Raw genomic sequence first — 57,671 nt, 5'->3', positions numbered from 1 at the left:
GAACCAAGAATGGCTGAACCAGAATCAGCTGTGTTGCCAATTACACCACATCCCAATTTGGCAAGCATCTACAGGCTAACTGTAAGTGCCAAGTACCCCCAACCGGATTTGAACCGGTGTTGGCGCCGTGAGAGGGCGTAGTCCTAGACCGCTAGACGATGGGGGCATATTCAGTTTTCACTGGCTGCGAGGCGAACCCGCCGCGCAACGAAAAGTTAATTTACGGGAAAGTCAAGCATCAAGCAAATCACGGCGTGTCGCGCACGGCTGCACGCGGTCGCACATGGTCGCGCACGGCTGCATGCGGTCGCGTACACCCCCAAAGACGTCACCGTGATCCCCAAACCCCAAGTCGCAGACCACCTCAAGGCAGCACATCAAAACACCAATCAGCAGAAGGCCTTGCGCACCCCTACTGATGAATTATCAGCAATCCTACTGATGCCCTGCATCTACACAGCCGCGCGCGGCACGGCATCTTCCCATCGGGAATTGCCCGGGACGAACCAGCCAACATGGACCCGTTCGCCCAAGCATTCCCAACACCTCACAATGGATTGAATCAGGCAACCGGCTCCAGAGCCACCCAGACGACGCCGTGGGGCCTGACGGTCGCGCGGAGTACGCCATCGGCGTCAACGAAGGCCTTGCCGGTCGCGAATCCCGTCGAATCCCACAGATCGACGATACGCCACTCCGAGGGAGCGTGGCCGAGGCCTGTGATGCCCTGCACCTGCATCGTCACCTCATGCGCGGCGCTGCCCGTCCAGAACAATGCGGCGTACACGCTACCGGGGCGGACGGACCCGCCAGTGGTATCCGCGGCCCAGACGATCTCATCCCCGTCCGTGCCGATGATGCGCTCGCGCTTGGCCTCCGTGTTGTTCACAGTGTGTGCGGTGACGTCCTCAAGAGCATCGTTCTCAAGCATGCGCAACGTCGATGGAGCGGAAGTCGGCAGATCGCCACCGAACATCAGATTCGAACGGGCCATCGACCACAGGGTCAGCATAGTCTTGCGCTCCTCGACGCCAAGCAGGCCCTGACGATCCTCGCCGCGCTCGGCGCAGATGCCGATGCGCCCCATCGGGAGCATATCAGCGTCTGCCCAACCGGCGTCGCTCTGATACGGGGCCCATCGGGCAAGTTTGGCGAACTGGTCCAGCAGCGACGGCCAGCTGTCCCACAGATCCTCCGAGATGCGCCATGAATCGCCGTACTGGCGCAGGAAGTCGACATAGCGCGTCGACATGTTGCCGCCAGGAGACAGCGACAGGAACATGTCACGGCCGCAATCGCGCACCGCCTTGCCGAACGCGGCGATCTCACGCTCGTAGAACGGATTCTGCATATCGTCGACCTTGAGATAGTCGATGCCCCAGGACGCATAGAGACGAAGCTGCGAGTCATACCACGCCTGCGCACCCGGATGGTCAAGGTTCAGACCGTAATTGTCCTCGTTCCACACGCAGGTGCTTGAGGTATCCGCCACCTGATCGGCCGTGTAAGAAGTGCCTTCGATGGGGAGCTTCTCCTCGACCGCCTGACGCGGAATCCCGCGCATCAGATGGAAGCCGAGCTTCAGCCCCATATCGTGCAGTCTTGCGGCAAGCGTGGTGAACCCCCGGCCGTCCGCGGCGGACGGGAACTTGCGGGCATCGGGCATCTGCCGACCATATCGGTCGAGCACAAATCGATCGCCAGCGCCGAAGGCTTCGCCGGTGCGGTCCTTCCACCCACCTTCACGGACCGTGGGATCGAACCATCCGGCATCCAGTACCAAAGTGTCCCATCCGTGTTCCAGCAGGTGGTCACGCATGTATCGCGCATTGTTCATCACGATGTCCTCGTTCACCGAGGTCCCATAGGAATCCCAGCTGTTCCAGCCCATCGCCGGCCTTGTCGCCGTCATGATCGTCGCCTTTCTCGTGATTTCGACAGGGCGCAACGCCCTTGGACGAGCATCGCACCATTCGCAGGAATGAAAGTCACGCCTTGACGGCGGACGTGGACTTGTGGGGCATGTGGGTGTAGGCGAACACGCCGACGATGATCAGCAGCAGGGCGATGCCGAACGGCAGGAACGAGACGGCCAGATCCTTCGAACCGGACACCGCCTCGATCGCGGTCATGACGATCGGCGCGAGGAAGTTGCCGACGTGGAAGCCGATCATGATGGCGGTGGACCAGAACGCCTGCTGCGACTTCTTCGCGTACTTCGGCAGCTGGTTGAACAGCCACGGACCCAGGATCGGCCCGGGCAGGTAGAAGCAGATGATCGACGCGACCAGCAGCGCGTAGCTGCCGTTGGCGAAGTACAGGAAGAAGCAGCCCAGCGCCTCGATGAAGATACCCAAGTACAGGGTGTTCATGTCGCCGAGGAACTTGTTGAGCGCGCCGAAGCCGAAGCCGGAGACGATGCCGGCGGCCACGCCGACGGACATGATCGTGGACGTGTTGAAGTCCGCGCCCAGAGCCTCCTGCGTGACGGCGGCCCAGCGCACGAAGCCGGACTGCATCGCCACCAAGTAGCCCGCGGCGAACAACACGAACAGCGTCAGGATCACGACATTGGACTTCTCGGCGAACATATCGCCATTCACGTCATCGGACTGATCACCCTCCTGATCGTTGAGCTTGACGTCCGGGACGACGACCCAGAACCATGCGAGCGCGGCGAAGGCGAGAATGTAGGCGGAGAAGGAGCCCTGCCAGCCGAACGAGGAGGCGAGCACACCGACCAGGGCGGTGAGGATCATCTGGCCGATGTTCTCGAACGCGCCGCGGATGCCCAGCAGCGTCGAACGGGTGTCGCCCGACCACAGCACCTGGATGATGGTGACAGCCAGCGAGTTGTACAGGCCGAGACCAAGACCCAGCACGCCACGGGAAACCAGGATGACGGTGTAGTTACTGACGAACATCGGCACTATGCCGGAGACGCCGACCAGCAGCACGGCGGCGCCGATCACGTTCTTGAGCCCGAAGAACCTCGCCAATGCCGGGCTGATCAGCAATGTCGCCAGCGCGGTGAGCGAGGGCGTGGTGGACAGCAGCTCGGCTGCCGCGTTGGACACATGCAGGCCATCGCGGATCTGGGGCAGGATGCCGTTGATGATGTTGAAGCTCGTCAGCAGCAGCGACACGGCCAACACGGCCAGCTGCACATTGAGCCCATATTTCTTGACTTCCGCAGTCATGATTGCTCCTTGACTTGTACGTTCACACCTTCAGCATCGACACTGCAACTCTGCATAACACCGCCGTTTATGCGTATCAATGTTGAAGCGCATAAATAAAGATAGAACGAGAGCAAGCATCACGCAACACGGCGTGTTGAAGCGCATCAATAATTATTCGACGGTCTCACATCGCATCAACCGTCAACGCATCGTCACATGGGGCAGCAACAGCTGATCGGAGATACGCTCTCCACGCAGCTGGGCGAAAATGCCATCCACGGCCTTGCGGGCCATCTCCCCAGGCACGGGATCCACATTCGACACCGGCCTGGGCAGCGAACGCGCGTAATCATCCGTATACACCGCGACGATATACAGATCGCGGCCGGGAACGATCCCAAGATCGGCACACAACTGCAGGAGGTAGTTCAACGCCCGCGGGGTGCGAACAGCAACTCCCCCATGCACACGAGAAAGATCAACCACCTCGTCCTTCAACGCCCAGATGCCACGCCACCCATCCTGCGGAGGCACGAACACCGTGCATGCCATGCCGAGCACCGCAGCCACCGCGTGGGCCTCGCCGGCGAAGAACTTGGAAAAGGGATACCGCGTGGCATCACGACCATAGTCGCCGATCACCACAATGCGCTCGGCACCCTGCTCGGCGAGGTTATTGACCGCCAACTGGGCGATGCGGCGGTAGTCGACATCGACGCAGGCAAGCCCGTGCGAATCCTCGGGACTTCCGAACAACACCGTGGGTATATCCATCTCCGCGATACGCTCAAGCCGATTGTCGTGCCACTCGATATCGAACACGATGATGCCGTCGACCATCCTCTGACGCACCATGCGGTCCAGACCATCAACCCCTTCATCGGCCGGAATGAGCATGACGTTATAGCCCTGGGCACGCGCCTCACGCATGATCACCACTAGGAACGGGCGCAGCTCGGCCATATCCGTGTCCTCATCCATGCGCACCACCACACCGATCACGCCGGTCTTGCCGCCGGCGAGCGAACGGGCGTTGACATTGGGCACATAATTCAATTCGCGCATGGCCTTGCGCACGCGTTGCTTCGTCGCCTCGGAAATCGGACGACTGCCGCTCATCACATACGAGACCGTAGCCTGGGAGACCCCGGCGCGTTTCGCGACATCCTTCGCGGTAACCATCGTCCACCTCAACAATCGACGACCAACGACATTGATTCCCTGCCGTGATCGCATGCCGTGATTCAATACCGATATTGAAGCGTATCGACACGCATGGGCAACATCACGCAAAAGGCGTCCGCAGCCAGTACGTCGGTACATGGCGGCGGACGCCTCTCATGATGCGCGATCAGACGCGATCACAGGTGCGCGCGAAGGCCCTGCAGACGCGCGATCGTCAGGTCGCGGCCGACGATCTCCATCGACTCGAAGAGCGGCGGGGAGACGCGGCGGCCGGACATGGCCACACGCACCGGGCCGAAGGCGAGACGCGGCTTGTAGCCGCCATCCTCCACGAGGGCCTTGTTGAGCGTCTCGTGCAGGGTGTCGGTCTTCCAATCGGCCTCGGAGACGCCCTCCAGCGCGGCGATCGCGAGGTCGAGCACCGCACCGGCGGACTCCTTGAGCTGCTTGCGCGCATCGTCGGTCGGCTCGAGGTACTCGTCGGTGGACAGCAGGGAGCCGACCATGCCGGCGACCTCGCCGAGCAGACGCACGCGGGTCTGGACGAGCGGCGCGGCCGCGGTGAGGATCGTCTTCTCGCGATCGGTCAGCGCGTCCCAGTTGTCCGCGGAGACGACGCCGTCGCGGTGGAGGTACGGCACGGAACGGTTGAGGAAGTCCTGCTGATCAAGCATGCGCACATGTTCGGCGTTGATCGAGATCGCCTTGTCGAGGTCGAAGCGGGCCGGGTTGGCCTTGACGTCGCGCACGTCGAACTTCTCGATCATCTCGTCCATCGAGAACACGTCACGGTCCGGAGCGATGGACCAGCCGAGCAGGGCGAGGTAGTTGAGCAGGCCCTCGCGGATGAAGCCGGCGTCGCGGTGGTTGAACAGGTTGGACTCCGGATCGCGCTTGGAGAGCTTCTTGTTGCCCTGGCCCATCACGTACGGCATGTGGCCGAACAGCGGGGTGGTCTTGGCGATGCCCAGCTCCTTGAGGTAGCGGTAGAGCACGATCTGACGCGGGGTGGAGCTCAGCAGGTCCTCGCCACGCAGGACGACGTTGATGTTCATCATCGCGTCGTCGACCGGGTTGGTCAGCGTGTACAGGGCATCGCCGTTCGGACGAACGATCACGTAGTCCGGCACGGAGCCGGCCTTGAACTCGATGGTGCCGCGAATGAGGTCGTCGAAGGCGATGTCCTCATCGGGCATGCGGATGCGCAGCGCGGGCTTGCGGCCCTCGGCGCGGAAGGCGGCCTTCTGCTCCTCGGTCAGGTCGCGGTCGTAGCCGTCGTAGCCGAACTCGGCCGGGCGGCCGGCGGCAATGTTGCGTTCCTTGATCTCCTCCGGCGTGGAGAAGGACTCGTAGGCGTAGCCGGCCTCGAGCAGCTTGGCGGCGACGTCCTTGTAGATGTCGGTACGCTCGGACTGACGGTACGGGCCGTCCGGACCGCCGACCTCGATGCCCTCGTCCCAGTCGATGCCCAGCCAGCGCAGGGATTCGAGGATCTGGTTGTAGCTCTCCTCGCTATCGCGTGCGGCGTCGGTGTCCTCGATGCGGAACACGAGCTTGCCGCCGGTGGCGCGCGCCTCGGCCCAGTTGAACAGGGCGGTGCGGATCATGCCGACGTGCGGGGTGCCGGTCGGGGACGGGCAGAAACGGACACGAACGTCCTTGGGGAGTTCGGGCTTATGGTTTTTCGCATTTTCAGCTTCAGTCATAGGTTCCATTCTGCCGCGCAAGCGGGACGTGGAACGGGAGCGCTCACGGGGATCGCAGCGTTCGCTCATCCACCGGATTATCCACCGGTTCCACATGGGAGGCGACGCCGATTGCCCGGCGCCAAGCAGGCTGGAACAATGGCGAGCGCGGAAGGTCGCGCCGGGCACAGCGTGGTGACCGGCACGGCCGAAGCACCCCCCCCCATCATCCGACAACATCAGCACCCAACCACATCATCACTCAATCACAGATAATCACAGATAAGGAAGCTTCCATGACCAACCCATTCACCCATGATTCCTCCTCCGGCTCCCCCGATCCGGACGACAACGCGGGCGGCACTGCGAACGGCATGCCGCCGTCATACCCTCCCGATGGCACGTACACGAATCCATACGCCGATCCCGATTATGCCGGCCCCGCCTATGCCGGCCCCACCTACACCAATCCGAACTATGGCAATCCCAACGATTTCGGCGGGTTCAACGCCGAGTGGACGGACCGAGGAGGACCGCGTAGGGGATCGCGAACCGGCTTCGGACCGAACGACGCCAGGACCAGCACCGCTCCCGGCACCGACGCTCCCCCGCTGCATCAGCCGTATTACGGCTGCCCGCCGCAGGAGGCGTTCCTGCGGTTCTTCAAGAAATACGTGACGGTCTCCGGCCGCGCCTCGCGCAGCGAATACTGGTGGTGGATGCTCATCGCGTTCGGCATCGCGCTCATGCTGCGATTCCTCGCCAATGCGACCGACGGCGCTCTCGGATTCCTCGGCACGATCTGGACGCTGGGCACGCTGGTTCCCGGATTCGCGATCGCGATACGCCGGCTGCATGACTCCAATCGTCCGGGATGGCTGGTCACGATGCCATACGCCCTGGGGTTCGGCGGCGCGATCATCATCATCGTCGGCGCCGCGAGCGCGCTGTCCGGAGCGCTCGGCGCACTCGGTTCCGACGGCTCCGGCGGGCATGTGGCGGCCGGCGTGGGCGGCGGCATCGCCTTCCTCGTCGGCATCGTCGTGGTTCTTGCTGGAGTCATCGTCAACATCGTGCTGATGCTGGCGCCGAGCAGGCCGGAAGGCGCGCGGTTCGACGCCGTATGACGCGACGTCCGACGTCGCTCGTGCCACTCAACGTGATATCTCACGAAAAACGCGTTGAGTGGCAGGAATCCGTGCCACTCAATGCGATTTCTGACGATTTTCGCATTGAGCGGCACGACTCCTCCGCCCGCCACCCTCGCAGCAAAGTTGACGGATCGTCAAAAGGGCCATTTTTCAACGTTCCGTTCAGAGGCGCCCCTTACGAAATGGCGCGACTCCCGTGAGTCACTGCCATTCAACGCCAAAATCGACGAAAATCGCATTGAGCGGCAGTAAATCGTGCCACTCAATGCGATTTTCATGAGATATCACGTTGAGTGGCAAGGCACGGATGGATACTCGGCGAACTCACCGCTCAATCGCACCGACGAGGCCCAGCGCGTCGAGCGCGAAGCCGGTCGGGCCGAGGGCGGCGGTGCGGAAGACGACCGTGTGCTCGCCGTATGCGAGGTCACGCAGACGGAACTGGCAGCGCAGCGAACCGTTCGTCGCGTGGACGGGCGCAGCCGAGCGTACCTGGACGCCGTCGACGAAGACGTCCAGTCGGGCCGTACCGTCGGACGGGCCGAACAGGTCGATTCCGGTGCCGGTGAACGCGAGCGACACCGATGCTCCGACCGCGGCGGCGCGGGAGATCGTGCGCATGTAGGTGAACATGCCCTGACCGTTGTCGTGCGTCCACGGACCGCTGTAGCGCAGAATCTCGGAGCCGTCGTCCCACGAGCGCATGTGCATGTCGTCGATGAGCTGGTCGTAGTACGGCGCGTAGCCGGGCACGCGTTCGACGCGCAGGTTGGAGAAGCGCACGTGATCGAAGCTGGTGCCGAGGTTGACGCGTCCGGCCGACTGCAGCGAGGCATCGGACCATGTGGCGACCTGCGCACCGTTGACGAACACGGTGGCGGTGTCGCCGACGACGCGCAGCGTGATCGTGTTCCACGAGCCCGCACCCGGCGCGAACGGCGTGGTGCCGGCTTCGGCTGCGCGCTTGCGCAGATCCTCGAGGTGACCGCGACGCACCTCGTTGCCGAAGTTGCGCAGCAGCCAGATGCCGTCGGCGCGGATCTTGAAGTCGACGCCGCAGATGTCGGTGGTGAACTTGTTGCCACCCATCTCGCGAGCGCCGACGACCACGTACGGCGAACGGCCCGGGTAGTCCTCGAACTTCACGTCGACGGACACCTGATAGTCGGTCCAGCGCATGTCGCCGATCGCGGTGCGCGGCTCGCCTTCGATCCACGCGTTGCCGGCGTGGTTCCAGTCGATCTGCTGACGCAGTACATGCCCGCGTTCGGAGTCGGGGACGATTTCGAACGCGCCGTTGGTGTCGGTGGTGTAGCGTGCGGTGGCACCGGCATCGCCGCCGCGGGATTCGAGATAGTCCTCGCGGGCGAGCGCGTCGGACTTGAACACGTCGACCGGCTGCTCGTCCTCGTAGCGGAAGTCGTCGGCGTACAGGACGCCGTGCTCAGGATCGACATCGAGGACCGGACGCGCGTTCTCGGCGGTGTGCGGCAGGTCGTACTCGTAGCCGGCCTTCGGCGCGTAGCGGCCTTCGTCGGTCCGGCCGGAGCGATCGTCGGTGTCGTCGGGCGCGGGACCGAAGGTGTCGAGCGTGGTCGCGGTGATGATGCTCCACGGTTCGACGGTCAGCGTGTAGGAGACGGTGGAGTCGGCGGAGTCGGCGGAGTCGGAATCGACGGGGACCTCGGAGGTCTCGTCGGGGTAGGCCGGCGGCACGATGGTGAGCGGACGACGGTAGTTCGCATCGTACGCCTCGCCGGACTCGGGATCACAGGCCTTGGTGACCCAGATCTGCAGCGGCTTGCCGAACGCCTTGAGCGCGGAATCGGCGGTGATGACGTAGGTCTTCGGGCGCGCGGAGTCGTTGACGATGATGGTGCTGAAGTCCTTGCCGTCCGGCGAGGCGAGCGTCAGGTAGGAGGGTTCGCCGTGGCGGGCGCCGGCGACGGGGTTGTTGCCGCCGACCTCGCTGCCGGATGCGGACGGGATGGCACGCCAGATGCCGTCGACTTCGGTGCCGTCGTGCAGACGGGTGAAGCCGAGCTTGGCGAACTTGGTGAAGTGCTCGAGGACGGCGCAGCCGGCGTCGTAGTAGATCCAGCCGCTCCACGGGTCGCGTGCGGAGATGAGCTCCTTGGAGGCGTATTCCATGTTCTCGTAGCACGAGCCGATGGCCGGCTGGTAGATCGCGTGCGTGCGGCGCGATTCGACGAAGCCCTTGATCAGGGTGTTGGCCATTTCGAGGGCGCTGCCGGATCCGCCGATGCCGGTGCCGGTGCGCTCGCCGAGGCCGTCGTCCATCGTGTTGTTCGGGCGATCGGCGGAGTTCGAGAACGTGGCCTGCGCCTCCGAGTTCCAGACCTCCTTGTCGAATTCGTCGGCGAGACGCGTGAAGTTGCCGTCCTGATCGTCCTCGACGGAGTAGTGGTAGGAGGCCACGTCCATCGCGTCCATGTATGTGGGGTTGGCGATGACGTCGCCGCCGAAGGTGCCGGTGACCTCCTCGTCGGAGGTGATGACCTTGATCGCGTGGAACAGGCTGCGTTCCTCGTCGCTCGCGAAGCCGGCGTTCGGATCGTCGGGACCGTTGCCGATGAAGCCCTCCTCGTCGGTGCGGACGCGGTGCGCGAAGTCGGCGACCCATTCGAGGTCGGCGGTGCGCTCGTTGACGTCCGGGTTGACCGAGTCGATCATGAAGCCGTATTCGCGGTAGGCGGCGAGGATCGTGTTCTTGTACCACCTGTAGACGTCCTCGTTGGAGTGGACCCAGGTGGGGACCATCCAGCGCAGGATGCTCACGTGCACGTCCGGCTGGTAGCGCCGGGCATCGGCGGCGAGCTGGAAGCCCGGCTCGCGGCGCACCTGCGGGTATTCGTCCCGATCGCGCATCGTGGCGACGTTCGGGCCGGTGGAGTTGTTGCGGTCGTTGCCCATCTCGACCTTGACGGTGTTCATGAGCGGGTGATCGCCGGCGAACAGGGTCTTCACCAGCGTCCAGTAGGATTCGGGGCTTTCGGCCTTGTAGTCCATGAGGAGGCTGGAGGTGGCGTTGCCGGACAGAAGTCCGAAGCCCTTGTAGGTCAGACCGTTGCGGTTCTTCGCGGCCCGCTCGACGTCGGCGGCGTTGAGGGCGATGTGGACGGTCTGCGGCCATGCGCCGCTTCCGGTGTCGTTGCCGGCGTCGGTCTTGGCGTCCGTTGCAGTGCGACCTGCGGTCGTGTCAACCATGATGTTCTCTTTTCTGATCAATGATCACAGACAACTTTGTGCATGATCAATCATAAATGATTATGAATGCTCACACTACCCAAACGCCGAAAAACCGATCCCGGATTGACCGTCGCCCGAAATGTCAGGCGCCGGTCAATCCGGGATGGACCCGCGGACGGGAACTCCGTTCGCAACGACTCCGCTCAGAACAGCTCAGAACAGGGTCTCGTCGTGGTCGTCGGCGGGGTGAGGCGTGTAGGTGATCTCGAACTCGTCGTCGGCCGGGGCGTCGGTGGTGTTGAATGCGCCGGCGTTGGACTTGTGCAGGCTCACGGTGCCATAGGCGGGGACGGTGACCTTCTGCCAGCGCGCGCCCTCGCCGTTGATCTCGACGGCTGCCTCGATGTCCTTGGCGGTCGGGTTGTAGAGGATGGCGGCCAGATCGCCGTTGTCGGCGACGAAGGCGACGGAGCCGAGTCCGCCGTGACGGCCGTCGCGCGTGTAGTTGGACGAGGCGACGCGGTGGGAGCCGACCTTCACGTCCTGACCGAAGTTGCGCAGCATGAAGTATTCGAGGTTGCGCTTGACCTTGCCGGTGGACGAGTCGATGGTGATGACGCCGCGGCGGCCGGAGGTGCCGGCGTAGCTCGGGAAGCCCTGCTCGTCGAGCGCCATGTTCCACAGGTTAATCAGGCCCATGCCGTTGCGCACGAGCCAGGTGCCGATCTCGCCGAACATGACGTGGCTGGCCTCGTCGACGGTCTCGTCGAGCATGCAGCGGCGTTCGGTCATCGCAACCTTCCAGTTCGGGAACTGGCGGGCGCCGTTGTGGATCCACTCGGGCAGGCCGGAGTAGGTGTGGAAGGCGACGCCGGCGAAGGCGGACGCCTGGGCCGGGGTCATATACTCGCTCACCGGACGCTGGTAGAAGCGCAGAGAGTCGTCGCCGAAGTAGATCTCAACGTCCGGGAACGAGCGGTCGAGGGCCGGGCGCAGGTATTCGGAGCCCCACTTGGCGAGCTCCTCGGGGGTCCACACGGTGATCGGCCACGGGCAGCCGTTGCTCGGCTCGTTCTGCATGGTCACGGAGGTGATGTGGATGCCGTACTTGGCGTACGCGGCGATGAACTTGACGAAGTACTGCGCGTACACGTAGTCGATGGTGTCCTGGTAGCGGTAGCCGTTGCCGACGTATTCGCCGAGGCGCAGGCGGCCGGCGCCGGAGAGCACGCCGGAGGTCTTCATCCACGCCGGGGCGGACCACGGGGAGGCCATGATCTTGACGGCCGGGTTGATCCTTACGATCTCCTGCAGGACCGGGATCACGTTTTTCAGGTCGCGGGTGGCATCCGGAGCGCCCGGCTCGCCCTCGCCGATGGAGAAGTACTGCAGGGAGGCGTCGGCGGCGACGCCTTCGGGCAGGTCGTCGTAGGAGTAGTACTTCTGGCTGGAGAAGTCGCACGAGCCGATGGAGATGCGCACGGAGGAGAAGCCGCCCTGCTCGGGGCTGAACATCTCCTCGAGGATGGCGTGACGCTGCTCGGGGCTCATCGAGTTCATGAACAGGGAGGCGGAGGAGTCGGTGATCGCGGCGCCGACGCCCTCCCACATCTGATAGCGGCGGGTCGGGTCGATGATGACCGGAACGGCGTCGCCGTGATCACTTTCGATCACCGGCGTGTCGATTTCGGCGCGACGATCGGCGAGATCACCCGTCGTGCGGGTCCAGCGCTCATGCGCAAACGGATTGAGAAACTCGGTCATGCTGACCACTCCTTCGTGCTACCGGCGGGCTACTGGCGCAAGCGATTCCGCTCGTCCAGACGCCCGCACCATGCGGCTTCCTTGTATTGTTCGTACATGCTCAGTATACACGCGACACGCACATCATAACTTTTTCAATCTTTTTTTGTCAGTTTTGATCATGTCATGATTATTTGTGCTATAGTCATGCACGTAACAACCCGACGGAGCAAGGAAGTTCGAGACGCACCGAAGCCGTCGGGCCGAACGGAGCGCGGAAGAACACCACGCGCCGCGAGCATTAGGGAATATGAAAGGAACATCATGACGGCTGCAACCGCTGATGCCGCGACCGGCAAGGTCGTGGAAAACCCGCCGTTCAAGAAGACCGAGCCTATGGCCTACGCCATGGGCGACATCGGCAACGGCTTCTACTTCCAGCTGGTCACCAACTACGCGATGATCTACATGACCGACGCCCTGGGCATCAACCCGCTCATCGCCGGCTGGATCATCTTTGCAGGCAAGCTCATCTCCGCCTTCACCGATTTCGGCACCGGCGTGTGGGCCGATAACGCCCCGCTTCGCAAGGACGGCCGCTACCACTGGTTCGTGCGCAACCTGCGCTACCCGCTGATGGCAGTCATCATCCTGACCTTCCTGCCGTTCGTCTCCAGCTGGGCCCTGCCGGCGCGTATCACGTACATCACCGTGATCTACATCCTCGGCGTCGCCTTCTACTCCTCCACCTCCGCCCCGTACGGCTCCTTCGCCTCCGTCTCGACCCCGGTCGTCAAGCACCGCGACGAGATGGCCGCGGGCCGTGGCTTCGGTTCGACCGCCGGCGGCATCATCGTGACCTTCATCCTGCCGCTCGTGATGTACACCACCGTCGACGGCAAGAAGATCCTCAATGGCCCGGTCCTGATCTGGGTCGCCATCGTCTTCGCCGCCCTGCTGTGGATCTGCTACGAGATCACCCTGCGCGGCACCGTCGAGCGCATCCGCGTCGAGAAGGGTACCAACGAGCACGTCCCGCTGTTCAAGTCCATCAAGTACATGTTCTCCAACCGCGCCATGGTGGCCCTGATGCTTGCCGCCCTGCTGCTCATCTTCGCCCAGATGTTCGCCGGCGCCGTGAACTCCTACCTGTACAAGGACTACTTCAACAACACCGCCGCCCTGGCCATCCTCGCCGTGCAGAACGTGCCGGTCCTGATCGTCGCCCCGTTCGTCCCGGCCATCTGCGACAAGTACGGCAAGAAGCTCGTCTGCGGCATCCTGCTGGTCTTCACCACCGTGGTCTATGTCGTGATGTTCTTCCTGCACATCACCAACCCGTACGTGTTCGTCGCCTTCTCCATCGTCGCGATCTTCGGCAACGGCGTCTTCGGCCTGATGGTCTGGAGCTTCATCACCGACATCATCGACGACATCCAGGTCAAGACCCACACCCGTGAGGACGGCACCGTGTACACCGGCTACATGTTCGCCCGCAAGATCGGCCAGGCCCTCTCCGGCCTGCTGCCGGGCATCGTGCTCGCCGCCACCGGCTACGTGACCGCCACCTCCGGCCAGGCGATCACCCAGTCCGCCGACACCCTGAACAACATCTACGCGGTCGCCACGCTGGCCCCGGCCATCGGCAACGGTCTGATCGCCATCATCCTGCTCTTCTTCTACCCGCTGTCCGGCGAGATCTCCAAGAAGAACGCCGCCGAGCTCGCCGCCCGCCGCGCCGCAGGTGAGATGTGATCTGATCCCCGGTCGCTGACCGATCCGCGGATTCCGCCCCGATATAAGAGCTCCCGGCCACAGACTGCAAGCTGTGGCCGGGAGCTCTTATATATGATATGATCGTTAATGATCAATATTGTTCATTGTTACTTCAAGGAAGTCGTCATGCTTGATTTCGCCGCACTGATGCCCGCCGCTTTCACCAACGATCCGAAGCACCTCATCACCATCGTCGTCGTGGCCCTCGTCGTCACCATCGCCAGCTTCGTCGTCAACCAGTTCACCAAGCGCCGCTGACGAGGTCAGCGTAGGCCCCACTGCCCCAGAAACCACTTCCATGCCGGAATCTGATGGATGACACGGCCATCCCGTTTCCAATCGATCTCCTTGCCATCAGCGACGATGATGGTGCCTGTCTCGATATCCCGCTCCGACATCAGCTCCCATAACGCACGGGTCTCACGTTCGGCCGTGGCCGGATCATCCATGTTCATGGTGACCTGATACAGGTCGTATCCATCATGCTCAAGCATGTCGCCCACCACGAAATCCACTTCGTATCCATGGGTTTCGGTACGGCACGACGATATGCCGTCCCTGCGGAACCCGAGACTGCGCCGCCTGAGTTCGAGGTACACGGCGTTCTCCAGCCGCTGCCCGTCATCACGCATGCCGGCCGCGCTCGCCGCCGCGACCAAGCCGGGATCTATCGCGTATATCTTCGGCATCGAGGTGGTCCTCTCGCTCAGCGACAGGGAGAACTCCCTCACACGGAAAAACAGGTAGGCGTCCTCGAAGTATTCCAGAAGATCACCCAGCATCGCCCGACTGGTCATCAGCCCCGCCGATCTCAGCTCGTTCTCGATCTTGCGGACGGACAACTGTCTGCCGACGACCCCCATCACACGGCGAGCCATCATGGACGCCACGCGTGGCCGACCGATGTCATGGCGCTCGACCACGTCTCGTGACACCACCCGCTGCACATATGACTGCAACAGGGCAATCCGCTGCGGCGCGGGAAGATCCAATGTCGCAGGAAACCCGCCATGTTCCAGATACGTCCGGAATTCGTTCGACAACACCACACGCTCCGCGGTGGAATACCCTTCCCGCGGGTCACGGGACAACACGTCCCCATCCACACCGCCCCCAGCGAGGAGAACCTCGCGGAACGAATACGGCAGCAGTTCGAAATCCAAGGCACGCCCACGAAACTCCGTCGAGATCTCCTTGGACAGCATCTTCGAGGACGAACCGGTGACGTATATCGTGGCCCTGACGGTGTCGACCACACGCCGCAGCCACTTGCCCCAGTCGGACATCTCCTGCAGCTCGTCGAAGAACAGATACATGCCGTCCTTCATCGCCTCCGGGTGCATTGAATAGAACGTCTCCAGCACTTCGTCACCGGTTTCCGGAGTGACGTTCCCCAGACGGTCGTCCTCGAAGTTGATGTAGCATATGCGATTCCAGCCGATGCCCATATCGCGCAGCGTCTCGATCTCCTGGAACAGGCGGTAGCTCTTGCCACTCCGACGCATGCCCACGATCACCTTGACCAGGTTGCCCACCTTCGGCGGCAACGGCCTGCCCAGATCCAGATCGCGCGGTGTGATGGGTTGATAATCCTCGATGCGGAAGTTCCTCAGCTTCTCCTCGATGACGGGGTTCCCGGCCATTGCACATGCCCCCTTTGCCAGACTGATGCATTATTGGCAACTTCATCATACCAATAACATGAAAACTGGTAAAGGGAAATTACCAATTTAACGTTCGACCCGCTCGGGTTCCTCATGAAGACGCATCCCACGACAGTGCAGAGAGCGGCACCGATATGGGGCGCGTGCCGGAGAGGATCCGGCACGCGCCCCATATGTGCAATTCGAACTTGCCGACAGCCGCCGATTGGAGGCTATCGAAGGTCACCTGAGGCTGCGGCCGGCACACCAGACGTGGGCGACGGCCCAGGAGGCGGGGTCGAGCAGGTTGAAGTCGGCGGCGAAGCCGGGGGCGACGAAGCCCAGAGGCGCTCCGGTGACCGGGTTCGGCCGCTCGAAGCCGAACGCGCGGGCCGGGGTCAGCGTGGCCGCCTCGACCGCGTCAGCCGGGTCGAAACCGAGTTCCAGAACGGCCCGTTGTACTGCGACCTCGAGCGTCAGCGTGGAGCCGGCGATCGCGCCGTTGGAGACCAGTCGCGCATGTCCGTCGACGACGTTCACATCCAGCTCGCCGAGCTTGTACGCACCGTCCGGGCACCCGGTGGCGGCCATCGAGTCGGTGACGAACGCGATGCGATGAGGCGCGAACCCGAAGCCCAGACGCACCATCGGATCCTGCACATGGAAGCCGTCGTTGATGAGCTCGATCGTGACGCGCGGATCCTCCACGGCCGCCGGGATCGGCCCCGGCTCGCGGTGATGCAGCCCGTTCATCGCGTTGAACATGTGCGTCATGATGCCCGCACCCGCGTCGAAGCCGGCCTTCGCGGTCGCATAGTCGGCGTCGCAATGGCCGACGGCCGGCACGACGCCCGCGGCGCGGAACCGGCGGATCGCGTCGAGCCCGTGCTCGTATTCCGGCGCGATCGTGATCTGACGGATGCAGCCGAGCCGCCCGACGCCCGCGTGACGGCCGGCACGGGTGGCAGCGGCACCGGACACCCCCGACGCCTCGAGCATCTCGTCGACCAGATCCGGCGTCGGATCCTTCAAACAGTTCGGATCGTGCGCGCCTTTACGCTTCAGCGCCAGGAACGGCCCCTCCAGATGGCATCCGAGGATGTCGGGGCGGCCGGACGCCATCTTCTCGCGCACGGTGCGGATGTTGCGGCAGATCACGTCCATCGGATTGGTGATCAGCGAGAGCACCTGACGCGTCGTGCCGTGCACCGCATGGCCCGCGCGCGCCACGTCGATCCCCTCCGGACCGTCGTCGAACGACTTCTCCCATGCGCCATGCGCGTGGATGTCGACGTATCCGGGCGTGAGGATCCGCCCATCCGCGTCGATGACCGACTCCCGCGATGCCGGGTCGATGCCGACCGTACGGCAGGCGTGCTCGAACTCCTCCTCACCGGACCCGTTCGCTCCGGCCTGCCCGGCGGCGACGATCACGCCGCGCGCGTCGGAGACAACCCAATAGTTGTCACGCACGCCGCCGGCGTCGACCTTGCGCGCACCCCGGATCGCGACCGGACGCGCCTCACCCTCCAGCGCAGCGGTCACGTTCGCGACGATCTCCTGCCTGCTCCCAGACTTGGCTGTCATGGACTTGGCTGTCATGGCGATCAGATCCCCTGCCAGGCGGGCTTGTGCGCGAAGGCGTAGCGATAGTAGTCCTTATGACGCAGACGCGAGGCGGCCTCCTCGTCGACGATGATCGTCGCATGCGGGTGCAGCTGCAGCGCGGACGCCGGGCAGAACGCGGAGACGCCGCCCTCGACGGTCTCCTCGATCGCCTCGGCCTTGCCGGAGCCGAACGCGAGCAGCACGAGGTGACGGGCCTTGAGCACCGTGCCGATGCCCTGCGTGATGCAGTGGGTCGGCACCTTATTGATGTCGTCGTCGAAGAAGCGCGCGTTGTCGATGCGCGTCTGCTCGGCGAGCGTCTTGACGCGCGTGCCGGAGGCGAGCGATGAGCCCGGCTCGTTGAAACCGATGTGCCCGTCGGTGCCGATGCCGAGGATCTGCACGTCGATGCCGCCCGCGGCCTCGATCGCCGCGTCGTAGGCCGGGCCGGCCGCGGCGATCCTCTCGCCGTCCTCGAGCGGGGCGCCGTCCAGCACGTCGCCGGGCACGTGCACCTTGGCCGGGTCGAGGCCCAAGGGCTCGACGACCGTGCGATGGATGGTCGAGTGGTAGGACTGCGGGTGATCGAGCGGCAGGCCGAGGTACTCGTCGAGCGCGAAGCCGCGCACCTGCGATACGTCGATCGACTCGTCATGCACGATTGTGGCGAGCGCCTGATAGGCGGCCAGCGGGCTCGATCCGGTGGCGAGTCCCAGCACCGCGTCGGGCTTGGCCTTGATGAGGTCCGCGACCGCGCGGCCGTAGATCTGGCCAGCCTCCTCCTCGTTCCTCACGATGATCACTTCAGCCATGATGTCTATCTCCTTAGCACTTTGATGTCCGGTGGTTTTCGTCATATGGTTCGTCATTGAATAGGGCGACAACACCCATTCTAGGTGTCATCGCCCTATTTATGCAAACTATCTTAACTTTATGAGCGCCGGGTTTCGCGCCGAATCCCCTCGCAACCTCATCGACGGGCGAACACGGCTACAGCACGGCGTTGGCGACGGCCATGGCGGCAACTCCGGTCAAGCCCATCGAGGTCAGGCAGAAGCCGGACAGGCGCGCGTTGCCAAGGACCTTGTCAGTGAAGATCGCGGAGAAGATGCCGGCCGGGGCGAAGCAGATGAACACGACGGCCTTGCGGGTCATCGCGTCAAACGGCAACAGATGCCACGCGGCGAACGCGAACAGCAGCCCGAAACCGAACCGGCAGACGAGGATCATCAGCGCGTCGGCCACGTCGCGGCGGGAGCCGGGCAGATCCATCATCATGCCGATCATCAGCATCGAGCACAGGGTGTTGCCGCCGGAGATCGGGGCGAGGAAGTCGGCCACCGGCATCGGCGGCTTCACGCCGGCGATCATGAGGACCGTCATCACCATGTAGACGTCGAACGGCACGGATGTGACGAAGTTGCGCACGATGGTGCGCGCGAAGGCGCGACGCTCGAGCCGACGCGCGTCGGGGTCGTCGGATCGCGGGGTCGCACGCGGCACGACGGTCGCGCGCGGATCGGAACCGACCTGCTTGGCGAGCGGGCGGGACGAGTCGATGTTGAGCAGGGCGGCGGTGGTCACGTAGTTGCCGGCGGACATCATGATGGAGTTGCCGACGTCGAACATGATGGCAGGCAGCGCGGCGGCCGGGCCGATGAAGGTGGTGAGGATCGGCAGCGTGAAGTTGCCGACGTTGAACCCGGCTCCGTTGAGCATCAGGAACGCGCGGCGCGCGACCGGCATGCGACGGGAGACGACGAACATCGTCACGAGCGGGATCGTGGCGCAGATCAGGCCGAACGCGGAGATCCACAGCAGTCCCAGATCGTGGCGCCCGGTGGCGAACGAGGAGACGATGGCGGCAGGCAGGGTGATGTTGAGCACCACCTTCTGCAGCACCTTGTAGTTGTCGGGCCCGAACAGCCCGATGCGCTTCAACGCGTATCCGATGAGAATGATGGCCAGAATCTTGGCGACGGCGAGCATGACGGCCCCTTCGGCTCGGAAATCGGACGACGATACGGCTCGATACGACTGGAGAGAACGACTACCGGAAAGCATGACAAGGGGCGATCCCCGCCGGATCAGCAGCGGGAGTCGCCCCTTGTCATGCAAACATGTGAGAAGTGGAGAAGTAGGTCAGATGCGTCCGATCACTCGTCGTGACCCCAGACACGGACCTTGCCCGGAGCGACGTCGCCGAGCAGGTGGGTCGGCGCCGGGTTGAGCTCGAACTCGCCGTCGGCCGGGACCTCGGACTTGTTGAGCTCGCCGTTGCCCTTGTGGACGGTGACCGTACCCCAAGCCGGGACGGTGACCTTCTGCCACTTGTTGCCCTCGCCGGAGATGGTGAAGGCGGCCTCGAGCGGCTCGCCGGTCGGGTTGTAGATGTGGGCCGCGACGTCGCCGTTCGGGGCGAGGAAGGCCACGGAGCCCAGACCGCCGGACCAGCCGTCGGGGGTGTAGTTGGAGGAGCGGACGACCACGGAGCCGGGCTCGACATCCTGGCCGAAGGCGCGCAGCATGAAGTACTCGAGGTTGCGGATGACCTCACCGGTCTCGTGCTGGATGGTCACGACACCGCGGCGGCCGGTCGCGCCGACCTGGTTCGGAAGGCCACGCTCGTCGAGCGCGAGGTTCCACAGGGCGATGAAGGACTCGCCGGTGCGCACCAACCAGTTGCCGATGATGCCGGACATGATGTGGGCGGCGTCCTCCGGGGTCTCCTCGATCATGCAACGACGCTCGGTCATGCCGAACAGCCAGTGGCTGTAGGAGCGGTTGGCGTTGAAGACGTTGGAGTACGGGCCCTCGTAGGTGTGGAAGGTCAGGCCGTCGACGGAGGCGGCCTCCTCCGGGGTGACGATGTCACGCACCGGCCACTGCAGGTTGTGCATGGAGTCGTCGTTGATGAAGATGCGCATCTCCGGGTAGAACTCGTTGAACGCCGGGCGCAGGAAGTTGTGGGCGAACTCGGCCTGCTGCTTGAGGGTCCACATCATGGCCGGCCACTTCGGAGCGTTGGACGGCTCGTTCTGAACGCTGACGCCCCAGATCGGGATGCCGAGCTTCTCCATCTCCTGAACGTACTTGACGAAGTAGCGGGCGTAGGTGCCCTCGAAGGAGTCATGCATCGGGTCGAAGCCGTTGCCGGTCCACTCGTTGAAGCGCAGGTGGCCGCCCTGGCACAGGTGGCCGGTGTTCTTCATCCACGCCGGGGCGGACCACGGGGAGGCGATGATCTTGATGGACGGGTTGATCTTCAGGATCTCGAGCAGCACCGGGATGATGTACTTGAAGTCCTTGGTGGCGTCCGGGGCGCCCGGCTCGCCGGTGCCGAGGGAGAACTTGGAGAGCATGTTGTCGTGCTCGCCGAAGGGCAGGTCATCGTAGGTGTAGTACGGCTGCGCGGCCGGCTCGCAGGAGCCCAGCGGGATGCGCAGGACGGAGAAGCCGCCCTTGTCCGGGTTGAAGCAGTCGTCCAGGAAGGCGTGACGCTGCTCGGCGTTCATCGAACCCCAGATCAGGGAGGCGGCCGCGTCGGTCAGGGCGGCGCCGGCGCCGAGCCACGGCTGCTTGCGGTCGGCCAGATCGACGACGATCTTGGCGGCGTCACCCGGGTCGGTGACGACCTCGGGGGCGGCGAGGGTTTCGCGACGCTGCTTGAGATCGCCGGAGGTGACGGTCCAGAATTCGTTGCTGTACTTGCTCATGTTGGTCCTTAGCTGTGTGTGCCTGTACACCATTCGGTTCCCGATCACGTCTCCGTGACCGGTTCCCGTTGACAGTTCATACCATAGCACTTTCAATCCGTTTTGATCAAATGCAATCATGCTTGTTCAGCGTGTCGCGGCGAGAATTGCCCGTTTTGCCGTTTTCTCATGGGTTTCGCGTACGATGAGAACAATAATGATCACGAATGTGCATTGAGGCATATGCGGTACATATGGCATCATCGTCACCATCGCACGCCGTCATCGCACATTCCGTCCACACCATAGGAAGCGAAGAAGTCAGAGAGCAGATCATGGCAGACATCATCAGCACCAGCGACATCACCGCCGTCAACGGCACCGACGCATCGACCTCGGATACCGGCACGGGCGCGTCAACAGGCACAGGCGCAGCGAAGCGCGACTACCTGCCCGCCGAACGCCAGAACATGATCCTCAATCTGCTCACTCGCCAGAGCGTGGCCACTGTCGCCGAACTCGCCAAGATGCTCGACACCACCGAGATCACCGTGCGCCGCGACCTGACCGTGCTCAGCAAGGCCGGACTGCTCAAACGCATCCGCGGCGGCGCGATGTCCGTCAGCAGCTCCGCCAGCGCCAATGGCAAGCCCTCCATCGCCGACATCGCCACAAGCGCGCTCTCCGAACGCACTCCCTCAGGCGGCATCGCCATTAAGCCGGTGCCACACAGCCTCGAACTCGGCAGCGACCAGCCGGCCATCGGCGTGATGCTGCCCGAGCCGAGCTTCTTCTGGCCCGGAGTCATCGAACAGATGCGCAAAATCGCCTCACGTCTGGGACTGCGCATCATCACGCGCGAAACCGCGTACGACGTCGACGCGCATGAGGACGAGATCCTCGCCGACATGATCCAGGACCCCACCATCTGCGGCCTGATCGTGGCCCCCAGCGTCCACTCATACGGCAAGCGCACATGGGACTGGCTCGCCACCTGCGAGATGCCGACCGTCGTGATCGAACGCGATCTGCCGCTGCTGTGCGAGCATTTCGTCGATTCCGTACGTACCAACCACCCCTACGGCGTGCGCAAGGCCGCAGTCCACTTCCTCAGGCATGGACACCGATCCATCGGGGCCGCCTTCACCGACACCCCGACCTCCGCGATGATCCAGGAAGGCTGGCGTGACGTCATCGAGTCCACCGACGAGATCCAGTGCCCGTTCGCCTTCGAAGGCATCCAGCCATACGACACCAAGGGCGTCAACGGCATCGTCGACAAGATCCTGCTGTCAGGGGTCACGGCGATGCTCGTCCACTCCGATTATCTGGCGATCGCCATCGCGCAGACATTGGAGCGCCGAGGCAAGCGCGTGCCCGACGACCTGTCGATGATCTCGGTCGACGGCTTCGCGACGCCGAGCTCCCGACCGCTGACCGTCCTGCGCTCCTCGGACAAGGATCTCGCCGAGGCCGCGATCCGCACGCTGCTCGAGCGCATCCAGGACCCGGATCGTGCTACCAGGCACGTCCTCGTCGACCCGAACCTCATCGACCGAGGCTCCGTCATCGACGTGAGGTAGCATCCGCCCGCGGCCCCCCTCGTCAGAGGGGGCCAGGGCTCGCCTACAGCTCGACCTCTTCCTTGGTGGGATCGGACCGCAATTAATGACAGCCTTCGGCTGACCTCATATAGCTCGCTGTCGCTCGCCTTCGCCTAAAACGCCTCTGGCATTTTCTTTACGGCTCAGCCTTGATATGGGCGAACTTAGCGGCCAAGGCCTCTTTGTTGCGCTTCTCGTCCTCCTCCTTGGCCTTCTTCTTGGCGGCGGCCGGATCCCACAGGACGTCCTCGCGGTGCTTGTCCCATTCGCCGGCGGCCAACGGGGAAACAAGACCGGCGACGGCGTCGACGGAGGTCCGGACGCCAACTGGGGCCTCATCCCCATCGCCGACGATGACCTTGGCACGGGTCTCCAGCAGCTCACGAATCTGTTCGTCGTTCAGGGCGATGCGCGGCACGGCGAGCTGCTCGTTGAGCTCGTTGATCACCAGCACCAGGGGCAGGAATGCCTTGACGGCATCATCAGCACCGGCACCAACCCCAGCACCAGCACCGTCCTCGGCGACAGACTCCTCCCCGCCCACGGTCACATCGCCCACAACCGCACCGATCAGCGCGTCAAATACCGCGAGCCCGGCCGCAAAGCGATGGGCCACCGCGTCGACTAGAGCGTCGGACGGCTGGAAATCGTCGTCCGTCGGTGCGGCATCGGAGGACTTCCCCGCCTCGGAACCCGAGGTCTCCCCCGAACCATCACCTTCCTGCGAACCGACCGCATACACCCCAGAATCAAACTCCCCCGCGTCCATCGCGGCCTCGAGGGACTCCAGCACCTCGTGCACGCGCACGGACACCTCGTCCGGCCACTCGACCCCGAGCGCCTCGACCGCATCGTCGATCAAAGAGGCGTCACCGGTCTCGGAGAAGTCGGCCATCGCGTCGTAGGCGTCATTGGCGGCGAGCAGGGCGTCGACGATCAGCTGCGGACGGCCAGGAATCGCGTCGGCACCCTCATAGACGAACTCGGCGTCCGGCACGGTCACGTCCTCGCCGGTGAGGATCCGAGCGAACGCGCGCGTGACGCGCACCTGCAGGTTCTCCGCGTACTTCGCATCGTTGTCCATATGCATGGCGGCGGTCAGCGGCCACAGAGCCACCAGCCTTGCACCGGCGGTCGCGGCCTCTCGCACGGCGGGCAGCGCGGAGATGCGCTCCACGTCATCGACGTTCAATTCGTAGGTCATAAGCAGGGCTCCTTCGCGTGACTGTTCACCGGGGCCACCTTCAGCCCCGCGACGCCCGCCGCCGTTCCCGGCGCATCCGGCATCAGGTATCCGGCATACAGCATGGCGGCGGGGCGTCCATCCGTAACCGATTCTAGTGTGCCTTCACTCGATGCCGGCGGCCGGGTCGACATACGTGATGGACATCACACGCCCGGTCTCGCTGTCGAACGTGATCGACGTGATCGAGGCGAGCGCGGTGTGGCGCAGGAACATCCAGTGCTCGGCATGACCGGTCTCCAGCAGGTGGCGGAACGACCAGATCGGCGATTCGTGGCTGACGACGATGATCTGCTCGCCGGCGTGCTCCCTCACCTTCTCGCGGGCGAAATCACCCACGCGCTTGGCGATGTGCGCATACGACTCGCCCCAGCTCGGACGCCACAGGTTGCGCACGAGCTTCCAGTTGCCGTTCCGCCACAGCGCGCCCTCGCCATGGCCGATGCGCTTGCCCCGGAACTCGTTGCCGGCCTCGATCACCCGTTCGTCGGTCACGAGCTCCAGCGGCGTCTCCCCGCGCGACTGCCTGACCGGATTCAACGCGTCGAGGATCGCGCCGGCGGTCTCGCGCGTGCGATCAAGCGGCGACGAGTAGACGGCCGCGACCGTGTTCATCTGCGGGCTTTCGGCGATGTATCGGGCCGTCGCCTCGGCCATACGCCGGCCCACATCGGACAGGTGGAAGTCGGGAAGACGCTCGTAGAGCAGATGATCGGGGTTGTACACCTTGCCGTGTCGGACGAAATGGATGGTGGTGGCGCTCACCGGTCGATCTCCTTGATCTCGCATGGAATCTGACTCATAATCTGACTCAGGACAATGGCTCCAATCTACCGCTCCCCCTGCGGAATCACGGCGGAATGACTGCGGAATCGCCATGAAAGCCCGCAGGAACCCGCGCCGAGTCGTCCGCGTGTCGCGATCGACTCACGCGTAGAGTGGCCGCGACGCAAACGTGCGAACGACCGCACACCGACGACGGCGACAGAACAGTCAGCCGGAGACAGTCATGGATGACGGGTCGGGAACGCACCCCTTTGCGCGACCAGAAGGACAACACATCAATAACGATGAGGGCTCCGACGTCCAACGCCACGGACGATCGGGGGACATCCAATCGGGAGCGGAAAGGAGCAGGTGCAGTATGTCCGAAACCACCAATCAGACGAACCAGACGAACCAGACGAACCAGGTACCGGACGGCGGCCCGCGCAAGACTTCGTCGTCGGCTTTGAAGGAGCTCGGCCACCGCGTGTTCGGAGGCTACGCGGAGCTGCTGCGCATGCCGCACACCGCACGGTATTCGATCGGCGGCGTCATCGCGTGCATGCCGTTCCCGATGATCGGCATGACGATCACGATCTCCGTGCAGCACTACTACGGCAACTACTCGCTGGCCGGCATGCTCACCGCCATCCAGGCGATCGCACTGGCCATCTCGACGCCGCTGCTCGGCAAGCTCACCGACAAGTTCGGCCAGCGACAGGTCTCGATTCCGACGATCATCGTGTGGATCATCGCCGCGATCGCCCTGACCACGTCAATCACGAACCGCGCTCCCGAATGGGTGCTGTACTGTCTGACGCCGCTGCTGGCCGCGATTCCGCCGTGGGGCGCGATGAGCCGCGCCCGCTGGACGCGACTGCTCAAGGGCGACCGCGAGCGCACGGATCGCGCGCTGAGCCTGTGCGGCGTGCTCGACGAGTGCATGTGGGTGGTCGGCAATCCGCTCGCCTCGACGCTCGCGGTGATCTCCGGTCTGCTCGCGTTCTCGTTCACCGGCGTGTGCGTGATCGTCGGCGCGCTGATGTTCCTCACGGAGCTTTCGACCGAGCCGCCGTCGCAGTCCGATCTGGCGCGCGCGGAGGGCATCACCCGCAAGGAGTATCGCGCCCGCGAGGCCGCGAAGGCCCAGGCGCTGAAGGAGCAGACGGCGGCCGAGGAGACGCGTCGCCGGCTGGAGCGCGAGGGCGTGACCGATCCGGAGGCGATCTCGCGCGAGGTCGCCCGCACGGTGGACGAGGTGCGCAGCGGCAAGGTCAAGAAGGCGTCGATCTGGGGTCCGGGCCTCGTTGCCGTGTGCGTGACGTGGTTCGGTCTCGGCGCGTTCCAGTCGGCGGCCGGCATCTCGATCATCGCGTTCGCGACCGAATCGAACATGAAGCAGTACACCGGCTTCGTGTTCGCATGCTTCTCGATCAGCTCGCTGTGCGGCGCGATCGTGTACGGCGCGAAGAACTGGGTGATCCCGCTGTGGAAGCGCTTCTACTTCTGTCTGGCGGTGGTGAACATTGGCATCGGCTCGTTCATGTTCGCACGTCACCTGTGGGTGATCATGATCATCTATCTGCTGATCGGCGTGTGCCAGGCGCCCACGTGGATCAACGGCAACCAGCTGATGCTGCATCTGGTGCCGCCGTCGCGTCTCACCGAGGGCATGGCGTGGATGGGTGCGATGAACTCGATCGGCGCGTCCGCCGGTTCGGCGATCGCCGGCCAGTTCATCGACCGCATGGGCTCGCACGGCGGCTTCCTCGTCGTGACCGCGCTCGCCATGGGCTCGCTCGCGATCGCGCTGATCGGCTTCAGGCAGATCAAGTCCTCCACCGAACAGCCGACCCTGACCGAAGTCGCGGTCTGAAACAACGAAGCCCCGCCATCAAGGCGGGGCCTTGACTCCCCTTGTCAGAGGAGACGGCCCATAAAGCTGGTCTGAGGAGTAAGTCAGGGTAAGTCAGGACTACTGCCAGCCCTTGGGCGTGTGCTCGAGCGACCACACGCCGAGGCGATGCGAGAAGCTGTTCTCCCACTTGGCCTCGAGCTCCTCGGCCGTGAGCTTGTTCTCCGCCGAGCGCAGGCGGTTCATCGCGTGCGTGTGCGTGTCGTCGAGCAGCCACTTGCGGATCGCGAAGTTCCACACCATGACCACGGCGGTGGCGACGAGCTTGCCGACGTTGGTGCGCAGCAGGTACTCCGCGTGCTGCGTGTTGAACGCGTCGTGGTTCATGCCGTACGTGGAGATCCAGATGATCGCGTCGTTCATGAACAGGCCGACCACGGCACCGGCCACGAAGATGACGACCTCCATCCACCGGGCCATGTCCTCGCGGTGCTTGAACACGAACTTCATGCTCGCCAAGTAGTTGAAGATCAGGGAGATGACGAAGGAGATGGTGGCGGCCAGCACGTTGTGCATGTGGAACATGCCAACGAGGATGTTGAGGATGCCCCAGTCGATGATAAAGGCGATGACACCGACGATGCCGAATTTCATAAGCTGCGCGATCAGTTTTCTCACAGTCAGGTATTCAACACCACGCACCTGACCGCTGGCTGTCCGCTCACTGAAGGCTTTCCCGTACCGCCTTGCGGCCACTAGACTGGGAGATGATCACCACTCCATCATTGTTTCCGATAATAATCCGATAAGGAGTGTTCCGATAAGGAGGAATCATGCCCGTCATTCACACCCACGTCTCCGTCAAGACCACGCCCGAGCAGCGCGAGGCCCTGAAGACCGCCTACGGCAAGGCCATCACCGCCGTGCCGGGCAAGTCCGAGGGCTGGCTCATGTGCCCGTTCGAGGATGAGATGCCGATCTACTTCGCCGGTTCCGACGATCAGCCGGCCGCCTACGTCGAGGTGAACGTGTTCGGCCGTTCCGTGCCGGGTTCCGCATGGGAGAAGCTCACCGAGCAGATCATGGCCGCGCTGAACTCCACGCTCGGCATCCCCGAGGACCGCACGTACATCCGCTACACCGCCACCACCGACTGGGGCTGGAACGGAGGCAACTTCTAGTACCCGGCCGAAAGAGCGACCATCTGCGTTACGAGGGGTACTTTTCCGCTGTTGCGGACATCTATCTCGCTTACATGGGGTATGTACCCCATGTATAAAGGCCCGAAAACGGCTTGACCGCATTGCGGCTGAGCCGTTTTCGGGCCTTTGTACTTAGGCTTGGTACCCCTCGTAAGCGAGATAGATGTCCGCAACAGCGGAAATGTACCCCTTGTAAACGAGATACCCCTGAAATGCTCCAGGATCGCCCGAGATCAGACGATCTTCGGCATCGGGGTGGTCAGCGAGGTCGTCAGGTTGACATGGACCAGACCGGCGCCGGCGTGCACCTCGACCTTCTTCAGGGTCACGGTGCGCTCGTCCTCCGGCGCGCGGTCGTTGTCGGTCATCGTGGCCGGCGACTTGACCGCGACCAGCGCAAGGTCGGCCAGCGAGATGCCGGCAGACTCGCACAGCTTCACGGCCTCGTCGCGGGAGGCGATGAACCCGTCCTTGAGCAGCACGCGCTCGGCCGGCACGCCGTAGGCGTTCTCGGCCACCCACTTCACGTTCTCGATGACGGACATGCCCTTGTGGCTGTGCGGCTGGGCCGGCATCGAGCCATGCTCCAGCACGTCGACGAACGCATCGAGCTGCGGGGCGAGCGCCTCGCCGCCGTCGCGGTACAGGTTGCCGATGATCGGGTCGCGGAACTCGAGCTTCGCGGCCGTCTCCTTGAGGGACGGGATCTGATCGTCCTCGCCGTCCCACAGGTTGACGAGCGGGAAGGTCGGAATGTCGAGCTTCTCAAGACGCTCGACGTGGAACGGGTAGCGCCATGCGAGTTCCGGATCGTCACGCCACGTGGAGGCGCGGGTCACGACGACCGCGGCGGACGGCCACTGCGCGCCGAACTCGCGGCAGGCGATGTCGAGCCACTTCTGCGCGCCGGCGTCGGTGCCGTAGCCGGCCTCGACGATGACGACGTCGTGCAGCGCGCACGCCATCTCGACGGAGACGAGCGTCGGGATGCCGATCGACACGTTGGCGAACGGGCCGCCGTGCACGTACACCGGGGAGCCGTTGATGGTCTCGGTCTTGGCCGGCTTGACCGCGTCGGCGAGGATGCCGGTGATGCGCCACAGGTCGACGAACTCGCCGAAGGTGACGGCCTTGCCGTCCTTCGTGCCGGCGATCATCTTCGCCACGCGCTCGGCGATCTCGTCCATCGAACGCGACAGCACGACGATCTGCATGAGCTCGCAGGTCGGGGTGAGCACGACCTTCTCCTTGACGTCGCCCTTGCCGTAGTCGACGGCGATGGAACGCAGGGAGCGGCTCGGCACCTCGGAGACGCGCGGCACGAGGATGTCGTCGAGGCGACCCTCGTCGACGGCCTTCTCGGCGAAGGAGACGAGCAGGTTCTGCGCCGCCTCGATCGCGCCCATCTCTCCACACAGGCCCCAGTCGATGAGCTCGGGGTGGGTCAGGGATGCCTTGCCGCCGCCGGAGGCGCCGCCCTTGGAGCCGGCGGCCGTGATGCCCATGCTCGGCTGGCGCAGCACGGCGGCCGCGTCGATGCCGCGCTTGTTGAGCGCGTCGATCAGGGCGATGGTGGTGGTGGTCTTGCCCTCGCCGCGGCTCGCCTTGAGCGGGGTGTCGGCGGTGACGAGCACGACCTTGCCGTGCTTGCGCGGGGCGTCGGGATTGTTCTTGAGGTAGTCGAGATAGCCGAACGCGTCGATCTTCTCGACCAGGCCGTACTGGCTGGTGAAGTCTTCGATGGTGGTCATGGATAAACCTTTCTCAATATCAACTGGCTCTTCTTGCCGGAGGAACCGGCTCGTGTAACGAGACTGAGGGGTAGTCAAATTATAAGGAGCCGACTACCCCGCAGCCAGTCATCACTGGCAGTGAATCAGAAGTCGGACATGTGGAAGCCGTTCTTCATGGCCATGGACCGCGTGTACAGCACGGAGTCGAGCAGCTTCTCGGTCTCGACCTTGAGCTGGTCGGCCATGGTCTGGTTGGCGGCGGCGAGAATGCCGCGCACCTCCTCATTGCGCACGGCCTCGATGATCTCCTCCGGCTCGAGCGGCTGCACGTCACCATCCACGTTGTCGGCCTCGAACTCGGCCTCGGCGGCGGACTCGGCCTCCTCCTCGGCGGCCGTGAGTCCCAGACGTGCGACCTGTTCGTCGGTGGCGGCGACGAGGCGGTGGCCCAGGGCGCCGGTCTTCTGCTGGTAGCGCTCGACCGCGTTGGACGTGTCGGCGAACGCGCCGTCGCACAGGGCGGCGATCACGCGGTTGGCCCAGTAGAAGTTCTCGGTGGTCACACGCGTGGTGGTGTCGGCGAGGTAGGCCGGCGTCTCATCGACGTTCGGATAGAACGGCACAAGCGTGTTGAACGGGTTGGAGCCGTACGCCATCCACTGGATCGCGCGGTTGGCCTGCGGGCGGTACGGGCGGATCTGCATGACCGCGAGCTGGCTCTGGCGGTTGATGCCGATCGGACGGTACATGTGGCGGGTGTGCTCGTCGCCGAGCTTGCCGTACGGATCGTACGGGGTGCCCTGATAGTGGCCGGAGAGGACGTACTTGATGTCCTCGATGGTCACCTTGCGCTCGGGCTGACGGGCCCACGGGATGTCGTTGTTCTCCGGGGAGTGGTCGGCGTCCGGGCCGTCCCACACCTCGTCGTACGGGTTGAGGAAGCGCTGCATCCACCACGCGCGCGGCGTGTTGTACACGTGGTCGGAGTCGGAGTGGGAGCCGAAGGCGTCGCGCGGGTTGAACGGCGAGGTCGATTCGACGGCGAGGTCGAGGTGATTCTCCTCGATGAACTCGGCGAGATCCTCGGAGCACATGTGGCTCTCCTGATCGCCCAGCGCGTCGTCCAGGTCGAACTCGTCGATGCCGAGCTGGTTCGGCATCGTCACGTACGCCTCGTCCGGCACGCGCTTGGCGATCCAGTGGTGGCCGCCGACGGTCTCGAGCCACCAGATCTCGTCCGCATCGGAGAACGCGACGCCGTTCATCTCGTAGGTGCCGTACTCCTCGAGCAGCGCGCCCAAGCGGGCCACGCCCTCGCGCGCGGTCTTCACGTACGGCAGGACGATGGTGAGGAAGTCCTCCTCGCCGATGCCGCCGGGGACCTCCGGCTCGTAGCCGTCCTCGCCGGGCTTGCCCTTGGCGGGCACGAGTTCGACGAACGGGTCGGCGCCGAGCACGCGCTCGTTGGTGGTGAGCGTCTCGGTGGCGCTCATCGCGACGTTGGCCTCGTTGACGCCGGCTTCGCCCCAGATGCCTTCCTTGCGGTCGGCGTTCGGCACGGACGTGTACTGCAGCGGGTCGTCCGGCAGTTCGATGGTCAGGTGGGAGATGACCGACGTGTACGTGCGCGGCTGCTCCTCGGGCTTGATGACGAGGAACTGCTTGGGGTTGAACTCGCCGTTGGCGGAGTCCTCGTTGCGGGCGATGATGGTCGAGCCGTCGTAGCTCGCGTCCTTGCCGACCAGAATCGTGGTGCAGGCCATGGTTGGATGGGTGTCCTTTCTTGTTGTCCTCTTGTTGTCCTCAATGATGTTTACAGCGATGGATGCTTACAGCGATCGGCGCATCGTCACGCCCTGCCGGTCAGGAAGATGCCGGCCTGATCGGCCTGCTCCCCCGACTCGCGCAGGCGATGCAGCAGCTCGTTCATCCAGAAGCCCTGATTCAAGCCGGGCAGCGGGTTCTTGGTGGCCCAGACATGCAGGTAGTAGTCATGGTCCTTGTCCGGCGGCTGCGGTCCGTTGTAGCGCATGATGACCGCCGGGTCGTTGTCACGGCCGAGGAACTTCGAGGCCGAGGAGTTGCGGCCCTGCACCGCCTCGGGGATCATCGCGGGCATCTGACGGGAGAAGTCCGGCGGGATCGACAGCGCGTGCGAGTCGTTGAAGTCGAACATCAGCGCGTCGATCGGCAGATTCGCGACCGTCCAGTGGATCCATTCGAACCCGCACACCGGAATCGAATCGGGGTCGGTGAACGTCCAGTGCAGGTACTTCGCGTCGGGGTCCACCTCGTCGATGTAGAAGGGGAAGGAGATGACGGGCACGCCGCCCGCGCGGTATTCGGGCGCGGCCGCCTTGGCGAAATCGTCGGGAATGACGGTGAAATCAGCGGAAATCTTCATACGTCCCAGTGTATCGCGCGCCACGTTGCGCGCGTGAAAAACGGATATCGCATCGAAAACGAAAAAGCCCGGCCTGTGCCGATGGGGAGTGCTCATTCCCATCGGCACGGGCCGGGCTGACAGCGGTGATCCGGACGAAGGGGAAACCGGATCACGATTAGTGGTTCATCGCCTGATGGCGCACCGCATTAGGGGGCACTGCACCGTCAGGCGGGAATCGGGCGTGGGATCAGTCGCCCCACGCAGGCTTGTAGAAATCGCCGTTCAGAGCGGCCTCGGCCTTGACCTTGGCCTCCTCGAAGGTGACTTCGGCGAGCTGGGCGCGCACGTCATCCAGCGCCACCGGGGTCATCGACAGGGAGTTGACACCGAGACCGGTCAGCACGACGGCCAGATCCGGATCGGCCGCGGCCTCGCCGCACACGCCGACCGGCATGCCGTGGGCGTTGCCCGCGTCGGCGATCAGCTTGATCGCGCGCAGGACCGCCGGGTGCCATGCGGTCTGGTAGTTGGAGACGGAGCCGAGGATGCGGTCGGCGGCCATCGTGTACTGGGTGAGGTCGTTGGTGCCGATGGAGACGAAGTCGGCGACTTCGGCAACCTTGTCGGCCATCAGGGCGATGGACGGGACCTCGGCCATGACGCCGACCTTCTTGAGGCCGAAGCTCTTGCCGAGCTTGACGAAGTAGGCGGCCTCATGCTCGTCGGCGACCATCGGGGCCATGACCCACAGGTCGGCGTCGGTCTGCGCGTCGGCGGCGGCGAGGGCCTTGAGCTGGCCCTCGAGGACCTCCTTGTGCACGCGCAGCGTACGCAGGCCACGCAGGCCGAGGGCCGGGTTCGGCTCGTCCTCCGGGGTCAGGAACGGCAGCGGCTTGTCGGCGCCGGCGTCCAGCATGCGGATGACGACCTTCTTGCCCGGGAACTGGGCGAGCAGCTCGGTGTAGGCCTTGGTCTGCTCCTCGACGCTCGGCGGCTCGGCGTTGCCGATGAACAGGAACTCGGAGCGGAACAGGCCCACGCCCTCCGCGCCGTACTCGATGGCGGTCTTGCCGTCGGCCGGCTTGCCGAGGTTGGCGAGCAGCGGCACGAGGTGGCCGTCCTTGGTGCCGCCGGCCTGGCCGCGCAGCTCCTTGGCCTTGGCGGCCCTCGCCTTGGCGTGCTCGGCCTCGCTGATCTGCTCCTCGGTCGGCTCGGTGACGACCTCGCCCTTGGCGGCGTTGACGATCACGGTCTCGCCGTTGCGAAGGTCCTCGGCGCCGGCCGCTGAGACGACCGCGACGATGCCGCGGGCACGCGCCAGAATCGCGGTGTGGGAGGTCGGGCCACCCTGCGAGGTGACGATCGCAAGGGTCTTCTCGAGGTCCAGCGAAGAGGTGTCGGCAGGGGAAAGATCGTCGGCGACGAGCACGAACGGCTCATCGGAGTCCGGCACGCCCGGTGCGGGCACGCCGCGCAGCTCGGCGATGACGCGCTGACCGACATCGTGCAGGTCGGCCGCACGCTCGGCCTGGTATCCGCCGATCATCCTGAACATCTCCTCGACCTGGCCGAAGCCCTCCAGCACGGCGCGCTCGCCGGTCTTGCCGCCGTTGACGAGATTCTGGATGGAGGTGGCGAGCGAGGGATCGGAGGCGAACATGGCGATGGCCTCGAGGATCGGAGCGGCCTTCTTGGCGCCTTCATCGCCGTGCTTGGCCTCTTCGGCGCGACGGTTCAGCTCCGCGTTGACGGTGGCCAGAGCCTTGGTGACGCGTTCGTTCTCCACGACGGCGCTGATGGATGCATCGCGACGCACGTCCGCCGGCTCCTCCAGCGGCGGTGCCATGCGGATGACCTTGCCGACGGCGACTCCACGTCCGATTCCGTTTCCGGTGATAACCATGATCGAGCACTCCTTTATGTCTTATGTCCTGTTGCGACCGGTACCGTGCGGTTCTTTCCGCACTGGCCGGTCTTCTGCGGCGCAATGGCGTGTAATCCATTTACCGACAGTGTCAGTATACACAGAAAAAAGATTGAAGCAACACCGGTAATCGTTTTCTGCGTGTCGTGAAAATCTGTGCTATAGTTTCTTTCAGCGCTCAAACCCGTCACCGATTGACGAGCACGCGCGGCATATAACATACAGACATAAAGGAGTGCTCCCTATGGCAACTGCAACCCGTTCCACCGTGATCAACGATCCCGTCGGCATCCACGCCCGTCCGGCCGCCGAATTCGCCCAGGCCGTCACCGCCTCCGGCTGCACGGTCACCATTGCCAAGGAGGGCGGCGCCGCCGTTCCGGCCGGCTCCATCCTGTCCATCATGGGCCTGGGTATCAAGCAGGGCGACACCGTGAACCTGACCGTCGAGGGCGACAACGCCGAGACCGTCGCCGACTCCCTGGTTGCCACCCTGACCAAGGCCGAGTGACCATCCGGCACATCTAGTTCTCGGGGCGCCGCAGCGCATGGCGACGTTCCCGTTCCTTCCCTATTCCACGTGTTCGCCGCCCGCGCGCTATGATGCTGTGCCGGGCGGCGAATTCGTTTTTCACGAGGTTCCACCGGGTTCGCCCAGACCGGCGATACGACGTCGGTCCCATCAACCCAACCCAGCGGTATCCGGCAAGCGAAAGAGCAGCAACATGGCCAATCGGGCATCGAAGTCCCAAGCCTCCATCGTGGAAGTCGCCACACTGGCGGACGTCTCGACCGCCACGGTGTCGCGTGTGCTCTCCGGCAGACGAACCAAGGACGACGAGATCGCCGCCCGCGTGCGCAAGGCCGCCGCCGAACTCAACTACTCCGTCAACTACGCCGCCAGCGCACTGCGCTCCGACGTGACCAACACGATCGGACTGGTCATCCCCACCGCCTCCGACAACTTCTCCGCCGGTCTCCTCGACGCGCTCGAACCGATCGTCGATGACGACAGCCGCCAGCTTCTGCTCGGCATCGGCGCCGACGAGGCCACGCAGATCGACCGCATCGACGCCCTGTGCTCACGCAAGGTGGACGGGCTCATCGCCGTCACCTCCGCCGGCGCCGATCTCTCCCGCGTCTTCGACAAATACGCCGACACGATCCCGATCGTGCAGGTCGGCGGCCGTCAGCGCTCCTTCCGCACCAACATGGTCTCCATCGACGAGAACACCGCGATGGAGGCGATCATCCGGCATCTGGCCGAGCAGGGCGTGCATTCCGTCGCCTACCTAGCCGGCAAGGAGGTCTCGTTCGAGTCCGCCGAGCTGTTCGCGATGTTCCACACGCAGGTGCGCGCCGCAGGGCTCACCACCGACAGCGACTGGAACCGCTTCGGCGATCGCACGGTCTCGCGCGGATTCGACTGCACGATCCGCCTGTTCGGCGAGCGCGGCCACCCCGATGCGGTCGTCTGCGCCGACGACACGATCGCGTTCGGCGTGATGATGGCGCTGCACGCGCTCGGCATGAACGTGCCGGAGGACATCAAGGTCGTCGGCTATAACGACTCGCCCATCGCCTCGGCGTCCCTGCCGACGATGACCTCGGTGCGCCCGCCCTACGCGCAGATCGTCTCCGAGTCTCTCCGCCTCATCGAATCGGGCCCCGGACACCCCGCGCACGTCTCCCTGCCCCCGCAGCTCGTCGTGCGCGTCTCCTCCACCAGGCGGTAGGCACAATCTCGGCTCCCCTTGTCAGGGGAGCTGGCCCGCGAAGCGGGACTGAGGGGTAGTTACGGCGACGACACGCCTTCAGTCCGTTCCGGTAACCGGTGTGGTGGCCGCGGGACGATGCGCGACACGCTCAAGGCCGCTCGGCCAAGCCTACGGTCGCGCATCGCCCCGCGGCCACCACACCTCCTTCTGTGCATATGTTTCCGATTCATTCGTTATCCGTTATTCCTACACACCCGGCCGGGTGCGGGTGGCTACGTCCTGGAAGCGGAAATAGTCGGGGCGATGGCGTGACTGGGTCCATTCGAACTGCACGCCGTGGTCGTCGTAGGTCTGGCCGGTGATGACGGCCAGGCAGTTGTAGCCCTTGAGATCCAAATAGCGTCGGTCCTGGGCGGTGACCTTCTCCACGGTCATCGTACGTTTGCTGGTGGTGATGACGATGCCCAGCTCGCCTTCCAGATAGTCGTAGACCGACGCCCGCGCGATATCCTCGGTCAGCCCCTTGGCGATGTCCGAACGGAAGTAGTTGTGGTCGAGGATGAGCGGTTCTCCGTCGAGCATTCGCAGACGCAGGATGTAGGTCAGCGCAGAGCCCTCCTCGAATCCGGTCCGAGCGGCGAGCTTGGCGTCGGCGATGACGTGACGGAACTCCAACACCTCGGTCGAGGCCACGCGATGGTTGCGCGCGACGGATTCCTTGAACGATTCGATCCCGCCGACAGTGAACGCGGCCTGTTCGACCGGCTGGTAGATGTTGCGCACGCCGCGACCGTGCATCGACTGCACGTACCCGTCCGAGGCCAGTTGGGCGATGGCGCGGCGCACGGTGTTGCGCGAGCAGTCGTACCGCGCGGCCAGCTCGTTCTCACTGGGCAGCAGCGACTGGTAGGCGTACTCCTCCTGTTCGATCCGCTCCTTCAGATCGCGATAGATATCGTCGTACTTCGCCTTCGGCATGCGTCGTTCGCCTCCTCCCAGCATCTTCCGATTCGCTATCACTTGTTTGAACGTCTCTGTCGATTCTAGCGACACGCCGGCCCGCGGCATATCCGACACGCGGGTTGACTTGTTCAAACAAGTTTCTTATACTTGTTCAAACAAGTAAGGGGCGATTCGCGAGAATCACCCCCCGACCCACAACCGACAACGGCAAGCAACGAAGCACCCCGCACTTCACGCGGGGGTCAGGTCAAGGAGAGACATATGGGCAAGTACGAGGGCGACGCCAGGCGCCTGCTCGATCTGGTGGGAGGAACCGCCAACATCAAGGCCGTCACGCACTGCATGACCCGCATGAGGTTCGTGCTCGTCGACCCGAAGCAGACCGACGAACCCGCCATCGAGGAGATCGCCTCGGTCAAGGGCATCTTCACCCAGGCCGGCCAGTTCCAGGTCATCATCGGCAACGACGTGGCCGAGTTCTACAAAGACTTCACCGCCATCTCCGGCATCGAGGGCGTGAGCAAGGACGAAGCCAAGGCCGCCGCCAAGTCGAACCAGAACGTCGCGCAGAAGATCATGGGCACGCTCGGCGAGATCTTCGCCCCGATCATCCCCGCCCTGATCTGCGGCGGTCTGATCCTCGGCTTCCGCAACGTGATCGGCGAGATCAACTTCTTCACCGACTCCGGCGCATTCGATCTTGCGAACGGCACCAAGTCCCTCGCGGACATCTCCCAGTTCTGGGCCGGCACCTACAGCTTCCTGTGGCTCATCGGCGAGGCCGTGTTCCACATGCTCCCGGTCGGCATCTGCTGGTCCATCACCCGCAAGATGGGCACCACGCAGATCCTCGGCATCGTGCTGGGTCTGACGCTCGTCTCCCCGCAGCTGCTCAACGGCTTCTCCGTAGCCTCCACCCCCGCCAAGGACATTCCGGTGTGGGACTTCGGCTTCGCCAAGGTGCAGATGATCGGCTATCAGGGCCAGGTCATCGCCGCGATGATGGCCGCATTCGTGCTCGTCTACCTCGAACGTTTCTTCCGCAAGCACTGCCCCGAGGTCGTCAGCATGATCGTCGTGCCGCTGTGCTCGCTGCTGCCCGCCGTCGTCATCGCGCACACCATCGTCGGCCCGATCGGCTGGAAGATCGGCGACTGGATCGCCTCCGCCGTCTACGCCGGTCTCTTCTCCCCCGTTCGTGTCCTGTTCGCCGCCGTCTTCGGCCTGCTCTACGCGCCCGTCGTCATGACCGGCCTGCACCACATGACCAACGCCATCGACACCCAGCTCGTCACCCAGTACGGCGGCACCGCGCTGTGGCCGATGATCGCCCTGTCCAATATCGCGCAGGGTTCCGCCGTCGTCGGCATGGCCTTCCTGCAGAAGAAGAACGAGCGCGCCCAGCAGGTCAACGTCCCCGCCCTCATCTCCTGCTACCTCGGCGTCACCGAGCCGGCCCTGTTCGGCGTGAACCTGAAGTACCGCTTCCCGCTCATCTGCGGCATGATCGGCTCCGCCTCCGCCGCGATGATCTCCGTCGGACTCGGCGTCGAGGCCACGTCGATCGGCGTCGGTGGCCTGCCGGGCATCCTGTCCATCAAGCCGCAGTTCTGGGGCGTCTTCCTGCTCGCGATGCTCACCGCCGTGGTCGTGCCGTTCGTGCTCACCGTTGCCGTGGGCCGCAGGAAGCTCACCGCCGTCGACCGCTTCGGCAAGGAGCCCGCGGTTGCCGCCGTGGCCGAGCCGGTCGCCGTCTCCGGCACCGCCGTCGCGCCCGTCGCCGCCCCGGCTCCGGCTTCCGAGCCGACCGCCGACCAGAGCGCCGCCCCGACCGAACTCACCGCGATCCTCGACGGCACCGTCATCCCGATCGATCAGGTACCGGACGACGTCTTCTCGAAGAGGATCGTCGGCGACGGCGTGGCCTTCGAACCCACCGGCACCACCGTGCTCGCCCCGGCCGACGCCACCGTCTCCGTCGTCATGGCCGACACCGGCCACGCCTGCGGCCTGAAGCTCGCCAACGGTCTCGAACTGCTCATCCACGTGGGCATCGACACCGTCTCGATGGGCGGCGACGGCTTCCAGCTGCACGTCAAGGCCGGCGATACGGTCCGCCGCGGCGACCCGCTGATCACCTTCGATCCGACTAAGATCAAGGCCGCAGGCCACCCGACCACCACGATGCTCATCGTCACCGGCGAAGGCGGCGCCGAGAACGTGACCATGCACTCCGGATTCACGGCCATCGCCGGCGAAACCCCGGTCATCACCTGGAAGTGAGACACACCATGACGTTCACCACCGATTTCCACAAGGCCACCGTCTACCAGATCTACCCGAAGTCGTTCGCCGACTCGAACGGCGACGGACTGGGCGATCTCAGGGGCGTGATCGGCAAGCTCGACTACATCGCCGACCTCGGCGCGGACTACATCTGGTCGACCCCGTTCTTCGTCTCCCCGCAGAACGACAACGGCTACGACGTCGCCGACTACTACGACGTCGACCCGGCGTACGGCACGATGGCCGACGTCGAGGAGCTCATCGCCGAAGCCGGCGAGCGCGGCATCGGCCTCATGTTCGACATGGTCTTCAACCACGTGTCCACCGAGCACGAGTGGTTCCGCAAGGCGATGGCCGGCGATCCGTACTACAAGCAGTTCTTCTACTTCCGCAAGGGCAAGGGCCCGGGCGTGCCGCCGACGAACTGGGAGAGCAAGTTCGGCGGCTCTGCGTGGGCGTACGTGCCCGAGTTCGACGAATGGTACCTGCACCTGTTCGACCCCACGCAGGCCGACCTCGACTGGGAGAACCCGGACGTGCGCCACGAGATCCAGAAGATCGTGCGATTCTGGATGGGCAAGGGCGTGCGCGGATTCCGTTTCGACGTCATCAACCTGATCAGCAAGGCCGCCTTCGAGGACGATCCGGACGGCGACGGCCGCCGCTTCTACACCGACGGCCCGCGCGTCCACGAATACCTGCGCGATCTCAACGAGGCGACGTTCGGCACCGATCCGGGCATCATCACCGTCGGCGAGATGTCCTCCACGTCGATGGAGCAGTGCTACCGCTATGCCGGAGCCGACACCCACGAACTGAACATGGTGTTCAGCTTCCACCATCTCAAAGTCGACTTCATGGGCAATGAGAAGTGGGTGCTGGTACCGCCGGACTTCGCCAGGCTCAAGCGCATCGTCTTCGACTGGCAGACCAACATGGCCGCGCATAACGCATGGAACGCGGTGTTCTGGTGCAACCACGACCAGCCGCGCGTGGTCTCGCGCTTCGGCGATGAGGGCCGCTATTGGAAGGAGTCGGCCAAGATGCTCGCCACGGTGATGCACTGCCTGCGCGGCACGCCGTACGTCTATCAGGGCGAGGAGCTGGGCATGACGAACGCCGATTACACGTCGATCGGCCAGTTCCTCGATGTGGAGAGTCTCAACCACTACGAGATCCTCCAGCGCAAGGGTCTGAAGGCCGATGACGCGCTGCGCATCATCCAGGTGCACTCGCGCGACAACTCCCGCACGCCGATGCAGTGGGACGACTCGCAGTACGCTGGCTTCATGCCGTCGTCACCGGCTTCGGCCTCGGCTTCGAGCCATGCCGCGGCCGAACCGTGGCTGGCCGTGAACGCGAACCGCGATCACATCAACGCCGCTGCGGAGATCGCCGACCCGGATTCGATCTACCACTACTACCGGCGGCTCATCGCCCTGCGCAAGGAACTGGACGTGATCGCCTTCGGCGACGTCGAACCGCTGGCCGTGGATCACCCGGACGTGTTCGCCTACCGCCGGCGCTGGCAGGGTCACGAGCTGATCATGGTCGCCAACTTCCACGGCCACGACACCGAATGGACCGGCGCCGAAGTCCCCGATCTCGAAGGCTTCGAACGCATCCTCGGCAACTACGCCGACGCCCCGCACGCCAACACCACATCCCCCGTCTCGGGTCTGCGCCCCTACGAGACGTCCGTCTGGTACCGCTGAGTCGGCATCACCCATATCCTCCCGCCACTCGGCGAGCGTCAACCGTTTGCCGTGCACTGAACGGCGCAATCATGCGGGCTTCAACACAGGAACCGTGTGATTGCGCGCTTAATCCCTCACCCATCCCGCCCCAACTTGTCACAACGCGCGCATCACCGCTTGCCGTGCGCGTTGTGACAAAAATCCGTGTCACAACGCGCGAAAAACGCCCCGATTCTCGTCTTGTGACACGGATCCTCGGGCACGAACCCACGAACACAAGAGCCACACAACCACAAAAGCCCGGAATTCCGCCATTCCTGAGATTTTGCGCCAGTCCCAGACGGATTCATTACCCCCGAGATTTGTCACAACACGCGAAAACCCTTCAAATCGTCGCGTTGTGACGATTCACTGATCGGGCGATCCGCTTGATTCCGCCCGGCGCAGGCGCTCCTCGAGGTAATGGATGTAATGGATCTGCTGCTCGATGAGCAGATCACGCGGATCAGAACGAATGACCGCATCTCCGCCGCCAGCACTGTCCGTACCGGAGATCACGCCGCCCGCGCCATCCGACGAATCATGCGACGCCTTACGCGGGCGGCCTGCGGGCAAGGCGGGCACCAGCGCCTCGGCACGCCACCTCGCGAACGCGCGCTCGATACGCTTATAACCGATCAGCTTCGGATCCAACCCCGCCTCGCGAAATAAATCCACCGGATGCTCGCCCGCACGATACCGGCGAACGCAATCCGCGCGAAACCAATCCGCATACACGATCCTCGTCGACGATCCTCGTCGACGAGGATCGTCGACGACGCCCCGGCCACCGCCGGCAACGACCGCAAATACGCCACCAGCTCCCCGGAAAACGTCCGGCATACGTCTCACCGACACCGCGCCAGCGAGACGTGTCCGTCACTACCCGACGCTCGCCTCCCGTCAACACCCAGTTCAGCGAGACGTTTCCGCCGCCATCCGCCCCCCCCGCAGACCGCCGAGACGGACCATAACGGAGAGCACGCACACCGGCGAAACAACCCGAAACCGAAATCGGAATACCGCCGCCGCGGCAATGAAAAAGCCCCTTCACACTTTGGCCGGAACAAGGACGACAACGGAGAGCCCAACGGCTCAACAACGGATCACCACCCACGAAAACAGCAATAACGCCTTAAAAGTGTTCGATCAGCACACTTTTGACAACAACAGACACGCGAACTGCCTCGCCCTCGGCACACCCACAACACCGCGCTCAGTACATCAGCGCGCAGAACAGCGCCTCGAAGACCAGCACGGGGTTGCCGTTGCCCATGAGACGCCTGCGCGCGACCGCAACCTCGTCGAGCCGCTCCACGGCGGCGGCGCGCGGCATGCGCGAGGCCAGTTCCGTGATCGCCGTACGGTTCTCCAGATTGATCAAACCGACCGAGTCCTCCGCACCGTTCTGGATCACGGCCACATCGCGGTAGATCGAGGCGATCGAGTTCAGCGCGCGGTCGAGCACGTCGCGGCTGCGGCGGGTGGCCCGGCGCTTCAGCTCGTCCTTCTTGGAGATCGCATTGTATGCGCCGCGCAGTTTCGGCGGGATGCGGTCATCGGGGCCGAGTCCGTTGATGCGCCGGAAATCGGCCTCCTCGCGTGCGGCCTGACGCGCCGCATCCACCTCGGCTTGCGCCTTGGCGTTCGCGTTGAGCGATCCGGCGAGCAGCACGGCCTGCGACGCCCTGCGCAATCCGAGCACGCCGACGATGAGCTCGTCGCGGTCGGTCATGACCCGCTCGTCGGTGGCGTACAGTTTCGCGATACCGATATGCCCTTCGGAAAGCCGTGCCGCGCGCCGCGCGATCTTCGGCTCCGCGCCGACGCTCTCCTCGAGATATTTCGCGACCGCCGCCGCACCCGGTACGGCGAGGTTCACGATGCGCGTGCGCGAGCGGATGGTCGGCAGCACGTCCTGCGCGCTGGGGGCGCACAGCAGCCAGATGCAGTGCTCGGCCGGCTCCTCGATCTCCTTCAACAGCACGTTGGTGGTGCGTTCGAGCATGCGGTCGACGTCCTCGATGATGATGATCCGCCATGGCGCGGTGCTCGGCATCTGCTCGGACATGCCGATCAGATCGCGCACCTCGTCGATGCCGATCGTCACCTTGTCGGTGGCGAGCACGCTCACATCCGGGTGCGTGCCGGCGAGCACCTGCTGCGTCACCTTGGTCGGCTCGTCGCCCAGACCGTGATCGGGGCTTTCCAGCGCGGCCGCGAACGCGCGCGCCATGTTCGATCGGCCCGATCCGGGAGGGCCACAGATCAGCCACGACTGCGCGATCTGCTTCGGATCGCCGGCCGCGATGGCCTTCAGCTGTTCGACGACCTGCTGCTGCCCGACGAGAGAATCCCACACGCTCATGCCGACTCCCCGCCGTTCGCGCCGTCGCGCCGTTCGCGCAACAGCAGTCCGTCGATATCCGCCCGGATGGACGCCCACACCTCGTCGATGGATCGCGATGCGTCGATCACGCGGAACCGTTCCGGCTCACCGGCGGCCAGATCGAGGAACGCCTGACGCGTGCGATTCTGGAACTCGTTGCCGGCCGATTCCATGCGATCGGCGGTGTGGGTCAGGCGCGAATGCGACAGCGCCGGATCCATGTCGAGCAGGTACGTGCGCACCGGCAGTAGTCCGTTCGTGCCCCACATGCTCAACTCTCGAATTTCAGTGGCCGTCAGCTCGCGCCCACCCGCCTGATAGGCCAGCGACGAGTCAAGATACCGGTCGGTGATCACGACCTCACCGCGATCGAGCGCAGGCCGGATGGTCTCGGCGACGTGCTGCGCGCGGTCGGCGGCGAACAGCAGCGCCTCGGCGCGCGGCGCGATGTCGGCGGATTCCTCATCCACCCCATGCAGCAGCAACCGCCGGATGGCCCGTCCCAATGCGGTGCCACCCGGCTCGCGAGTTGTCACGACGGTGCGACCGCGCGATTCCAGATACGCGCGCAGCCGCTCGACCTGCGTGGTCTTGCCCACGCCGTCGACGCCTTCGAATGAGATGAACAGTCCAGCCATGGTTTCCACCATAACCGTTGCCTGCGATTCCCCGGCACCCACGGACGTCCCGTCGGCCCTTACCTACTTCGCGGCGCGCTTCGGCTTGGCGGCCACCACCGCGGGGCGTTCGTATCCCTCGTTCGCGGTGAGCCAGTCGATGTCGCTTTTCACGGTGGCGGCGGTGGAGCCGATCTTCTCGGCGATGCGCGTGTTGGCCCAGCCCTGATCGGCGAGCTTCCTCACCTCGACGCGGCGTTCGGCGCGCTTGGCCTCGACGGCGCTCACCTTCGGCGCGGCCTTGCCCTTCGCGCCGGAGCCCGATCGACCGCCACGACCACGCTTGGGGGCCGGTCCCATCGCACGCTTCTCGGCGAGGATGCGGTAGGCGTCCGCCGGTTCGATGGTGGCCGGATCGTACTGGCGCGGCAGCGTGCGGTTGGTTTCGCCGTCGGTCAGGTACAGGCCGAATCGGCCCTCCTTGATGACCACCGGCTTGCCGGATTCCGGATCGTTGCCGAGCGAGCGGATCGGCGGCTTGGCGGCGCCGCGACCGCGACCGCGGTACTTCGGCTGCGCGAACAGATCCTTCGCCTGATCGATGGTGACGGTGAAGATCTCGTCCTCGGAGCCGAGCGAACGGGTATCGGTGGAGCCGTCCGCCTTCGTCTTGGTCAGGTACGGGCCGTAACGGCCGTTGTTCGCGATGACGTGCGATTCACTGATCTCACCGGTTTCGGCGTTCGTCTCCTCGTAGGAGCCGACCTCGCGCGGCAGACGCAGCAGTTTCAGCGCGTCATCGAGCGTGATCGACTCGGGACTCATCGTCTTGAACAGGCTTGCCATCTTCGGCTTCGGCGCGGCAGGCTGCTTCTTCGAGCCGCGCTTGGAGCCGGTCTCGGCAGGAGCCGCGGCACCGGCGGCGGCGCCCTCGGCTCCGGCCGGCGGGATCAGCGCCACGTACGGTCCGAAGCGTCCGTTGCGCACCTCGACCGTGCCGCCCGTGACCGGGTCCGTGCCCAGTTCGCGCGGGCCGCCGGAATGGTTGTCGATCAGATCGTGCGCCACGGCGACGGTCAGCTCGTCCGGCGCGATCGTGTCGGGCAGGGAGGCGCGCTTCGGGTTGCCTTCCGCATCGAGGTGCTGCGTGTCCTCCAGATATGGGCCGTAGCGGCCGACGCGCACGTGCAGACCGTCGCCGATCTCGATGGTGTTGATGGCGCGCGCGTCGATGTCGCCGAGCTGCGCGACCTGCTGCTGCAGGCCCTCGTGCGCCTCGTCGGCCGACTGCGCGGCACCGTGCCCGGAACCGAAGTAGAAGCGGGTGAGCCAGTCGCGGCCGGTCTCCTTGCCGTGCGCGATCTGGTCGAGGCCGTTCTCCATGTCGGCGGTGAACTGGTAGTCGACGAGCTTCGGGAAGTTCTTCTCCAGCAGCTTGATCACGGCGAACGCCAGCCACGAGGGGATCAGCGCGCGGCCGCGCTCGTACACGTATCCGCGGTCGATGATCGTGGAGATGATCGACGCGTAGGTCGACGGGCGGCCGATCTCCTTGGCCTCCAGCGTCTTGACGAGCGATGCCTCGGTGTAGCGCGCCGGCGGCTGGGTCTCGTGCCCGTCGGCCTCGACCTCGGATGCGCCGAGCCGCTGGCCCTCGCTCATCGGAGGCAGGGACGCGTTCTCGTCGGCCGACTTCGCCTTGCCGTCATCGTCCTTCGTCTTATCCGTCGAAGTCGCGCGACGCCCCTCGCCGGTCGCCTTCATGAAGCCCGGGAACTCGATCACCGTGCCGGACGCCTGGAACGCGGCCTCGCCGTGATCACCGGCCGGAGCGGTGAGCTTGACGGTCGCGGTCGAACCGGTGGCATCGGCCATCTGCGAGGCGAGCGTGCGCTGCCAGATCAGCGTGTACAGCTTCAGCTGGTCGCTCGGCACCTTCGTGGCCAGTTCGTCCGGATCATGGAAGTGCGCGCCGGCCGGACGGATGCACTCGTGGGCCTCCTGCGCGCCGGCGGTCTTGGTCGCGTACTGCTTGGGCGCGTCGGAGAGGTATCGCTCGCCGAAGTGGGCCGTGACGCTTTCGCGCGCGGCCGCGATGGCCTCCTGCGAGAGCGTCACCGAATCGGTACGCATATACGTGATGTAGCCGTTCTCGTACAGGCCCTGAGCGGCGCGCATCGTGGCGCGCGAGCTCATGCCGAGGCGATTGCCGGCGGTCTGCTGCAGCGTGGACGTGGTGAACGGCGGCAGCGGGCGGCGACGATACGGCTTCGATTCCATCGACGTGACGGTGAACGGCGCGTCGCGCAGTGCCGTGGCGAGCGAGCGAGCGGTCGCCTCGTCGAGCTGACGGACGCCGGCGGACACACTGTCCGCGATGAGTCGGCCGTCATCGCCGAAATCCCTGGATCCGGCCAGACGATGCCCGTCCAGCCCGGTCATGCGCGCCTCGAACGACACGGGCGCGCCCTCCGCACCCGGCGCGGACAGCGTCGCGGTCACATCCCAGTAGGGTGCGCGAACGAACGCCATGCGCTCGCGCTCGCGCTCGACGATCAGACGCGTGGCGACCGACTGCACGCGGCCCGCGGACAGGCCCGGGCCGACCTTGCGCCACAGCACCGGAGACAGCTCGTAGCCGTAGAGGCGATCGAGGATGCGTCGGGTCTCCTGCGCGTCGACCATGTCGGCGTCGACGTCGCGCGTCTGGGTGAGCGACTGGCGGATCGCGTTCTTGGTGATCTCGTGGAAGACCATGCGCTTGACCGGCACCTTGGGCTTCAACGTTTCGACCAGATGCCACGCGATGGCCTCGCCCTCGCGATCCTCATCGGTGGCGAGGTAGAGCTCGTCGGCCTTCTTCAGCGCTGATTTGAGCTCGGAGACCGTCTTCTTCTTGTTCGCGTCGACGATGTAGTAGGGCTTGAAGCCGTCGTCGACATCGACGCCGAACTTGCCGAACTTCGCCTTCTCGTCGGCGGGCACCTGACTCGGCTGCGCGAGATCCCGGATATGACCCACCGACGCCATCACCGTGTATCCGTCTCCCAGATAGCCGCCGATCTTGTGCGCCTTGGTGGGAGACTCCACGATCACCAGCTTGGTGCCATTTGCCATGATCTCTCCTTATTTCTTCTTCCGCTGTGCAGTCATCATACTCACGACGCGTGGCCAGAGGGTTCCCGGCGGCGCTTCGGCGGGGCCGGAGGCGCCCCCACCAGGCCGAGACGGCTCAGCGGCGAGGCGGTGATCTGGCGCATCATCAGCGTGCATCCGAAGACCAGCAGGACGATCGCGACGGCGAGAATCGCGCTGGCCGCCATCGAGCTCGACCGCGCCCACTGCGCGCTCATCGTCAGTCCGGGCACGATCTGCCACACTACGTACGCGCCGTACAACGTCGCCATGATCCCGGCGGTCAGGGACACGCTCGCGACGATCTGCGCGCCTGCGGAGGAGCGGCGCGTGCCCATGCGGTCCATGCCGGACGCGCGCGTGAACGCGAGGATGATCAGGGCGATGCCGCCGACCAGCAGCATGGCCATCGCCGCGTCGGACGGGCGATGCCAGCGTCCGTAGACGACGGACAGGCCGACGAACGCGCTCCACGTCATGCCGACGAGCGAGACGACCCATCGCCATCCGCGCGATACGACGAGCAGCAGCGCGATCGCGGACGCGACGGCGAGCGTGACGTGCCCGGAGGGCGCGGACGGACCGTCGACGATCTCGGTGTGGATGATGAACGGGCGCGGCAGCACGGGCTTCATCAGCGTGGCGGCGAAGCACAGCAGACCGAAGACGACGATCTGCCCCAACAGCCACCAGCGTCTGCGGATGGCGGCGATGACGACGGCGATGACGGCGAGCGCCGTCGAGACGATCACCACGTTCAGGTGCGTGCCGAGCGCAAGCAGACCGCCCAGCCATGCGGGGGCCGTGTCGGCGAAGGCGACTTCGGTCATGTCGTCGAACGCCTGACCGGCCTCGGTGTGCGTGCCGAGCCACCATACGCCGAACGCGGCGGCGATGAACATGAGGCCAAGCAGCACGCACAGCACGCGGCTGGAGGCGCGCGGGCTGCGGGAGAGGGGATCGTTCTCGCCGGATGAGGATGCCTTGGCGCCTGCCGGGGCTCCCATGCCGGCGCCCGCACCGGCGCCCGTGGCCGCGTCCATCACCGCGGTCAGATCCATCGTGTTCGTGCTTTCCACGTCGGCGACGTCGGCCAGCGACGTCGGCCGGTTCGACGACGGATACGCCGGCTTGGACGAGGATCGCACGGGAATGTCCAGCGGTTCGAAGTCGCGTACCAGATCCGAGGATGCACGCGAGGACGTGCCGGAGGGTGATTGCGGCATGAGACGAGGCTCGCGGGGATCACGAATCACGGGACCTGAGGGATCGGAAGGCTTCTGTTCGTCGGTCATGCCATACAGAGTAGCCCACAAGCATAGAAAAACCTCCACGCACCCGTCAGAGGCCGCTTACCCTTGCTGCATTCCTGCCCTGGGGGGATTGGGCGACGTAACGCCGCGTGGAGGCTTTGTCTACTATACACCATGTTCCGACATATCCCGACATATCCCGACATCCTCGCCCTCCCCGACGTCCAGCTTCCTTCCAGACACCTTCATCATTGTGAGGATTTCACGGAAAAAAGCCACCTTGCGCAGCCTGAACAAGCAAAACCTTAGCGGCTTGTTCAAGGCATGTGGTTACGGTGGAGGGTATGGTTTCACACTCTAGTAACGGTCGGAAGCATGCCCGGAGGGCGGCGCAGGGTACGTCGGAGCGCAGATCGACGCGCAATCCGGCGGCCCGTCACTACCGCGGCGGCAACCATCGTGCCAGGGGCGGGAAGGGCCCGAAGGCAAGGGGCCGCAGCCGGCATCTCATCCTCAAGTGGATACTCGGATTGATCGCGCTGTGTCTGGCAGCCGGCATCGGTCTGTTCGCGTACCTGTACGCCACCACGGAGGTCCCCGCGCCGGAGAAGGTCGCGATGGCCTCGAACACCACCGTCTACTTCAGCGACGGCACCACCGAGATGGGCACGTTCTCCGAGCAGAACCGCGAGATCATCGACTGCGCCGTACTCCCCGACTACGTAGGCAATGCGATCGTCGCGTCGGAGAACCGCAGCTTCTATACCGACCGCGGCATCGATCTGCAGGGCATCGCCCGCGCACTGGTGAACAACGTCACCAAGGGCACGCGCCAGGGCGGATCGACGATCACCCAGCAGTATGCGGAACGCTATTACCTCGGCGAAACGACCTCGTACACCGGCAAGCTGCACGAGGCGATCCTCGCGCTGAAGATCGCGCAGAGCCAGGACAAGTCCCAGGTGCTGTGCAACTACATGAACACGATCTATCTGGGTCGCGGCGCGTACGGCATCCAGGCGGCCGCACAGGCGTACTTCAACAAGGACGCCAAGGATCTGACCATCTCGGAGGCGGCGATGATCGCCGGCATCATCCCGGCCCCCTCCACGTGGGATCCGGCGCAGAACCCGAAGATGGCTCAGCAGCGTTTCCACCGCGTGATCTCGATCATGAAGGAGGACGGCTACATCACCGCCAAGGAGGCCGCCGACGCCTCGACGATGCCGGACACCGTCGAGAACACGCAACAGGACATGTACAAGGGGCCGAACGGCTACCTGCTGCAGATGGTGCGCGATGAGCTCGTCAACAGCAAGGCGTTCACGAAGGACGATCTCGACACCGGCGGCTACAGGATCGTCACCACGATCGACAAGTCGAAGCAGGACCTCATGCAGCAGGTCGTCAGCCCCGCCAGCAACGGCATGCAGGGCGTGGTGCCCGAGGGCATGCAGTTCGGCGCGATGAGCGTCAATCCGAAGGACGGTTCGATCATCTCGCTGTACGCGGGCGACGACTACCTCACCAAGCAGCTCAACAACGCCACCCAGGCGCAGTACGAGGTCGGCTCCACGATGAAGGCGTTCGCGCTCATGGGCGCGGTGCAGGACAAGGTCAGCCTCAACACGATCTTCAACGGCAACTCGAAACGCACGTATCCGGGCATCGCGGGCACGGTGAGCAACGTGGGCGGCGCCAACCTTGGGTACATCAACCTGTACAAGGCCACGGCGCAGTCGTCGAACACGGTGTTCATGGATCTGCAGACCAAGCTCGGCACCAAGAAGATCGCCGAACTCGCGCGCGAGGCCGGCGTGCAGAGCACCTCACTGGACGGCTCCGAGCCGTACACGGTGCTCGGCAACAACGCCCTGACCGTCAGGGACATGACGTGGGCGTACTCCACGATCGCCAATCAGGGCAACAAGCCGACGCTGCACATCGTCGCGAGCGTGAAGGACGTGCACAACAAGGATCTCTACCAGGCGCCGACATCCACCACGAAGGTGTTCGAGGCCAACGACGCGAACCTCGTGACCAAGGCCCTAACCGGCGTGGTCCAGTCCGGCACCGCCACCGAGGCGCGTTCGATCGGACACACGATCGCCGGCAAGACCGGAACCTCGAACAACATGTACGCGGCGAGCTTCGTCGGCTACACGCCGTCCGTGGTCTCCACGTTCGCGATGTGGTATCCGGACGCGAACGGCAATCCGCAGGAGATCCCCTCATTCGGCCGTTGGACCGGACACTCCGACTACCCGGTGCACCTGTTCACCCAGTACATGACGCAGGCGCTGGCCGGCACGGCGAACGAGTCCTTCCCGACCGCCAAGGACAACGGCAAGGTCGGTGGCTCCGACGGCACGTGGGGCACCGGTTCGAAGTCGTCGAGCAAGCGGTACTATTCGTTCTCCGGCTCGCAGGACGCCAATACGCAGGATCAGTCCACCGACTCCGCGCAGTCCGGCCAGAGTAGCGAATCCGGCGCGGGTACGGGCGGCACCGGCAGCGGTTCAGGCACGGGCACCGGTTCTACGGGTGAATGCACGACCAATCCGTCCGCAGCGGGCTGCACGTCCTCCGGTTCCGGATCGAACGGCACAGGCAGCGGTTCCAACGATACCGGCGGAACCGGCTCCTCCGGTTCGGGATCGAACGGCACACAGGGCGATGTCCCCGAGAACACCCCCTCTGACCCATCCGCCGGCCCCGAACAGACCCCGGGCGTGATGGAGTAGCTGAAAAAGGAAGGCCTCGCACGGATCCAATCCATGCGAGGCCTTCCTACATAGTCAGCGCCTATCAGCGCCTATCAGTGCTCAGCCGAGCGGTTCACCCTGTTGATGCCGGAGATGATCGCCTTGAGCGCGGAAGTCGTGATCGACGAGTCGATGCCGACGCCCCAGATGATCTCGGAATCCGCATCGGAGCCGACCTGGCACTCCACATAGGAGGCGGCCATCGCGTCGGTGCCGACGGACATCGTGTGCTCGACGTAGTCCATGACCGACGCCTCGATGCCGAGGTTCGCGATCGCGTTGAGGAACGCGGCGATCGGGCCGTTGCCCACGCCGGAGATCTCACGCTCGTGAGGCTCGTCGACGCCCACGTTGACGCCACGGTCGAGCACACGCGCCTTGAGCACGGTGTCGGAGCCATCCTCACCGGAGGAGACCGCCACCTTGAGCAGCTTCAGACGGCCCCACGGGGCGAGCGACGCATCGTGCGTATCGCCGACGACCACGCCGGCGGCGGTCATGCCCGACTGCTCGACCGGCAGGTACTCGTCCTTGAACAGGCGCCAGATGTCCTCGTCCTTGACTTCCTTCTTCGTGTCGTCGGCGTACTTCTGCACGACCTTGTCGAACTCCACCTGCAGACGCTTCGGCAGGTCGAGGTTGTGGTTGGTCTTGAGCAGGTAGGCCATGCCGCCCTTGCCGGACTGGGAGTTGACACGGATGATCGCCTCGTACGTACGGCCGATGTCCTTCGGGTCGATCGGCAGGTAGGGCACGAGCCAGACGAACTTGTCGAGATCGGCGCCGGCACGGTCCGCGGCCACCTGACGGGCCTCGAGACCCTTCTTGATGGCGTCCTGATGCGAGCCCGAGAACGCGGTGAACACGAAGTTGCCCGCGTACGGGTGACGCTCGGAGATCTTGATCTGGTTGCAGTACTCGACGGTCTTGCGGATCTCCGGCACGTCGGACAGGTCGAGCTGCGGGTCGACGCCCTGCGTGAGCAGGTTCAGGCCCAGCGTGACGAGGTCGACGTTGCCGGTGCGCTCGCCGTTGCCGAGCAGGCAGCCCTCGACGCGGTCGGCGCCGGCCAGTACGGCCAGCTCGGTGGCGGCCACGCCCATGCCCTCGTCGTTGTGCGGGTGCAGGGAGAGCACCACGGAGTCGCGGTCGTCGAGGTTGTTGGAGACATACTCCACCTCGTCGGCGAACACGTTCGGCGTGGTCATCTCGACCGTGGCCGGCAGGTTGATGATCATCGGGTGCTCGGGGGTCGGCTTGATGACGCCGATCACCGCGTTGCACACCTCGACGGCGTACTCCGGCTCGGTGCCGGTGAAGGACTCCGGCGAGTACTCGTAGTACAGGTCGATGCCCTCGGCCTCGCCCTCCAGATGCTTGCACAGTTCGGCGGCGTCGGTGGCGAGCTTCTTGATCTCCTCCTTGTTCTTGCGGAACACGACCTCGCGCTGCAGCACGGAGACGGAGTTGTAGAAGTGCACGATCGCGCGCTTGGCACCCTTGAGCGCCTCGTAGGTGCGGCGGATCAGGTGTTCGCGGCACTGGGTGAGCACGACGATGGTCACGTCGTCCGGAATGAGCTCACGCTCGATGAGCATGCGGATGAAGTCGAAATCGGTCTCCGAAGCGGACGGGAAGCCCACCTCGATCTCCTTGAAGCCCATGGAGACCAAGAGGTTCCAGAAGCGCAGCTTGCGCTCGGAGTCCATCGGGTTGACGAGCGCCTGGTTGCCGTCACGCAGATCGACGGAGCACCAGCGCGGCGCGCGCTGCAGCTTCTTGCCCGGCCACGTGCGCTGCGGGTAGTCGAACGGCACCTGCTTGTCGTAGGCGACGTACTTGGTGTACGGCATCTTGCTCGGCTTCTGCGGGTCGCCGATGAATCGTGCGGGAGGCAGCAGCGGGTCGTTGTTCCCTCCGTTGGATGCCGCGGCGACCGCGGCGAGATCGAATACCGATGATTGATCCTGACCCATCGTTCCTCCTTTGCTTGGTACACGGCGTTTGGTGCATGACCGTCTCTGCCGGCCATATGACAGTGATCAGACGTCTGTGGTTCGTTTACGCATACGTAACATGCGCAATCCCCCATCCTACCTACCGCGCGCCCCAACGCCTCGCCGGGTCCACAATGTTGCACGATTCGTCGGTTTTCCCCGGTAATGTCTCGCACATCACACCGCGCGACTCCACCGTGCGTGCGCCGCGCCCGCCCCGCCACAGCCGCCATCACGCGCCACACCTCGCGCTACATTGGAGTCATGACACTGCGATTCCGCGAGGACGGCACCTTTCGTGTGCTGCAGATGGCCGATATCCAGGACAAGCCCGAGGTCGATCCCGACACGATCCGTCTGATCCGCGAGGCGATCCGCAAGGCGGATCCCGATCTGGTGGTGCTGACCGGCGACCAGATCCGCGGCTACGACCCCGCATACATCGATACGTTCCTGCGCCGCCGCGGCGAGCAGCCGGGCGCGCGCGTGCGCGTCGTCACCGAGATCGAGGCGAAGCTGCAGGGCGTCAAGCGCCGCATCGCCGAACGCCACAACCCCGACGTGCCGCCCGTCGACGACGTCATCACGCCCGCCGATCTGATGGACGAGACGCGCGCCAAGGTGCGCCGCACGTTCGCCGCGTTCCTCGGACCGGTCGTCGACGCCGGCGTGCCGTTCGCCGCGACCTACGGCAACCACGACTTCCAGTGCGGCATCCTCGCCGAGGAGCAGGACGACATCTACCGCGAATTCCCCGGCTGTCTCAACCCGCCGGCGCCCGCCTCCGACGAGCCCGACGCGCCGCGCCCCGATCCGCTCGCGTTCGAGCCGGGCACGTTCGCGATGCCGGTCGAATCCTCCGACGGTTCCGGTCATATCGCGATGAGCGTGATGATGGTCAATTCGGGCGATTACGCGGACAAGGACACCCCCGCCGAACGCGACGCGCAGTATCCGCTATACGCGACGAACCCCCGCGGCCTCGATCTGGCCGACTCCGACGGCTACGGCACGCCCTCCCCCGAGGCGATCGCCTGGCTGGCGGACGTGCAGCACGAACTGGCCGCGCGCAACGGCGACGGCAAGCCGGTGCCCGCGATCGCCTTCCAGCACATTCCGCCGCAGGAGTTCTACGACGTGCTGAAGGAGGTTCCGGCGTGGACGCCGAACGCCGTGGAGGGCTCGCGCACCTTCTCCGGGCGATGCTTCGTGCTTGATGAATCGAAGTGTCGTCCGGGCTCCCGCCTTGGCGAGGGCATCGGATGCGCCGACGAGAACGTGGGCGAGGTCGATGCGATGCGCGATGCCGGCGGCTACTTCGCCCTCTTCTGCGGCCATGATCACAAGAACTCGTTCGTCGGACACGACGACGGCATCGATCTGGGATACGCGCCCACCTGCGGATTCGAATGCTACGGCCCGAAGTCGCGACTGCGTGGCATCCGTCTGTTCGAGTTCCACGAGGATCACCCGGCCACGTACACCACGCGCATGCTCACGTGGGGTGAACTGGTCGGCCGCTATTCGCATAACGAACTGCGCGTCTGGTTCGAGGACCACTGCGTCACCGACGGCGTCAGCGCCCGCGACCAGCTGCGCCGCCCCGCCGTCTTCGCCACCACCGCGGCCCTCGCCGGCGCCCTGCTCTACGCCATCACCCTCCCCCTGCGTCACCTCCTACGGCGTCGCTGAGAAGGGTCTGAGAAGGGTCTCAACCCCCTTAAGACCCTTCTCATTACTTCATCACTCTTGATCACTCCTGCAGGTAATACGCGGTCTGCTCGGTGGGCGCGGTGTTCATGTGGTACCCCATGAAGTACAGGCACGGCCTGTCCGCGCTGAACGTCATCACGCCCTGCCCGGGATCGAACGGCGTATCGCCGTTGGCGACGTCGAACGACGAGCCTTTGAAGATATACAGCGGATTCACCGGACGCTGCGAGATGCTGGCCTCATCGCCGCCTTGGTTGAAATAGGCGTCGCTGGCACAGAACGCACCCGAATGGCTTGCCCCGTCCCTGGTGGTGCACTGGTAGTCGTCATTCGGAGCGGTCAGATCCAGGAACCGCGTCGTACCACCGGTATACGCGCTCCAACCGTCGGGTCGATACCGCAGTTTCGTCGGATGCTCGTACAGGAGCGGCTTGTCACCGCTCTTCAGCGAGAGCGCACCGGTCTTGTCCAAGGTGACGCAGCTCTTGCCCGACTTCAGGCAATAGGTTCCGGCGATAGGAGTGAAATCGCCCTTGTCGGCCGCGCTGATGATCTCATCATTGGTGTACGTCTTCCTGGCGGATTCGGCGGATTCCTCGGACTGCTTGGATCCCGTCGACGAGGAATCGGCATCCTCGGTCGTCTTGGCACCCTTCACCGTGGCATCGGCGAGCGACTGCCAGTCGTAGTCGCCACCCTGCTCGACCAGATAGTAGACACTCGAGTCGCTCGGTGCGGGCTTCATCTTCATGACCGCATCCCTGCTGCCGCTGTATCCGTTGAACGGCAGGAACGGGTTCTGCGCCATCGTGTCGGTCATCGGCACGCTGGTCTTGGAATACAGCTTCGGATCGCGGTACAGGAGGAACGGCCGATCCGTGTCCACGGCCTTGCCTTTCTTCGCATCGGCGAGCGCATCCTTGTCGAAGAATCCCTTGCCTTCCAGCCCGTCAAGGTCGGATCCGACCGGTACGACCACGAAGTAGTCCTGCATGCGGTATGTGGCGCCGGAGTACGTCGACGACATGCTGTTCTGATCGAGGGACCCGTTCACGCACGTGCCCATGCCCACCCCGTTCGTGTCCACGCGCCGTTCGCCGCACCAGTAGTCGGTCAGGCTCTCGCGCGGCATCAGTTCGAACGCGCCGTAGTTCTGCGTGATCAGGTAGTCGGCCCTGTCGTTGCTGCAGTACGGCTGCTGGATCGCGTCGCAGGACACGAGTCCGCCGTATTCGCCGTAGTCCTGTCCGTCACGTCCCTTCTGGTACGTGATGCTGCCCTTGTCGTATGCGCTGTCGGTCTCGGCTCCGGCGTCGAACGTGATGCAGTCGCCGTCGTTGCGGCACCACGTTCCGGCCGCCACCGCCGACGTGCCGAGCATGTTGCTGGCGGCTCCGGTCTCCGGCGAGTTGTGGATCGTGTACGCCTCCTTCACGCCGCTCGCGTCGATGCCGTAGTACAGGGTGACCGCGGCGCCCGAGGAGACCGGCGATCCGGGTGCGGGATTCGATCCGGTGATCTTGCCGATGCGATCCTTGGACGCGAATCGCGGCACCAGCGTCACCTTATAGCCCTTCGATTCGAGCTGGGAACGTACGGCATCCCGATCGCCGCCGACAATATCGGCTCCGATGCCGTTGCCCTTCGTGGCGACTCCGACGTAGATGCCGTCATCTTTGCCGTCTTCGGGCACCGCCTGTCCTGCGGTGGGATACGCCGCGATGATCGTCCCCTCCGGCATCTTCTTCGTATCGTTGACGATGATCTGCTTGTAGTGGACCGGCACGCCCATGCCGTTCAGCGTCGAAACGGTCTGCTCCGCGCGCTTGCCGATCACGTTTCTGGGGACGCCTGGTCCGGCTGATTCGCGGATGGTCACGGTGACGTCGGTGCGAACGCGCTCGCCGGGTTTCGCACCCACATAGCCGAGGAATGCGCCACGACTTTCGCCGGAGAATTCACGCACGGTTGTGGTTGCGAGGCCTTTCGCGTGCAGGGCATCCGCGATGGCTTTGGCCGTGACCGAAGATTTGCCGTTCTGTTTCGAGGAGACCTGCGAGGTGATCGATGCGGGATCGGGTAGCGCCTTGCCGCCCCACAGTTCCGCACGGTAGGTGAGGAACGCGGCGATCGCGCCGGCGACGACCACGACCGCCGCGACGATGGCGATGATCAGCGGCAGACGGTTGCGGGCCGCACCGGCTGCGGGCCCGTCGCCTACCGGGCCAACCGGACCGCCCTGTCCGACCGGTGGGATCCCCGACGACGCCGGCTCGTGAGCCGTCGGGCCGGCCGGTTCCGACGCCCCCGTCGGTTCCGGATGGTTCAACGGCGATCCGCAGGATGTGCAGAACTTGCCATCGTCGTCATTGGCGGCGCCGCATGCGGTACAGAACATCTTCGACCTTCTCTCTCATGGTTCTCGATGATGTCTCCCCGCCTAGCCTACCGCGGTTCGGTTCCCTCTATCGAAACAGACTCACTCCTCGGCGGGCGATGCAGTAGGCGTTGCCAAGCCATGTGTGACGCGAGTTCGGCCATACGGCGCCGAGCCTCGGCGCGTTCTGGCTCATCCAGATGCTCGGCACGCGCCCATCGGCCGAACGCGATCCGAGCAGGTTGAACCCGTTCTTCTCCAGCAGCCATTCGGGGTGCTGCGTGGCGATCGCCAGACCCTCCTCCAGCGTGAGCGGCATGCGCTCGTCGGAGTCGATGAGCTTACGCGCCACGTCAGGCTCACGGTTGATGTAGCAGGTGCCGGTATGCGGTTCGACGACGAGGTAGAACGGTCCCTCCGGCGGCTCGAAACCGTCCTGCGGCAGGAAGCTGGCGATGTCGCGCGGCGGCATCGTCGTGAATCCCGCCATACGGTTGATCGAGGTTCGGGCGATCAGCGATTCGGGCGAGACCAGCTCACGCGTCGGCACCAGCAGGATGTCCGCGCCGAGATCGGACTGCTCGAGCGCCTCGATCAGCGGGCGCGCGAGGGAACGGAACGCCGCCGCGCTCATATCCGCCACATCCGGGTATCCCAGGGCTACGATTCGATCGAGTTGGTTCTTCGCTTCTTCCGATGCAATCGACATGCTTACAGCCTACCGCCGTGCCGGGAACCGACGAACCAGTCACCATGCGGGCAAACGGCCCGGAGCCATGATGTGTTCCGTAGAATTGACGGTTACGTCACGTTGTATCCACCCATCTATCCCAAGAGGTTGTTATGTCCGAGAAACTCAAGGTCGGCGTCCTCGGCGCCACCGGTATGGTCGGTCAGCGCTTCATCACGCTGCTTGAGAACCACCCGTGGTTCGAGGTGACCACGCTCGCCGCATCCGCGCACAGCGCCGGCAAGACGTATGAGGAGGCGGTCGGCGACCGTTGGAAGATGGAAGCGCCGATGCCCGAGTACGTCAAGCACATGCCGGTGGTCGACGGCGATGACGCCGAGAAGGTCGCCGCCGGAGTGGACTTCATGTTCTCCGCCGTGAACATGCCGAAGGATCAGATCC

General features: G+C 64.6%; 40 protein-coding genes, 2 tRNA genes and 1 other RNA gene (2 of these 43 cut by a window edge). 13 read left to right on the top strand and 30 right to left on the bottom strand.

The genetic code is table 11. The annotated features are described in order from the left end of the window. From BCAL_RS06340 to gltX, 6 genes are all read right to left on the bottom strand, one after another. Positions 1-55, bottom strand: a tRNA-Gln gene (locus tag BCAL_RS06340); it reaches 17 nt to the left of the window's first position. A gap of 38 nt (positions 56-93) precedes the next feature. Continuing rightward, positions 94-166, bottom strand: a tRNA-Glu gene (locus BCAL_RS06335). Positions 167-562: 396 nt separating this feature from the next. Continuing rightward, positions 563-1,912, bottom strand: a complete 1,350-nt coding sequence (locus tag BCAL_RS06330) for a glycoside hydrolase family 27 protein (RefSeq protein ID WP_238549643.1) — start codon at positions 1,910-1,912, stop codon at positions 563-565. A gap of 76 nt (positions 1,913-1,988) precedes the next feature. After that, positions 1,989-3,200 carry an MFS transporter gene (locus BCAL_RS06325; protein ID WP_043165561.1) on the bottom strand — a complete coding sequence of 404 codons (1,212 nt, stop codon included), beginning with the start codon at positions 3,198-3,200 and terminating at the stop codon, positions 1,989-1,991. A 183-nt stretch (positions 3,201-3,383) separates the two neighbouring features. Then, positions 3,384-4,364, bottom strand: coding sequence for a LacI family DNA-binding transcriptional regulator (locus BCAL_RS06320; RefSeq protein ID WP_043165564.1), 981 nt, complete (start codon positions 4,362-4,364; stop codon positions 3,384-3,386). A 179-nt stretch (positions 4,365-4,543) separates the two neighbouring features. Beyond that, positions 4,544-6,082, bottom strand: coding sequence for a glutamate--tRNA ligase (gltX, locus tag BCAL_RS06315; RefSeq protein WP_420796819.1), 1,539 nt, complete (start codon positions 6,080-6,082; stop codon positions 4,544-4,546). Positions 6,083-6,348: 266 nt separating this feature from the next. Here gltX and BCAL_RS12210 point away from each other — a divergent pair, with 266 nt between their 5' ends. Then, entirely contained in the window at positions 6,349-7,179 is an 831-nt protein-coding gene (locus BCAL_RS12210; RefSeq protein WP_052119105.1) for a DUF805 domain-containing protein, read from the top strand. Between the two features lie 348 nt (positions 7,180-7,527). Here the strand turns inward: BCAL_RS12210 and BCAL_RS06305 are convergent, their stop codons facing one another. Continuing rightward, complete coding sequence (locus BCAL_RS06305; protein WP_052119106.1) at positions 7,528-10,431, bottom strand: 3-keto-alpha-glucoside-1,2-lyase-like domain-containing protein; 2,904 nt, start codon at positions 10,429-10,431, stop codon at positions 7,528-7,530. A gap of 195 nt (positions 10,432-10,626) precedes the next feature. Next, positions 10,627-12,177 carry a glycoside hydrolase family 30 protein gene (locus BCAL_RS06300; RefSeq protein ID WP_043165568.1) on the bottom strand — a complete coding sequence of 517 codons (1,551 nt, stop codon included), beginning with the start codon at positions 12,175-12,177 and terminating at the stop codon, positions 10,627-10,629. A gap of 303 nt (positions 12,178-12,480) precedes the next feature. Between BCAL_RS06300 and BCAL_RS06295 the strand changes: the two genes are divergently transcribed. Both BCAL_RS06295 and BCAL_RS13940 read left to right on the top strand, forming a co-directional pair. Beyond that, positions 12,481-13,911 carry an MFS transporter gene (locus BCAL_RS06295; RefSeq protein ID WP_043165570.1) on the top strand — a complete coding sequence of 477 codons (1,431 nt, stop codon included), beginning with the start codon at positions 12,481-12,483 and terminating at the stop codon, positions 13,909-13,911. Between the two features lie 147 nt (positions 13,912-14,058). Then, a complete protein-coding gene (locus tag BCAL_RS13940; protein WP_258184514.1) occupies positions 14,059-14,190 on the top strand; it encodes a hypothetical protein in 132 nt (43 codons plus the stop codon). 5 nt (positions 14,191-14,195) lie between these two features. Here the strand turns inward: BCAL_RS13940 and BCAL_RS06290 are convergent, their stop codons facing one another. The 5 genes from BCAL_RS06290 to BCAL_RS06270 all read right to left on the bottom strand — a co-directional run bounded on the left by BCAL_RS06290 (position 14,196) and on the right by BCAL_RS06270 (position 20,899). Next, positions 14,196-15,575 (bottom strand): ATP-binding protein, encoded by a 1,380-nt coding sequence (locus BCAL_RS06290; RefSeq protein ID WP_043165572.1) that lies wholly within the window; start codon positions 15,573-15,575, stop codon positions 14,196-14,198. Positions 15,576-15,818: 243 nt separating this feature from the next. Further along, positions 15,819-17,162 carry an N-acetylglucosamine-6-phosphate deacetylase gene (locus tag BCAL_RS06285; protein ID WP_043165704.1) on the bottom strand — a complete coding sequence of 448 codons (1,344 nt, stop codon included), beginning with the start codon at positions 17,160-17,162 and terminating at the stop codon, positions 15,819-15,821. A 20-nt stretch (positions 17,163-17,182) separates the two neighbouring features. Further along, positions 17,183-17,995 carry a glucosamine-6-phosphate deaminase gene (nagB, locus tag BCAL_RS06280; protein WP_043165574.1) on the bottom strand — a complete coding sequence of 271 codons (813 nt, stop codon included), beginning with the start codon at positions 17,993-17,995 and terminating at the stop codon, positions 17,183-17,185. 178 nt (positions 17,996-18,173) lie between these two features. Further along, positions 18,174-19,172: an AEC family transporter gene (locus BCAL_RS06275; RefSeq protein WP_043165577.1), complete on the bottom strand. Its 999-nt coding sequence runs from the start codon at positions 19,170-19,172 to the stop codon at positions 18,174-18,176. Between the two features lie 167 nt (positions 19,173-19,339). Then, positions 19,340-20,899, bottom strand: coding sequence for a glycoside hydrolase family 30 protein (locus BCAL_RS06270; protein WP_043165579.1), 1,560 nt, complete (start codon positions 20,897-20,899; stop codon positions 19,340-19,342). A gap of 314 nt (positions 20,900-21,213) precedes the next feature. Here BCAL_RS06270 and BCAL_RS06265 point away from each other — a divergent pair, with 314 nt between their 5' ends. Next, positions 21,214-22,461, top strand: coding sequence for a substrate-binding domain-containing protein (locus BCAL_RS06265; RefSeq protein WP_043165581.1), 1,248 nt, complete (start codon positions 21,214-21,216; stop codon positions 22,459-22,461). Between the two features lie 157 nt (positions 22,462-22,618). On the opposite strand, the gene BCAL_RS06260 is transcribed toward BCAL_RS06265, so the two are convergent. Together BCAL_RS06260 and BCAL_RS06255 are read right to left on the bottom strand one after the other, a co-directional pair. Next, positions 22,619-23,686, bottom strand: a complete 1,068-nt coding sequence (locus BCAL_RS06260; RefSeq protein ID WP_043165583.1) for a hypothetical protein — start codon at positions 23,684-23,686, stop codon at positions 22,619-22,621. A 144-nt stretch (positions 23,687-23,830) separates the two neighbouring features. Next, complete coding sequence (locus tag BCAL_RS06255) at positions 23,831-24,490, bottom strand: histidine phosphatase family protein (protein WP_043165585.1); 660 nt, start codon at positions 24,488-24,490, stop codon at positions 23,831-23,833. Positions 24,491-25,007: 517 nt separating this feature from the next. Here BCAL_RS06255 and BCAL_RS06250 point away from each other — a divergent pair. Next, positions 25,008-26,366, top strand: coding sequence for an MFS transporter (locus BCAL_RS06250; RefSeq protein ID WP_238549644.1), 1,359 nt, complete (start codon positions 25,008-25,010; stop codon positions 26,364-26,366). 99 nt (positions 26,367-26,465) lie between these two features. On the opposite strand, the gene BCAL_RS06245 is transcribed toward BCAL_RS06250, so the two are convergent. Further along, positions 26,466-26,999 (bottom strand): GtrA family protein, encoded by a 534-nt coding sequence (locus tag BCAL_RS06245; protein ID WP_043165587.1) that lies wholly within the window; start codon positions 26,997-26,999, stop codon positions 26,466-26,468. Between the two features lie 179 nt (positions 27,000-27,178). Here BCAL_RS06245 and BCAL_RS06240 point away from each other — a divergent pair, with 179 nt between their 5' ends. Continuing rightward, complete coding sequence (locus BCAL_RS06240) at positions 27,179-27,526, top strand: phenylpyruvate tautomerase MIF-related protein (protein WP_043165589.1); 348 nt, start codon at positions 27,179-27,181, stop codon at positions 27,524-27,526. A gap of 254 nt (positions 27,527-27,780) precedes the next feature. Here BCAL_RS06240 and BCAL_RS06235 read toward each other — a convergent pair whose 3' ends face one another. The 4 genes from BCAL_RS06235 to ptsP form a co-directional block, all read right to left on the bottom strand. Next, positions 27,781-29,298 carry a formate--tetrahydrofolate ligase gene (locus tag BCAL_RS06235; protein WP_043165592.1) on the bottom strand — a complete coding sequence of 506 codons (1,518 nt, stop codon included), beginning with the start codon at positions 29,296-29,298 and terminating at the stop codon, positions 27,781-27,783. A 125-nt stretch (positions 29,299-29,423) separates the two neighbouring features. Further along, positions 29,424-31,043, bottom strand: coding sequence for a C69 family dipeptidase (locus BCAL_RS06230; RefSeq protein ID WP_043165593.1), 1,620 nt, complete (start codon positions 31,041-31,043; stop codon positions 29,424-29,426). Positions 31,044-31,129: 86 nt separating this feature from the next. Continuing rightward, positions 31,130-31,684 (bottom strand): YbhB/YbcL family Raf kinase inhibitor-like protein, encoded by a 555-nt coding sequence (locus BCAL_RS06225; protein WP_043165594.1) that lies wholly within the window; start codon positions 31,682-31,684, stop codon positions 31,130-31,132. 229 nt (positions 31,685-31,913) lie between these two features. Beyond that, positions 31,914-33,569 (bottom strand): phosphoenolpyruvate--protein phosphotransferase, encoded by a 1,656-nt coding sequence (gene ptsP / locus BCAL_RS06220; protein WP_043165595.1) that lies wholly within the window; start codon positions 33,567-33,569, stop codon positions 31,914-31,916. A gap of 265 nt (positions 33,570-33,834) precedes the next feature. Between ptsP and BCAL_RS06215 the strand changes: the two genes are divergently transcribed. Together BCAL_RS06215 and BCAL_RS06210 are read left to right on the top strand one after the other, a co-directional pair. Further along, entirely contained in the window at positions 33,835-34,101 is a 267-nt protein-coding gene (locus BCAL_RS06215; RefSeq protein ID WP_043165596.1) for an HPr family phosphocarrier protein, read from the top strand. 214 nt (positions 34,102-34,315) lie between these two features. Continuing rightward, positions 34,316-35,326: a LacI family DNA-binding transcriptional regulator gene (locus BCAL_RS06210; protein ID WP_043165597.1), complete on the top strand. Its 1,011-nt coding sequence runs from the start codon at positions 34,316-34,318 to the stop codon at positions 35,324-35,326. 228 nt (positions 35,327-35,554) lie between these two features. Here BCAL_RS06210 and treR read toward each other — a convergent pair whose 3' ends face one another. Further along, positions 35,555-36,286, bottom strand: coding sequence for a trehalose operon repressor (gene treR, locus BCAL_RS06205; protein ID WP_043165599.1), 732 nt, complete (start codon positions 36,284-36,286; stop codon positions 35,555-35,557). A 246-nt stretch (positions 36,287-36,532) separates the two neighbouring features. Here treR and treP point away from each other — a divergent pair, with 246 nt between their 5' ends. Further along, positions 36,533-38,554, top strand: a complete 2,022-nt coding sequence (gene treP / locus BCAL_RS06200) for a PTS system trehalose-specific EIIBC component (protein ID WP_043165600.1) — start codon at positions 36,533-36,535, stop codon at positions 38,552-38,554. A gap of 8 nt (positions 38,555-38,562) precedes the next feature. After that, complete coding sequence (locus tag BCAL_RS06195) at positions 38,563-40,272, top strand: alpha,alpha-phosphotrehalase (RefSeq protein ID WP_043165603.1); 1,710 nt, start codon at positions 38,563-38,565, stop codon at positions 40,270-40,272. Between the two features lie 390 nt (positions 40,273-40,662). On the opposite strand, the gene BCAL_RS13730 is transcribed toward BCAL_RS06195, so the two are convergent. From BCAL_RS13730 to ffs, 6 genes are all read right to left on the bottom strand, one after another. Continuing rightward, positions 40,663-41,136, bottom strand: coding sequence for a hypothetical protein (locus BCAL_RS13730; RefSeq protein ID WP_238549642.1), 474 nt, complete (start codon positions 41,134-41,136; stop codon positions 40,663-40,665). Between the two features lie 373 nt (positions 41,137-41,509). Further along, positions 41,510-42,661 carry a DNA polymerase III subunit delta' gene (locus BCAL_RS06185; protein ID WP_043165604.1) on the bottom strand — a complete coding sequence of 384 codons (1,152 nt, stop codon included), beginning with the start codon at positions 42,659-42,661 and terminating at the stop codon, positions 41,510-41,512. Beyond that, entirely contained in the window at positions 42,658-43,320 is a 663-nt protein-coding gene (tmk, locus tag BCAL_RS06180) for a dTMP kinase (RefSeq protein WP_052119108.1), read from the bottom strand. Before tmk ends, BCAL_RS06185 begins: the two co-directional genes overlap by 4 nt. 63 nt (positions 43,321-43,383) lie before the next feature. Continuing rightward, on the bottom strand, positions 43,384-46,416 hold the full coding sequence (gene topA, locus BCAL_RS06175; RefSeq protein WP_043165606.1) for a type I DNA topoisomerase: 3,033 nt from the start codon (positions 46,414-46,416) through the stop codon (positions 43,384-43,386). 41 nt (positions 46,417-46,457) lie between these two features. Then, positions 46,458-47,660: a phosphatase PAP2 family protein gene (locus BCAL_RS06170; protein WP_160268284.1), complete on the bottom strand. Its 1,203-nt coding sequence runs from the start codon at positions 47,658-47,660 to the stop codon at positions 46,458-46,460. A 92-nt stretch (positions 47,661-47,752) separates the two neighbouring features. Continuing rightward, an RNA gene (gene ffs, locus BCAL_RS12720) (signal recognition particle sRNA small type) lies at positions 47,753-47,849 on the bottom strand. Positions 47,850-48,031: 182 nt separating this feature from the next. On the opposite strand from ffs, the gene BCAL_RS06165 reads away from it, so the two are divergent. After that, entirely contained in the window at positions 48,032-50,431 is a 2,400-nt protein-coding gene (locus BCAL_RS06165; protein WP_052119109.1) for a transglycosylase domain-containing protein, read from the top strand. 74 nt (positions 50,432-50,505) lie between these two features. On the opposite strand, the gene leuA is transcribed toward BCAL_RS06165, so the two are convergent. Further along, on the bottom strand, positions 50,506-52,428 hold the full coding sequence (gene leuA, locus BCAL_RS06160) for a 2-isopropylmalate synthase (RefSeq protein ID WP_043165610.1): 1,923 nt from the start codon (positions 52,426-52,428) through the stop codon (positions 50,506-50,508). A gap of 285 nt (positions 52,429-52,713) precedes the next feature. On the opposite strand from leuA, the gene BCAL_RS06155 reads away from it, so the two are divergent. Beyond that, on the top strand, positions 52,714-54,141 hold the full coding sequence (locus BCAL_RS06155) for a metallophosphoesterase family protein (RefSeq protein WP_043165611.1): 1,428 nt from the start codon (positions 52,714-52,716) through the stop codon (positions 54,139-54,141). Positions 54,142-54,202: 61 nt separating this feature from the next. Here BCAL_RS06155 and BCAL_RS12715 read toward each other — a convergent pair whose 3' ends face one another. Together BCAL_RS12715 and BCAL_RS06145 are read right to left on the bottom strand one after the other, a co-directional pair. Beyond that, positions 54,203-56,560, bottom strand: a complete 2,358-nt coding sequence (locus tag BCAL_RS12715; RefSeq protein WP_081887304.1) for a PASTA domain-containing protein — start codon at positions 56,558-56,560, stop codon at positions 54,203-54,205. A gap of 67 nt (positions 56,561-56,627) precedes the next feature. Continuing rightward, positions 56,628-57,248, bottom strand: a complete 621-nt coding sequence (locus tag BCAL_RS06145) for a DUF5701 family protein (RefSeq protein WP_043165613.1) — start codon at positions 57,246-57,248, stop codon at positions 56,628-56,630. Positions 57,249-57,382: 134 nt separating this feature from the next. Here BCAL_RS06145 and asd point away from each other — a divergent pair, with 134 nt between their 5' ends. After that, on the top strand, positions 57,383-57,671 hold the 5' portion of the coding sequence (asd, locus tag BCAL_RS06140; RefSeq protein WP_043165615.1) for an aspartate-semialdehyde dehydrogenase. The gene runs 806 nt beyond the window's last position; only the first 289 of its 1,095 coding nucleotides appear in the window; the start codon lies at positions 57,383-57,385; its stop codon lies off the right edge, out of view.

This window comes from Bifidobacterium callitrichos DSM 23973 (genome assembly GCF_000741175.1).
Taxonomy (GTDB): Bacteria; Actinomycetota; Actinomycetes; order Actinomycetales; family Bifidobacteriaceae; genus Bifidobacterium; species Bifidobacterium callitrichos.
This window is presented reverse-complemented; position numbering and strand designations above follow the sequence as displayed.

Coding starts and splice junctions, on each gene's coding strand:
- BCAL_RS06325 (WP_043165561.1), bottom strand. CDS start 3,200: ATGACTGCGGAAGTCAAGAAATATGGGCTCAATGTGCAGCTGGCCGTG.
- BCAL_RS06185 (WP_043165604.1), bottom strand. CDS start 42,661: ATGAGCGTGTGGGATTCTCTCGTCGGGCAGCAGCAGGTCGTCGAACAG.
- BCAL_RS06225 (WP_043165594.1), bottom strand. CDS start 31,684: ATGAAGATTTCCGCTGATTTCACCGTCATTCCCGACGATTTCGCCAAG.
- BCAL_RS06265 (WP_043165581.1), top strand. CDS start 21,214: ATGGCAGACATCATCAGCACCAGCGACATCACCGCCGTCAACGGCACC.
- BCAL_RS06270 (WP_043165579.1), bottom strand. CDS start 20,899: ATGAGCAAGTACAGCAACGAATTCTGGACCGTCACCTCCGGCGATCTC.
- BCAL_RS13730 (WP_238549642.1), bottom strand. CDS start 41,136: ATGCCGGACGTTTTCCGGGGAGCTGGTGGCGTATTTGCGGTCGTTGCC.
- BCAL_RS06330 (WP_238549643.1), bottom strand. CDS start 1,912: ATGACGGCGACAAGGCCGGCGATGGGCTGGAACAGCTGGGATTCCTAT.
- BCAL_RS06195 (WP_043165603.1), top strand. CDS start 38,563: ATGACGTTCACCACCGATTTCCACAAGGCCACCGTCTACCAGATCTAC.
- BCAL_RS06275 (WP_043165577.1), bottom strand. CDS start 19,172: ATGCTCGCCGTCGCCAAGATTCTGGCCATCATTCTCATCGGATACGCG.
- BCAL_RS06165 (WP_052119109.1), top strand. CDS start 48,032: ATGGTTTCACACTCTAGTAACGGTCGGAAGCATGCCCGGAGGGCGGCG.
- BCAL_RS06260 (WP_043165583.1), bottom strand. CDS start 23,686: ATGACCTACGAATTGAACGTCGATGACGTGGAGCGCATCTCCGCGCTG.
- BCAL_RS06235 (WP_043165592.1), bottom strand. CDS start 29,298: ATGACCACCATCGAAGACTTCACCAGCCAGTACGGCCTGGTCGAGAAG.
- treR (WP_043165599.1), bottom strand. CDS start 36,286: ATGCCGAAGGCGAAGTACGACGATATCTATCGCGATCTGAAGGAGCGG.
- BCAL_RS06290 (WP_043165572.1), bottom strand. CDS start 15,575: ATGGCCGGGAACCCCGTCATCGAGGAGAAGCTGAGGAACTTCCGCATC.
- BCAL_RS06300 (WP_043165568.1), bottom strand. CDS start 12,177: ATGACCGAGTTTCTCAATCCGTTTGCGCATGAGCGCTGGACCCGCACG.
- BCAL_RS06305 (WP_052119106.1), bottom strand. CDS start 10,431: ATGGTTGACACGACCGCAGGTCGCACTGCAACGGACGCCAAGACCGAC.
- BCAL_RS06240 (WP_043165589.1), top strand. CDS start 27,179: ATGCCCGTCATTCACACCCACGTCTCCGTCAAGACCACGCCCGAGCAG.
- topA (WP_043165606.1), bottom strand. CDS start 46,416: ATGGCAAATGGCACCAAGCTGGTGATCGTGGAGTCTCCCACCAAGGCG.
- BCAL_RS06155 (WP_043165611.1), top strand. CDS start 52,714: ATGACACTGCGATTCCGCGAGGACGGCACCTTTCGTGTGCTGCAGATG.
- nagB (WP_043165574.1), bottom strand. CDS start 17,995: ATGGCTGAAGTGATCATCGTGAGGAACGAGGAGGAGGCTGGCCAGATC.
- BCAL_RS06145 (WP_043165613.1), bottom strand. CDS start 57,248: ATGTCGATTGCATCGGAAGAAGCGAAGAACCAACTCGATCGAATCGTA.
- BCAL_RS06320 (WP_043165564.1), bottom strand. CDS start 4,364: ATGGTTACCGCGAAGGATGTCGCGAAACGCGCCGGGGTCTCCCAGGCT.
- BCAL_RS12715 (WP_081887304.1), bottom strand. CDS start 56,560: ATGTTCTGTACCGCATGCGGCGCCGCCAATGACGACGATGGCAAGTTC.
- BCAL_RS06285 (WP_043165704.1), bottom strand. CDS start 17,162: ATGACAGCCAAGTCTGGGAGCAGGCAGGAGATCGTCGCGAACGTGACC.
- ptsP (WP_043165595.1), bottom strand. CDS start 33,569: ATGGTTATCACCGGAAACGGAATCGGACGTGGAGTCGCCGTCGGCAAG.
- BCAL_RS06210 (WP_043165597.1), top strand. CDS start 34,316: ATGGCCAATCGGGCATCGAAGTCCCAAGCCTCCATCGTGGAAGTCGCC.
- BCAL_RS06230 (WP_043165593.1), bottom strand. CDS start 31,043: ATGGCCTGCACCACGATTCTGGTCGGCAAGGACGCGAGCTACGACGGC.
- gltX (WP_420796819.1), bottom strand. CDS start 6,082: ATGGAACCTATGACTGAAGCTGAAAATGCGAAAAACCATAAGCCCGAA.
- treP (WP_043165600.1), top strand. CDS start 36,533: ATGGGCAAGTACGAGGGCGACGCCAGGCGCCTGCTCGATCTGGTGGGA.
- tmk (WP_052119108.1), bottom strand. CDS start 43,320: ATGGCTGGACTGTTCATCTCATTCGAAGGCGTCGACGGCGTGGGCAAG.
- BCAL_RS13940 (WP_258184514.1), top strand. CDS start 14,059: ATGCTTGATTTCGCCGCACTGATGCCCGCCGCTTTCACCAACGATCCG.
- BCAL_RS06250 (WP_238549644.1), top strand. CDS start 25,008: ATGCCGCACACCGCACGGTATTCGATCGGCGGCGTCATCGCGTGCATG.
- BCAL_RS12210 (WP_052119105.1), top strand. CDS start 6,349: ATGACCAACCCATTCACCCATGATTCCTCCTCCGGCTCCCCCGATCCG.
- BCAL_RS06245 (WP_043165587.1), bottom strand. CDS start 26,999: ATGAAATTCGGCATCGTCGGTGTCATCGCCTTTATCATCGACTGGGGC.
- BCAL_RS06170 (WP_160268284.1), bottom strand. CDS start 47,660: ATGCCGCAATCACCCTCCGGCACGTCCTCGCGTGCATCCTCGGATCTG.
- BCAL_RS06295 (WP_043165570.1), top strand. CDS start 12,481: ATGACGGCTGCAACCGCTGATGCCGCGACCGGCAAGGTCGTGGAAAAC.
- leuA (WP_043165610.1), bottom strand. CDS start 52,428: ATGGGTCAGGATCAATCATCGGTATTCGATCTCGCCGCGGTCGCCGCG.
- BCAL_RS06215 (WP_043165596.1), top strand. CDS start 33,835: ATGGCAACTGCAACCCGTTCCACCGTGATCAACGATCCCGTCGGCATC.